General features: G+C 59.7%; 55 protein-coding genes. 32 read left to right on the top strand and 23 right to left on the bottom strand.

What is annotated here, in order from left to right:
* Positions 1 to 207 precede the first annotated feature (207 nt).
* The 3 genes from dut to coaBC form a co-directional block, all read right to left on the bottom strand.
* The gene (gene dut / locus RSF91_RS09045; protein ID WP_099738101.1) at positions 208 to 657 is read right to left on the bottom strand and encodes a dUTP diphosphatase; all 450 of its coding nucleotides are present in this window, start codon (positions 655 to 657) and stop codon (positions 208 to 210) included.
* 151 nt (positions 658 to 808) lie between these two features.
* Positions 809 to 1330 carry a hypothetical protein gene (locus RSF91_RS09040; RefSeq protein WP_332568104.1) on the bottom strand — a complete coding sequence of 174 codons (522 nt, stop codon included), beginning with the start codon at positions 1328 to 1330 and terminating at the stop codon, positions 809 to 811.
* 42 nt (positions 1331 to 1372) lie between these two features.
* The gene (gene coaBC, locus RSF91_RS09035) at positions 1373 to 2599 is read right to left on the bottom strand and encodes a bifunctional phosphopantothenoylcysteine decarboxylase/phosphopantothenate--cysteine ligase CoaBC (protein ID WP_332568103.1); all 1227 of its coding nucleotides are present in this window, start codon (positions 2597 to 2599) and stop codon (positions 1373 to 1375) included.
* A gap of 113 nt (positions 2600 to 2712) precedes the next feature.
* On the opposite strand from coaBC, the gene RSF91_RS09030 reads away from it, so the two are divergent.
* From RSF91_RS09030 to RSF91_RS09005, 6 genes are all read left to right on the top strand, one after another.
* Positions 2713 to 4374 (top strand): CTP synthase, encoded by a 1662-nt coding sequence (locus RSF91_RS09030; RefSeq protein ID WP_332568102.1) that lies wholly within the window; start codon positions 2713 to 2715, stop codon positions 4372 to 4374.
* Positions 4375 to 4523: 149 nt separating this feature from the next.
* Complete coding sequence (gene kdsA, locus RSF91_RS09025) at positions 4524 to 5381, top strand: 3-deoxy-8-phosphooctulonate synthase (protein WP_332568101.1); 858 nt, start codon at positions 4524 to 4526, stop codon at positions 5379 to 5381.
* Positions 5382 to 5465: 84 nt separating this feature from the next.
* Positions 5466 to 5723, top strand: a complete 258-nt coding sequence (locus RSF91_RS09020) for a hypothetical protein (protein ID WP_332568100.1) — start codon at positions 5466 to 5468, stop codon at positions 5721 to 5723.
* 48 nt (positions 5724 to 5771) lie between these two features.
* Positions 5772 to 7058: a phosphopyruvate hydratase gene (gene eno, locus RSF91_RS09015; protein ID WP_332568099.1), complete on the top strand. Its 1287-nt coding sequence runs from the start codon at positions 5772 to 5774 to the stop codon at positions 7056 to 7058.
* Between the two features lie 76 nt (positions 7059 to 7134).
* Positions 7135 to 7413 carry a septum formation initiator family protein gene (locus RSF91_RS09010; RefSeq protein WP_332568098.1) on the top strand — a complete coding sequence of 93 codons (279 nt, stop codon included), beginning with the start codon at positions 7135 to 7137 and terminating at the stop codon, positions 7411 to 7413.
* Positions 7414 to 7472: 59 nt separating this feature from the next.
* On the top strand, positions 7473 to 7958 hold the full coding sequence (locus tag RSF91_RS09005; RefSeq protein WP_332568097.1) for a hypothetical protein: 486 nt from the start codon (positions 7473 to 7475) through the stop codon (positions 7956 to 7958).
* Between the two features lie 41 nt (positions 7959 to 7999).
* On the opposite strand, the gene hslO is transcribed toward RSF91_RS09005, so the two are convergent.
* The gene (hslO, locus tag RSF91_RS09000) at positions 8000 to 9007 is read right to left on the bottom strand and encodes an Hsp33 family molecular chaperone HslO (protein ID WP_332568096.1); all 1008 of its coding nucleotides are present in this window, start codon (positions 9005 to 9007) and stop codon (positions 8000 to 8002) included.
* Positions 9008 to 9039: 32 nt separating this feature from the next.
* Positions 9040 to 9564, bottom strand: coding sequence for a gamma carbonic anhydrase family protein (locus RSF91_RS08995; RefSeq protein ID WP_332568095.1), 525 nt, complete (start codon positions 9562 to 9564; stop codon positions 9040 to 9042).
* 52 nt (positions 9565 to 9616) lie between these two features.
* On the opposite strand from RSF91_RS08995, the gene RSF91_RS08990 reads away from it, so the two are divergent.
* The 3 genes from RSF91_RS08990 (at position 9617) to RSF91_RS08980 (ending at position 13172) form a co-directional block, all read left to right on the top strand.
* Positions 9617 to 10423, top strand: coding sequence for a ferritin-like domain-containing protein (locus tag RSF91_RS08990; protein WP_332568094.1), 807 nt, complete (start codon positions 9617 to 9619; stop codon positions 10421 to 10423).
* A gap of 162 nt (positions 10424 to 10585) precedes the next feature.
* On the top strand, positions 10586 to 11845 hold the full coding sequence (locus tag RSF91_RS08985) for an EAL and HDOD domain-containing protein (RefSeq protein ID WP_332568093.1): 1260 nt from the start codon (positions 10586 to 10588) through the stop codon (positions 11843 to 11845).
* Between the two features lie 40 nt (positions 11846 to 11885).
* The gene (locus RSF91_RS08980; protein ID WP_332568092.1) at positions 11886 to 13172 is read left to right on the top strand and encodes an EAL and HDOD domain-containing protein; all 1287 of its coding nucleotides are present in this window, start codon (positions 11886 to 11888) and stop codon (positions 13170 to 13172) included.
* Positions 13173 to 13273: 101 nt separating this feature from the next.
* Here RSF91_RS08980 and RSF91_RS08975 read toward each other — a convergent pair whose 3' ends face one another.
* The gene (locus RSF91_RS08975; protein ID WP_332568091.1) at positions 13274 to 14275 is read right to left on the bottom strand and encodes a Bug family tripartite tricarboxylate transporter substrate binding protein; all 1002 of its coding nucleotides are present in this window, start codon (positions 14273 to 14275) and stop codon (positions 13274 to 13276) included.
* Positions 14276 to 14489: 214 nt separating this feature from the next.
* Here RSF91_RS08975 and RSF91_RS08970 point away from each other — a divergent pair, with 214 nt between their 5' ends.
* Positions 14490 to 15167, top strand: coding sequence for a Twin-arginine translocation pathway signal (locus RSF91_RS08970; protein ID WP_332568090.1), 678 nt, complete (start codon positions 14490 to 14492; stop codon positions 15165 to 15167).
* Positions 15168 to 15174: 7 nt separating this feature from the next.
* Here RSF91_RS08970 and xerD read toward each other — a convergent pair whose 3' ends face one another.
* Positions 15175 to 16131, bottom strand: a complete 957-nt coding sequence (gene xerD / locus RSF91_RS08965) for a site-specific tyrosine recombinase XerD (RefSeq protein ID WP_332568089.1) — start codon at positions 16129 to 16131, stop codon at positions 15175 to 15177.
* A gap of 102 nt (positions 16132 to 16233) precedes the next feature.
* On the opposite strand from xerD, the gene RSF91_RS08960 reads away from it, so the two are divergent.
* Positions 16234 to 16740, top strand: a complete 507-nt coding sequence (locus RSF91_RS08960; protein WP_332568088.1) for a hypothetical protein — start codon at positions 16234 to 16236, stop codon at positions 16738 to 16740.
* 93 nt (positions 16741 to 16833) lie between these two features.
* On the opposite strand, the gene RSF91_RS08955 is transcribed toward RSF91_RS08960, so the two are convergent.
* Positions 16834 to 17814, bottom strand: a complete 981-nt coding sequence (locus RSF91_RS08955) for a tripartite tricarboxylate transporter substrate binding protein BugE (RefSeq protein WP_332568087.1) — start codon at positions 17812 to 17814, stop codon at positions 16834 to 16836.
* Between the two features lie 244 nt (positions 17815 to 18058).
* Between RSF91_RS08955 and RSF91_RS08950 the strand changes: the two genes are divergently transcribed.
* Complete coding sequence (locus tag RSF91_RS08950; RefSeq protein WP_332568086.1) at positions 18059 to 18967, top strand: AEC family transporter; 909 nt, start codon at positions 18059 to 18061, stop codon at positions 18965 to 18967.
* Positions 18968 to 19036: 69 nt separating this feature from the next.
* Here the strand turns inward: RSF91_RS08950 and queG are convergent, their stop codons facing one another.
* Positions 19037 to 20077: a tRNA epoxyqueuosine(34) reductase QueG gene (gene queG, locus RSF91_RS08945; RefSeq protein WP_332568085.1), complete on the bottom strand. Its 1041-nt coding sequence runs from the start codon at positions 20075 to 20077 to the stop codon at positions 19037 to 19039.
* Between the two features lie 12 nt (positions 20078 to 20089).
* Between queG and tsaE the strand changes: the two genes are divergently transcribed.
* The 3 genes from tsaE to RSF91_RS08930 all read left to right on the top strand — a co-directional run bounded on the left by tsaE (position 20090) and on the right by RSF91_RS08930 (position 22519).
* Entirely contained in the window at positions 20090 to 20611 is a 522-nt protein-coding gene (gene tsaE / locus RSF91_RS08940; RefSeq protein ID WP_332568084.1) for a tRNA (adenosine(37)-N6)-threonylcarbamoyltransferase complex ATPase subunit type 1 TsaE, read from the top strand.
* Complete coding sequence (locus tag RSF91_RS08935; RefSeq protein ID WP_332568083.1) at positions 20608 to 22113, top strand: N-acetylmuramoyl-L-alanine amidase; 1506 nt, start codon at positions 20608 to 20610, stop codon at positions 22111 to 22113. The genes tsaE and RSF91_RS08935 overlap by 4 nt, the downstream gene beginning before the upstream one ends.
* 190 nt (positions 22114 to 22303) lie before the next feature.
* Positions 22304 to 22519: a glycine zipper 2TM domain-containing protein gene (locus tag RSF91_RS08930; protein ID WP_332568082.1), complete on the top strand. Its 216-nt coding sequence runs from the start codon at positions 22304 to 22306 to the stop codon at positions 22517 to 22519.
* 151 nt (positions 22520 to 22670) lie between these two features.
* Here RSF91_RS08930 and RSF91_RS08925 read toward each other — a convergent pair whose 3' ends face one another.
* The gene (locus RSF91_RS08925) at positions 22671 to 23333 is read right to left on the bottom strand and encodes a DedA family protein (protein ID WP_198460675.1); all 663 of its coding nucleotides are present in this window, start codon (positions 23331 to 23333) and stop codon (positions 22671 to 22673) included.
* 377 nt (positions 23334 to 23710) lie between these two features.
* On the opposite strand from RSF91_RS08925, the gene RSF91_RS08920 reads away from it, so the two are divergent.
* From RSF91_RS08920 to gdhA, 3 genes are all read left to right on the top strand, one after another.
* Positions 23711 to 23959, top strand: a complete 249-nt coding sequence (locus tag RSF91_RS08920) for a hypothetical protein (protein ID WP_198460674.1) — start codon at positions 23711 to 23713, stop codon at positions 23957 to 23959.
* Positions 23960 to 24074: 115 nt separating this feature from the next.
* Positions 24075 to 26378, top strand: coding sequence for a DNA mismatch repair endonuclease MutL (gene mutL, locus RSF91_RS08915; RefSeq protein ID WP_332568081.1), 2304 nt, complete (start codon positions 24075 to 24077; stop codon positions 26376 to 26378).
* A gap of 682 nt (positions 26379 to 27060) precedes the next feature.
* Entirely contained in the window at positions 27061 to 28407 is a 1347-nt protein-coding gene (gene gdhA, locus RSF91_RS08910; protein ID WP_332568080.1) for an NADP-specific glutamate dehydrogenase, read from the top strand.
* A 68-nt stretch (positions 28408 to 28475) separates the two neighbouring features.
* On the opposite strand, the gene RSF91_RS08905 is transcribed toward gdhA, so the two are convergent.
* Positions 28476 to 30344, bottom strand: a complete 1869-nt coding sequence (locus RSF91_RS08905) for a hypothetical protein (protein ID WP_332568079.1) — start codon at positions 30342 to 30344, stop codon at positions 28476 to 28478.
* A gap of 373 nt (positions 30345 to 30717) precedes the next feature.
* Between RSF91_RS08905 and RSF91_RS08900 the strand changes: the two genes are divergently transcribed.
* From RSF91_RS08900 to RSF91_RS08890, 3 genes are all read left to right on the top strand, one after another.
* Positions 30718 to 31734 (top strand): porin, encoded by a 1017-nt coding sequence (locus tag RSF91_RS08900; RefSeq protein WP_332568078.1) that lies wholly within the window; start codon positions 30718 to 30720, stop codon positions 31732 to 31734.
* 110 nt (positions 31735 to 31844) lie between these two features.
* Positions 31845 to 32246: a cupin domain-containing protein gene (locus RSF91_RS08895; protein WP_332568077.1), complete on the top strand. Its 402-nt coding sequence runs from the start codon at positions 31845 to 31847 to the stop codon at positions 32244 to 32246.
* A 92-nt stretch (positions 32247 to 32338) separates the two neighbouring features.
* Complete coding sequence (locus RSF91_RS08890) at positions 32339 to 32704, top strand: DUF5329 domain-containing protein (RefSeq protein WP_332568076.1); 366 nt, start codon at positions 32339 to 32341, stop codon at positions 32702 to 32704.
* Positions 32705 to 32729: 25 nt separating this feature from the next.
* On the opposite strand, the gene RSF91_RS08885 is transcribed toward RSF91_RS08890, so the two are convergent.
* Positions 32730 to 33605 carry a methylglyoxal synthase gene (locus RSF91_RS08885; RefSeq protein ID WP_332568075.1) on the bottom strand — a complete coding sequence of 292 codons (876 nt, stop codon included), beginning with the start codon at positions 33603 to 33605 and terminating at the stop codon, positions 32730 to 32732.
* A 183-nt stretch (positions 33606 to 33788) separates the two neighbouring features.
* Between RSF91_RS08885 and RSF91_RS08880 the strand changes: the two genes are divergently transcribed.
* The 8 genes from RSF91_RS08880 to RSF91_RS08845 all read left to right on the top strand — a co-directional run bounded on the left by RSF91_RS08880 (position 33789) and on the right by RSF91_RS08845 (position 43489).
* Positions 33789 to 34652, top strand: coding sequence for an alpha/beta hydrolase (locus RSF91_RS08880; protein ID WP_332568074.1), 864 nt, complete (start codon positions 33789 to 33791; stop codon positions 34650 to 34652).
* Positions 34653 to 34799: 147 nt separating this feature from the next.
* Positions 34800 to 35798 (top strand): tripartite tricarboxylate transporter substrate-binding protein, encoded by a 999-nt coding sequence (locus RSF91_RS08875; RefSeq protein ID WP_332568073.1) that lies wholly within the window; start codon positions 34800 to 34802, stop codon positions 35796 to 35798.
* A 16-nt stretch (positions 35799 to 35814) separates the two neighbouring features.
* Positions 35815 to 37137: a sulfatase family protein gene (locus tag RSF91_RS08870; RefSeq protein WP_332568072.1), complete on the top strand. Its 1323-nt coding sequence runs from the start codon at positions 35815 to 35817 to the stop codon at positions 37135 to 37137.
* A gap of 119 nt (positions 37138 to 37256) precedes the next feature.
* Positions 37257 to 38264 carry a tRNA (adenosine(37)-N6)-dimethylallyltransferase MiaA gene (miaA, locus tag RSF91_RS08865; protein WP_332568071.1) on the top strand — a complete coding sequence of 336 codons (1008 nt, stop codon included), beginning with the start codon at positions 37257 to 37259 and terminating at the stop codon, positions 38262 to 38264.
* Positions 38265 to 38304: 40 nt separating this feature from the next.
* Positions 38305 to 39021, top strand: coding sequence for an ABC transporter ATP-binding protein (locus RSF91_RS08860; RefSeq protein ID WP_332568070.1), 717 nt, complete (start codon positions 38305 to 38307; stop codon positions 39019 to 39021).
* A complete protein-coding gene (locus RSF91_RS08855) occupies positions 39021 to 41702 on the top strand; it encodes an ABC transporter permease (protein WP_332568069.1) in 2682 nt (893 codons plus the stop codon). Before RSF91_RS08860 ends, RSF91_RS08855 begins: the two co-directional genes overlap by 1 nt.
* Positions 41703 to 41810: 108 nt before the next feature.
* Positions 41811 to 42251: a VOC family protein gene (locus tag RSF91_RS08850; RefSeq protein ID WP_332568068.1), complete on the top strand. Its 441-nt coding sequence runs from the start codon at positions 41811 to 41813 to the stop codon at positions 42249 to 42251.
* Positions 42252 to 42379: 128 nt separating this feature from the next.
* Positions 42380 to 43489 carry a lipocalin-like domain-containing protein gene (locus RSF91_RS08845; protein WP_332568174.1) on the top strand — a complete coding sequence of 370 codons (1110 nt, stop codon included), beginning with the start codon at positions 42380 to 42382 and terminating at the stop codon, positions 43487 to 43489.
* A gap of 238 nt (positions 43490 to 43727) precedes the next feature.
* On the opposite strand, the gene RSF91_RS08840 is transcribed toward RSF91_RS08845, so the two are convergent.
* The 7 genes from RSF91_RS08840 to RSF91_RS08810 all read right to left on the bottom strand — a co-directional run bounded on the left by RSF91_RS08840 (position 43728) and on the right by RSF91_RS08810 (position 50734).
* The gene (locus RSF91_RS08840; RefSeq protein WP_332568067.1) at positions 43728 to 44168 is read right to left on the bottom strand and encodes a hypothetical protein; all 441 of its coding nucleotides are present in this window, start codon (positions 44166 to 44168) and stop codon (positions 43728 to 43730) included.
* A 367-nt stretch (positions 44169 to 44535) separates the two neighbouring features.
* Positions 44536 to 45432 (bottom strand): LysR family transcriptional regulator, encoded by an 897-nt coding sequence (locus RSF91_RS08835; protein WP_332568066.1) that lies wholly within the window; start codon positions 45430 to 45432, stop codon positions 44536 to 44538.
* A gap of 502 nt (positions 45433 to 45934) precedes the next feature.
* Positions 45935 to 46930 carry a branched-chain amino acid ABC transporter permease gene (locus tag RSF91_RS08830; protein WP_332568065.1) on the bottom strand — a complete coding sequence of 332 codons (996 nt, stop codon included), beginning with the start codon at positions 46928 to 46930 and terminating at the stop codon, positions 45935 to 45937.
* A gap of 12 nt (positions 46931 to 46942) precedes the next feature.
* Positions 46943 to 47827 (bottom strand): branched-chain amino acid ABC transporter permease, encoded by an 885-nt coding sequence (locus tag RSF91_RS08825; protein WP_099738141.1) that lies wholly within the window; start codon positions 47825 to 47827, stop codon positions 46943 to 46945.
* Between the two features lie 48 nt (positions 47828 to 47875).
* Positions 47876 to 49072, bottom strand: coding sequence for an ABC transporter substrate-binding protein (locus RSF91_RS08820; RefSeq protein ID WP_332568064.1), 1197 nt, complete (start codon positions 49070 to 49072; stop codon positions 47876 to 47878).
* A gap of 54 nt (positions 49073 to 49126) precedes the next feature.
* The gene (locus RSF91_RS08815; RefSeq protein WP_099738143.1) at positions 49127 to 49846 is read right to left on the bottom strand and encodes an ABC transporter ATP-binding protein; all 720 of its coding nucleotides are present in this window, start codon (positions 49844 to 49846) and stop codon (positions 49127 to 49129) included.
* Positions 49847 to 49963: 117 nt separating this feature from the next.
* Complete coding sequence (locus tag RSF91_RS08810) at positions 49964 to 50734, bottom strand: ABC transporter ATP-binding protein (RefSeq protein ID WP_332568063.1); 771 nt, start codon at positions 50732 to 50734, stop codon at positions 49964 to 49966.
* A gap of 686 nt (positions 50735 to 51420) precedes the next feature.
* Between RSF91_RS08810 and RSF91_RS08805 the strand changes: the two genes are divergently transcribed.
* The 3 genes from RSF91_RS08805 to RSF91_RS08795 are packed head-to-tail and all read left to right on the top strand — an operon-like array spanning position 51421 to position 53161.
* The gene (locus tag RSF91_RS08805) at positions 51421 to 51804 is read left to right on the top strand and encodes a COG4315 family predicted lipoprotein (RefSeq protein WP_332568062.1); all 384 of its coding nucleotides are present in this window, start codon (positions 51421 to 51423) and stop codon (positions 51802 to 51804) included.
* Between the two features lie 17 nt (positions 51805 to 51821).
* The gene (locus RSF91_RS08800; protein ID WP_332568061.1) at positions 51822 to 52349 is read left to right on the top strand and encodes an RNA polymerase sigma factor; all 528 of its coding nucleotides are present in this window, start codon (positions 51822 to 51824) and stop codon (positions 52347 to 52349) included.
* 11 nt (positions 52350 to 52360) lie between these two features.
* Entirely contained in the window at positions 52361 to 53161 is an 801-nt protein-coding gene (locus tag RSF91_RS08795; protein WP_332568060.1) for an anti-sigma factor family protein, read from the top strand.
* A gap of 42 nt (positions 53162 to 53203) precedes the next feature.
* Here the strand turns inward: RSF91_RS08795 and RSF91_RS08790 are convergent, their stop codons facing one another.
* The 4 genes from RSF91_RS08790 to RSF91_RS08775 form a co-directional block, all read right to left on the bottom strand.
* Positions 53204 to 53716: a DUF1178 family protein gene (locus tag RSF91_RS08790; protein WP_332568059.1), complete on the bottom strand. Its 513-nt coding sequence runs from the start codon at positions 53714 to 53716 to the stop codon at positions 53204 to 53206.
* Between the two features lie 9 nt (positions 53717 to 53725).
* Positions 53726 to 54031, bottom strand: a complete 306-nt coding sequence (locus tag RSF91_RS08785; RefSeq protein WP_099738148.1) for a DUF2818 family protein — start codon at positions 54029 to 54031, stop codon at positions 53726 to 53728.
* 56 nt (positions 54032 to 54087) lie between these two features.
* Positions 54088 to 55581, bottom strand: coding sequence for an NADH-quinone oxidoreductase subunit NuoN (nuoN, locus tag RSF91_RS08780; RefSeq protein WP_099738149.1), 1494 nt, complete (start codon positions 55579 to 55581; stop codon positions 54088 to 54090).
* A gap of 24 nt (positions 55582 to 55605) precedes the next feature.
* Positions 55606 to 56132: proton-conducting transporter transmembrane domain-containing protein (locus tag RSF91_RS08775; protein ID WP_332568058.1), on the bottom strand; the 527-nt coding region annotated here is incomplete at its 5' end.

Here is a 56132-nt window from a genome sequence, read left to right as displayed (position 1 = left end):
CCAGATTCACATTTGCTCACAATAGACTGCGCCTTCAAAGGCCTCAGGCTGATCCTGAATTCATAGCATGCAGCGCCTGAACTGCTTCATTCTTGATAGATAACTCTATCAATACGAGACACAGCAAGCGCAGCGTGCTACTAAAAATTCAGCATTTGGCGAGGATATCGGAACACTTTCCTCCACCCCAGTCACCACAGCGCAGGCTTATTGCTTGCCTGTAGAGCCGTAACCGCCTTCGCCGCGCTCGCTGGCGTCGGCAAAGTCATCGACCAGATTGAACTGGGCTTGCACCACGGGAACAATCATCAGCTGAGCCAGGCGGTCCATGGGCTGCAGCGTGAAAGCGGTTTGCGAGCGATTCCAGGCGCTGACCATGAGCTGGCCCTGGTAGTCAGAGTCGATCAGGCCCACGAGGTTGCCCAGCACAATGCCGTGCTTGTGACCCATGCCCGAGCGCGGCAGGATGAGAGCGGCGTAGTTGGGGTCTTTGAGGTGCATGGCCATGCCGGTGGGAATCAGCTGCCACTGGCCAGGCTCCAGCGTCACGGGCGCATCAATGCAGGCGCGCAGATCCAGTCCAGCGCTACCGGGCGTGGCGTAAGCGGGCATGTTTTCGCGCAGGCGCGCATCGAGAATCTTGACATCTACGTTCATAAAAACCTTGGCAAAAAGCCCGGAAACCGGGCCTTGCAGTCATCCAGAGCGCAGCGCTGCTGCGTCTGGTTATTGAATAAAGGGCGCCATTGTCGCCCTTTTGCACACGCAAAAAATGCGCAGCAGATTTGGCTTGCCTGCCCTATTGGCCCTACTTACCCTTAAGGCGGTTGAGCACGCCACCCACCAGGGTCATCAAGCCCATGATGGAGAGAATGGCGCCAAAGCCCGGCACAAACTGCGCAATGATGGTTCCGCCCACGATCATCACCAGAGAGAAAGGCGAAATCCAGGGCTTCTTCTGCGTCGCAGCCTGAGCCTTCTGGGTTTCAATGTCCCGCTCAAGCGCCTTGAAGCGCTGCTGGGCTTCTTCCTTGCTGACGGTCTTTCCCCCTCGCACCGGGTGGGCCGCAGCGGTGCGGCTGGCAACAGTCTTCTGAATGACAGGCTTGCGCTCCACCTGCTGCTCTGCCATGTCTCGGGCTTTTTGCAGGGTGTCGCGCAACTGGCTCATGGGAGAGCTGGCCTGCCCGCCGGGCGTAATCACAGCGGAATGCATCGCTCCAGCAATGCTGCGTTGCGTACGTCGGTACTCAGGACTGGCGCGCAGCAGCTGGTCCACATAGGCCACATAGTCGCCATTGCGCGGGCCTTCATAGCTGGAGGGGGTCATGTTCAGGTTCCTAAGGCTCAGTGTTCGGTCAAGGCTGCCAGATTACGACTTCACAGCGGGCAGTCGCAGCGCAATTTCATCCACCAGCTGGCGCGCCAGCACGTCTTTGCTGGCGTGGGGTAGCTCTTTCGTGCCCTTGTCATCAATCAACAGCAGGGCATTGTCGTCCTTGCCAAAAGTGGCCGGGCCAATATTACCCACCAGCAGCGGCACGCCCTTGCGCAGGCGCTTGGCCGTAGCGTGCTTGAGCAGGTCATGGCTTTCCGCTGCAAAACCCACGCAGTACAGCTTGCCAGCCTTGGCCTGCGCAGACTGGGCGACGCCCGCCAGAATGTCGGGGTTTTCAACAAAGCTCATGGCTGGCACATCGCCAGAGCCGTCTTTCTTGATCTTTTGATCAGAAAATTCGGCTGGACGCCAATCTGCAACTGCGGCAGTAGCTATGAAAATAGTGGCATCTCCTACCTGCGACTGCACGGCTTCCTGCATCTGGCGGGCCGATTGCACATTGATACGTACCACGCCACGCGGCGTAGGCAGGTGCACGGGGCCAGCCACCAGCGTGACCTGCGCGCCCGCCTCCTGCGCGGCGCGGGCAATGGCAAAACCCATCTTTCCACTCGACAAATTGGTGATGCCACGCACCGGGTCAATCGCCTCAAAGGTCGGGCCGGCGGTTACCAGCAAATGCTGACCTTGCAGGCGCTTGGCCGTGAAGTGGGCGGCGAGTTCTTCCATGATTTCTTCGGGCTCCAGCATACGGCCGTCACCCGTTTCGCCACAGGCCTGGCTGCCGTTGCCCACGCCCAGCACCTTGGCGCCATCGGCTTGCACCTGCGCCAGATTGCGCTGGGTCGCTGGGTGGGCCCACATTTCGCGGTTCATGGCCGGGGCCAGCAGCAGGGGTACTTTGTCCGTGGGGCGTGCCAGGCACATCAGGCTCAGCAGCTCATCGGCGCGGCCTTGCACCAGGCGCGCAATAAAGTCTGCGCTGCAAGGGGCGATGAGAATCGCATCGGCCTCGCGGCTCAGGTTGATGTGGGGCATGTTGTTGGGCTCACGCACATCCCACTGAGAGGTGTAGACTGCGCGCCCAGACAGTGCCTGCATGGTGACTGCGGTCATGAACTGCTCTGCGGCTTCGGTCATGACCACTTGCACGGTAGCGCCGGCCTGAACCAGCAAGCGGCACAATTGCGCCGATTTGTAACAAGCTACGCCCCCGGAAAGGCCCAGCACCAGATGTTTGCCTGCGAACACGTCATTCATGGCGTGCAATTTAGCAGACAAGCAGCGCCTTGCAGTCACTCAAGCAGCCCTGCACTGCACGCCGAAATTCACGGCGCACCTATAATCTTGTTTTACCACCACCAAAAAAAGACATGACCAAGTTCGTCTTCGTCACCGGCGGTGTGGTGTCTTCCCTCGGTAAGGGAATCGCCTCAGCCTCCCTTGCAGCGATCCTGGAATCGCGCGGTCTCAAAGTCACCCTCATCAAGCTCGATCCCTACATCAACGTGGACCCGGGCACCATGTCGCCCTTCCAGCACGGTGAAGTGTTCGTGACGGATGACGGAGCCGAGACCGATCTGGACTTGGGCCACTATGAGCGTTTCATTGAAACGCGCATGCGTCAGACCAACAATTTCACCACGGGCCGTATCTATCAGTCCGTGCTGGAAAAAGAACGCCGTGGTGACTATCTGGGCAAGACCGTGCAGGTCATTCCCCATATCACCAACGAAATTCAGGAATACATCAAGCGCGGCGCCGGTCTGGGTACAGACCACGAAGTGGATGTTGCCATCTGCGAAGTCGGCGGCACCGTGGGCGATATTGAGTCCCTGCCCTTCCTGGAAGCTGCCCGTCAGCTGGCCCTGAAGCTCGGCCCCAACAATTCCGCCTTTGTGCACCTGACTTACCTGCCTTTCATCGAAACGGCCGGCGAGCTCAAGACCAAGCCCACACAGCACACCGTGCAAAAGCTGCGCGAAATCGGTATCCAGCCCGACGCGCTGCTGTGCCGCGCCAAGCACCAGGTGCCTGATGAAGAGAAGGAAAAGATTTCCCTCTTCACCAACGTTCCCGAGTGGGGTGTGATCTCCATGTGGGACGTGGACACCATCTACAAGGTGCCCCGCATGCTGCACGAGCAAGGTCTGGACGGCCTGATCTGCGACAAGCTGCGCCTGAACACGCCACCTACCAACCTCAAGCGCTGGGATGATCTGGTCCACGAGACCGAGCACCCTCAAGGCGAGGTCAAGATCGCCATGGTGGGCAAGTATGTGGAGCTGTCTGACGCTTACAAGTCGGTCAACGAAGCACTCAAGCACGCGGGTCTGCGCAATCATGTGCGCGTGAAAATCACGCACGTGGATTCGGAAACCATCCACGACGCAGACGCTTCCAAGCTGCTCAAGGACTACGACGGCATTCTGGTGCCCGGCGGCTTCGGCTCGCGCGGCGTGGAAGGCAAGATCTCGACAGCCAAGTTCGCCCGCGAAAGCAAAGTGCCTTACCTGGGCATTTGCCTAGGCATGCAAGTTGCGACCATCGAGTACGCCCGCCACGTGGCAGGTCTTGAAGGTGCCAACTCCACCGAGTTCGACCCCGCAACGCCCAACCCCGTGATCGCGCTGATCAACGAGTGGAAGGATGAGGACGGCACGATCAAGACACGTGACGAGAACTCGGATCTGGGCGGCACCATGCGCCTGGGCGCCCAGTCCTCCGACGTGCAGCCCGGCACCCTGGCCCACAGCATCTACGGTGATGTGGTGACCGAGCGTCACCGCCACCGCTACGAAGCCAATGTCCAGTATCTGGACAAACTGCGCGAAGCCGGTCTGGTGATCTCGGCGCTGACTCAGCGTGAGCAGCTGACCGAAATCGTGGAACTGCCTGCCAAGACTCACCCCTGGTATATCGGCGTGCAATTCCACCCCGAGTTCAAGTCCACTCCTTGGGCAGGTCACCCCCTGTTCAATGCCTTCATCAAGGCTGCGATGGACAATAAGGCTCGTTCGGGCAAAAAGGCCTGATTCCCGTCCACCGGAATCAATCCTGAAATAGGAGCTGCCAGCGCTTGAAAAATGAAGACTTCAGCATCAAATACTGCTGAAGTCATTCAATTTATAGCGCTAGCAGCTTCAGTTTTGAAGCATGCAATGCGTGCACAAAGGAACCCACCATGAAACTCTGCGGCTTTGATATTGGCCTTGAAAAACGCTTCTTCCTGATCGCCGGCCCCTGTGTGGTCGAGTCCGAGCAGCTGCAGATGGACGTGGCTGGGCAACTGAAAGAAATCACCGCCTCTTTAGGCATCAACTTCATCTTCAAGAGCAGCTTTGACAAGGCCAACCGCTCCTCCGGCACCAGCTTCCGCGGCCCCGGCATGGAAAAGGGTCTGGAAATCATGGCCAAGGTGAAAAAAGAATTGAACGTGCCCATCCTCACCGATGTGCATACCGTTGAAGAAGTGCCTTATGTGGCGTCCATTGTGGACATGCTGCAAACCCCGGCTTTCCTGTGCCGCCAGACGGATTTCATCCGCGCCGTGGCCCAGTCCGGCAAGCCCGTGAATATCAAAAAAGGCCAGTTCCTTGCGCCGCATGACATGAAGAATGTCATCGACAAGGCTCGAGCTGCCGCCCTCGAAGTGGGTCTTCCTGCTGACAGCTTCACCGCCTGTGAACGCGGCGCCAGCTTTGGCTACAACAACCTGGTGAGCGATATGCGCTCGCTGGCCATCATGCGCGAGACCAACGCTCCCGTGGTGTTTGACGCCACCCATAGCGTGCAGTTGCCCGGCGGCAACGGCACCAGCAGCGGCGGCATGCGCGAGATGGTGCCGGTTCTGTCCCGCGCCGCAGTGGCCGTGGGCGTGGCGGGTCTGTTCATGGAAACCCATCCTGATCCGAGCAACGCCCTCTCCGACGGCCCCAACGCCGTCCCCCTCAAGCACATGAAGGCCTTGCTGGAGACCCTGGTGGCACTGGATGACATCACCAAGCGCCACGGTTTCCTCGAAAACCATTTCGAAGCCTGAGCATGACAGCACTGCGCATCAACCGCACGCACACCGAGCGCCGCAGACCGCGGCCAGGCGTCTGAGCCCATGATGCACCCCGGCATGACTGACACGATGAACCGTGGCGTCATGCCTTTTTTGTGCCCAAAGCCTGTAACCGCAATATTCAAAAAGAAGAAACTCGATTACAGCATCACGTCAAGGCTAAAGCGGCCTGTCAAATTTGTGCACAATAGCTGCCGCAGCCTCTTTCATACTGATCGCGTGCATGGCGCGCGCAGCAGGTGGAAAGCAACCAGCTTCACAAGTTTTAATAGCAGCTTGCGCTTGATGCTCAAGCGCTTGGGCGTGATTTCATAACCGAAATCAGCCTGCACGTACCGATTTCAGAAACCCAAAGGAAATGCAATGAGTGCCATTGTTGACATCGTAGGCCGCGAAGTGCTGGATAGCCGCGGAAACCCCACCGTTGAATGCGACGTGCTGCTGGAATCCGGCGTGATGGGCCGTGCGGCTGTGCCTAGCGGCGCATCCACCGGCTCGCGCGAAGCGATTGAAATGCGTGACGGCGACAAGAGCCGTTACCTGGGCAAGGGTGTGTTGAAGGCTGTTGAGCACATCAACACCGAAATCTCCGAAGCCGTTCTGGGCCTGGATGCTTCCGAGCAAGCCTTCCTGGACAAGACCCTGATCGACCTCGACGGAACCGAGAACAAGAGCCGCCTGGGCGCTAACGCCATGCTGGCCGTGTCCATGGCTGTGGCCCGCGCTGCTGCTGAAGAAGCCGGCCTGCCCCTGTACCGCTACTTCGGCGGCATGGGCGGCGTGCAACTGCCCGTGCCCATGATGAACGTGATCAACGGCGGCGCCCACGCGAACAACTCGCTGGACCTGCAAGAGTTCATGATCATCCCCGTGGGCGCTCCCACCTTCCGCGAAGCCGTGCGCTGGGGCGCTGAAGTGTTCCACGCCCTCAAGGCCATCATCCACCACAAGGGCATGTCCACCGCCGTGGGCGACGAAGGCGGTTTCGCGCCTTCCGTGGAAAACCACGAAGCGGCGATTCAGCTGATCATCGAAGCCATCGAAAAGGCTGGCTACAAGCCCGGCGAGCAAATCGCTCTGGGTCTGGACTGCGCTGCTTCCGAGTTCTACAAGGACGGCATGTACGTTCTGGCTGGCGAAGGCAATATGACACTGACCGCTGCGCAGTGGACTGACATGCTGGCTGGCTGGTGCGACAAGTACCCCATCATCTCCATCGAAGACGGCATGCACGAAGGCGACTGGGATGGCTGGAAGATCCTGACCGAGCGTCTGGGCAAGAAGGTTCAGCTGGTGGGCGACGATCTGTTCGTCACCAACACCAAGATCCTGAAGGAAGGCATTGACAAGCACATTGCCAACTCCATCCTGATCAAGATCAACCAGATCGGCACCCTGACCGAGACTTTCGCTGCCATCGAAATGGCCAAGCGCGCTGGTTACACCGCCGTGATCTCGCACCGCTCGGGCGAAACCGAAGATTCGACCATTGCCGATATCGCCGTGGGCCTGAACGCTGGTCAGATCAAGACCGGCTCCATGAGCCGTTCCGACCGTATCGCCAAGTACAACCAGCTGCTGCGCATCGAAGAAGATCTGGGCGATGTGGCTGAGTACCCTGGCAACGCTGCCTTCTACAACCTGCGCTAAAGTGCAGGGCTAAGAGAAAGCGCCAGACAGCCGGTTTTCGGCTGTGGCGCTTCTCTTGTTTCCACCAGGTTTTTTTATGGTTAACCGCGTCGTCTGCGTCACTCTGCTGGTTCTTCTGGCCGCCATTCATGCCCAGCTCTGGCTGGGCAATGGAAGCATGGCCTATGTGCAGGATCTGCATCAGCAGATTCAAGAGCAGTACGCCTCTAATGCTCTGGAAAAATCTGAAAACGACAGACTGGAGTCTGAAGTCAATGACTTGAAGGACGGCCTGTCGACGGTGGAAGAAAAAGCCCGCTACGAGCTGGGTATGGTCAAACCCAATGAAATCTATATTCAGGTTTCCAAGCGCTGATCACCGCCCGCCCTGTAGCATTCAAAGCCAGCCTTGCGCTGGCTTTTTCATTGATATTCATGACTGATCACCGCTACCCCACCGTCGTTCTGCTGGGCATGCCCCATGCGCTATCCCGCAGCATGGCCCACGCTTTGCTGCAGGCCTGGGAGCAAGGTGCAAGCAAAGACAGCCAAAGCGCATGGCAATGCCTTGCCCCCCAGGCGAGTGAGGCTTGGCCGCAAGAAGCATTGGTGTATGTGCTGGGCCAGGACTGGCGCGATAGCGACCCGGCGGATCCAGCGATTACGCAGCAGATCAGCGCCTGGCGAGAGCAGCTGGGCGCACAGCGGCAGCCTTATGTGATGCTCTATGGAAAACCTTCTGCACAGTGGCTGCAACTGGCAGAGTCCTTAAAATCCATAGCACCTGGCGCTGACTGGAATTGGATTTCAGCGCAAAACCCTTGGAAACCCAGCGCGCGCATGCGCCTCAAGGGTTGCGAGCAGTGCGATGACCCTGAATGCGAACAGGCGCTGTTCGCTCAACTGAAAAAGGCCAGCTGACGCTGGCCTTTTGAGCTACCGAAGCAAGTTACTGCAGCGACTTATTGCACTGCAGCAGAGCTTGGTGGCTGGGTTTTCGCGTCGGTGAACAAGCGCGCCGCATCGATAGGGTCAAAGTGGTACTGCTGACCGCAGAAGTCACAACCCACTTCGATCTGGCCACGCTCGGCCAAGACGGACTCCACTTCTTGCTCGCCCAGCGAGACCAGCATGGTTCCCACACGCTCGCGGCTGCAAGTGCAGGCAAAGTGTGGGGCCAGCTCATCGGCCTGGGGCGCAAAGCGCAGCAGCTTTTCTTCCCAGAACAGGCGACGCAAGATGGTGTCCACATCCAGCGTCAGCAGCTCTTCCTGCTTCAGGCTGGAGGCCAGCGTGGCGATGCGGTTGTATTCCTCGTTCAGGCCCTGCGCATCATGCTCGGCATCACCGCTTTCGGTGGCAGCTGCCAAGTTGGCCTCGCCCTTGACAGGCATGCGCTGCAGCATCAGGCCTGCGGCAATTTTGTCGTTGGCGGCCAGCACCATCACGGTGTCCAGCTGCTCGGACTGCTGCATATAGAACTGCAGAGCATCCGACAGGCGTTCAAAACGGCCGCCATTCTGATCGTTCAGCGACACCACGCCTTGATAAGGCTGCTGACCGGGCTGGCGGTCCTTGGGATCCAGCGTGACAGCGCAGCGGCCTGCACCACGTGCATTGACCAGATTCGCCAGCGGGGCCTGCTGGCCTTTCAGCGGGTAATTGACTTCGCCCGCCAGCGATGCCGTAACGCGCAGGCTCAGGTCGGACTGCACTTCAGCCACGGCCAGCTTGACGGGGCCGTCACCCATGATCTGGAACACCAGAGCGCCATTGAACTTGATGTTGGACTGCATGAGCACGCTGGCAGCAGACATCTCGCCCAGCAGGGCAGCCACGGCTTCGGGGTAGGCGCCGGTTTCGCTGTTGCCAGCGCGGCGCTGCAGGATTTCCTGCCAGGCGTCAGTCAGGCGGACAATGGCACCACGCACGGGCAGGCCGTCAAAAATGAATTTATGCAGTTCAGACACGCTAATAGATTCCGGTAAAAGCTGGGCCGCTATCAACCCAGCTTGCGCAAGCCGCTCTTGAAGCGGCGTGCATTCAACACATAATTTTTGGCGCTTTGGCGCAGACCTTCGATCTGCTCTGGCGACAACTCGCGCACGGCCTTGGCAGGGCTGCCCAGAATCATGGATCCGTCGGGGAATTCCTTGCCCTCCGTCACTAGCGAACCTGCGCCTACCAGGCAGTTCTTGCCAATTTTTGCGCCATTGAGCACCACCGCACCAATGCCGATAAGCGAGCCATCGCCTATCGTGCAGCCATGCAGCATTACTTGGTGGCCAACCGTCACATTGCAACCCACGTTCAGCGGCTTTCCCATATCGGCATGCAGCACGCTGGCATCCTGAATATTGGAGCCCTCGCCGATGGTGATGCTGTCGGTATCACCACGGATCACGGTGCCGAACCAGACGCTGGAATCTTTGCCCAGCGTGACGCGGCCCATGACTTGCGCGCTGTCCGCCACCCAGGCGGACTCATCGATCTCGGGCGCCACACTATCCAGTTCGTAAATTGCCATGTGGGTTGTCTCCTTGATTTATTACTTCTCTCAACAACCTAGAATTGTAGGGATGGAGTTACGTCATCGCGCGCTAGAGGTCTTGTGCTTTTCAGACCCAGAACAAAAAGCCGCTGCAGCCCTTGATCTGTATGCGCAAAAAGCTCTTTATTCGATAGCAGATACCGCACCGGCGCTGTCTGTCCCCGAGTCTGAGCTGCCGGGCCGCCCGGCCAGACCCGAGCTCAAGCACCACACGGAAGTCGGTCGCCGCTCGCCCGCCACGCCTGAAGGCAGAGCCATCCTCATTCACGCCATTGCGCATATCGAATTCAACGCCATCAATCTGGCGCTGGATGCCGTCTGGCGTTTTGACGGCATGCCCCAGCAGTACTACTACGACTGGCTGCAGGTCGCGGCCGAGGAAGCCAAGCATTTCCGCCTGCTGCGCGAGCACCTACAGCAGCAACATGGCAAGGACTATGGCGACTACCCCGCCCATCAGGGTCAGTGGACCATGTGCGAGAAAACGGCGGGCGACATCACTGCCCGCATGGCGCTGGTACCTAGAACGATGGAGGCCCGTGGGCTTGACGCTACCCCGCAAATTCAGAACAAGCTGCGCAACACCCATGCGCCCGATGCACTGGCAGCCGTAGAAATTCTGGACATCATCTTGCGCGAGGAAGTGGGTCATGTCGCCATCGGCAACCACTGGTACCGCTGGCTGTGCGAGAAAAATGGACTGGACCCCGTGCCGCTGTACCAGGAGCTGGCAACTCGCTACGAGGCCCCGCGCATGCGCCCGCCCTTCAATGAAAGTGCGCGCCTTGCTGCAGGCTTTACGGTGACGGAGATGGACTGGCTCAAACAAAACTGAGTCATTTTCTTGACTCGAATCAAGTTTTTTGAGCTGTTACACCCCATCTGCCCAAGTTGTTGGAGCAAAAGCCCCGCACGCTCAAAGCTGACACTATGATCGGCTCATTCCTACAATAACGAGCAAAGCCAACTTTTCTTCACAAACAGATGGCATGTACAGATGAGTGAACAAACCCTAAAGGACACGGCTTTCGCCCCTTCGCGCAACCTGTCCAAAGGCATGATTGCCCGCCAGCCCATCGTCAATGGGCTGCAGCAAATCATTGGCTATGAGTTGTTCAACCGCTCACGCTCGCCTTACGACCACACCATGTCGTCCGATGCGACGCTGATCTTTGCCGCCCTCACACACGCGGGCGAAGAAGATCTGGTGGGCACCAAGCTCATGTTTGTGAACTGCACGCATGAAGGCCTGACCGGCGAGCACCTGGAGTTGCTGCCCGCCGACAAGGTGGTGCTGGAAATCCCCCCGCTGGGCCACGCAGCCATTCACGAAGTCGCGGCACGCCTGCCCACACTGCTGGCGCTCAAGGAACAAGGCTTTCACCTGGCCTTCAACCACACGGTGCTGGAGTCTGAATATTCAGCCTGGCTGCCGCTGGCCGATTACATCAAGCTGGACCTGTCGGCTCTGGCCCCGGCCCAGCTGACGGTGCTGGTCAAATTTGCCAACCGCCACTCCCGTGCCGAGCTGATTGCCGAGAAGGTGGAAAGCGCTCTGCAGCACGACCTGGGCCAGCGCCTTGGCATCGAGCTGTTTCAAGGCTTCTGGTTTGCACGCCCCACAGTGATGCAAACCCGCCTGCTCACCCCCTCACAGCAGAGCATCATTCAGCTGCTGACCCTCGTGCGCGAGCAGGCCAGCACCGATGCGATTGAAGAAGTTCTTAAAAAAGACGCAGCACTGGCCTTCAACCTGCTGCGCCTCATCAATTCGGCCAGCTTTGGCGCGCACCGCGAGATCACCTCGTTCAAGCAAGCCGTCATGCTGCTCGGCATGAACAAACTGTTCCGCTGGGCGGCCATGCTGCTGACGGCCGCCCGCGAAGGTGGCCCGCCGCCCGCCGTGGGCCAGACCGCCGTGATTCGCGGCCGCCTGATGGAGCTGCTGGCCAAGCATTCGCTGACGCAGACCGATACCGACCTGGCCTTTATCTGCGGCATGTTCTCCATGCTCGACCGCATGCTGAACATGCCTCTGCCCGCTGCGTTGGCGCTGATTCCTGTGTCCGAGGCAGTCTCTGCCGCTTTGCTGCGCCACGAAGGTGTTCTGGGTGAGCTGCTCATCCTCACGCAGGCCTGCGAGAGCCAGGACCTTGATCAGTTTGACCGCAGCGCTGACAGCCTTGAGCTGGAACACAACGACATCAACCAGGCCCACTTGCAGGCACTGAGTTGGACGGAGTGCCTGTCCGATTGACAGAGCACACCCCTACGCACACACCCTATTGATAGCAACCATGGAAACCTCAGACACCTCCGACCTGCCTCAGCCCGCTGACCAGAGCACAGAAAAAGACGATGCCAACATCGCCAGCATTGCCCGTCAGGCCATCGTTGATGAGAAAAGGGATGTGTTCGGCTACGAGCTGTTTGACCGCTCCGTCTCTCACAACGCGCACACCGCCGCCTCTGATGCGGCGCTGCTGTTCAACGCTCTGTCTTACGCAGGCGCCGAAGCGCTGGTTGGCAAAAAGACGGTCTTCATCAACTGCACGCATGAAAGCCTGAGCGGCGGCCATCTGGAGCTGATTCACCCCGATCGCGTGGTGCTGGAAGTGCCTGCCCTGCCTGCCGATGCCACGCCGCAGAACATCGAAGCCTGCCTGCCCACTTTCAACGCCCTGCGCCAGCGCGGCTTTCGCCTGGCGTTTGACCAGAACCTGCTGCGCCGCAATTACGCGTCGTGGCTGCCCATGGCCTCCTTCGTCAAGCTGGACATGCAGTCCTTCGGACTGGAGCACGCCGAAAAGCTGGTGAAGTTTGCCCAGACCTACACCCGCGCTCAGATCGTGGCCGAGAAGGTCGAAACCGCCGAGCAGTTCGAGCACATGCTCGGTCTGGGCATCAAACTGTTCCAGGGCTACTGGTTCGCCCAGCCCCAGGTGGTGCAGGCGCGCACCATTCGCCCCACGCATGCGACCATCATTCAGCTCATCAACCTCGTGCGCCAGCAGGCCAGCACCGAAGAGATTGAAGAGTTGCTCAAGAAGGACCCCACACTGTCCTTCAACCTGCTGCGCTTCATCAACAGCTCGGGCTTTGGCCTGTCCTGCGAGGTCACGTCCTTTCGCCATGCGGTGATGATTCTGGGCCTCAAAAAGCTGTTCCGCTGGGCGGCACTGCTGCTGACCACCTCGCGCGCAGGCGGTACACCGCCCGCCGTGGGCCAGACCGCCGTGGTGCGCGGCCGCCTGATGGAACTGCTGAGCGCCGAGCTGCTGCCCCCCGAGGAAAGCGACCACGCTTTTGTGGTCGGCGTGTTCTCCCTGCTCGACGTGATGCTGGGCCAGCCCATCGTCAAGGCGCTGGAGTCCGTGGCGCTGCCGCAATCCGTCGTCGATGCACTGGTGCACAACAAGGGCGTGTTCGCCCCCTTCCTCGATCTGACCCGCGCCTGCGAATCGGGCGACGAAGCGGCCTTTGCACAGGCGGCCAATGCGCTGCACCTGTCCAACCATCAGGTCAACTGGGCCCACCTGCAGGCCCTGAGCTGGGCTGACAGCCTGATCAGCGAAGGCGCTTAACTATCAAAATGTGAGCTGCTAGCGCACATAGAAAAAGGGCTTGCGGCTAAATTGGTCGCAAGCCCTTTTCATTCAAGCGCAAGGCGCTATCGTTTTATCTATCAGTTCAGCTGAATCTTGGCTGCCTTGATGATCTGCGCATTGGCCTTGGACTCAGCCTCAATCTGCTTGGCAAAGTCCGCTGCCTTGCCGCCCGTGGGCACGTTGTCGGTAGCCTCCAGACGCTGGCGCATTTCAGGCAGCGCCAGCACCTTGTTTACCTCGGCGTTCAGGCGGGCCAGCACGGGGGCAGGCACACCGGCGGGGGCAAAGATGCCAAAGACCGAGGTGGTGTTGGCGTTCTTGTAACCCAGCTCAGCCAGCGTAGGCACTTGCGGTAGCGAATCCAGACGCGAAGGCGCGCCCACGGCCAGAGCCTTGAACTTGCCAGCCTTGATGTGCTGCATCACCGCCGGGCCGGCGTTGGTAGAAAGCACTTCAAACTGCGCGCTCAGGCCGTCATTGAGCTGCTGGCCGCCGCCCTTGTAAGGCACATGCGTGATCTGGGTCTTGGACTGGTCGGCAATCTGCTCCAGCATGATGTGGCCCAGCGATGCCAGACCGGCCGTGGCCCAGCGCACATCGCCGGGGTTGGCCTTGGCCTGCGCCAGCATTTCAGGGAAGCTCTTGGCCGTCAGCCGCGTGGTGCCCAGCAGCAGCACGGGCGAGTACATGACACTGACCACGGGTGTGATGTCCTTGTGCGCATCAAACAGCGGCTTACCCAGATGCGGGCTCAGCGTCAGCGGGCTGATCGATGAAAAGCCCAGCGTATAGCCATCGGGGTTGGACTTGACCACCTGATCCAGACCAATCGCACCACCGGCTCCGGCCTTGTTCTCAATCACCACCGGCTGACCCAGCGAGGCGGTGAGCTTTTCACCCAAAGCACGGGCCACCACGTCGCTCACACCACCGGCGGGGTAAGACACCACCAGACGAATGGGGCGGCTGGGCCACGCCGCATCGGCTTTATCGGCCGCCTGGGCATTCAGGGACAAAGCGGCAGGCAGCGCAGCGGCCAGCGCACAGCTCAGCACGCTGCGGCGAAGAAAGTTAGTCATTACTCAAATCCAGATAACAAGGCCTGCATTTTTGACCAAAGTGCATTCCCGAGATGAATGCGGTGTCGAATCGGCAATTAAAACGCCATAAACCATCAAAACAGCCAAATAAACACTACACATTAACCAAAGCATGGCATCAACGATGGCTCAATGCATCATCCACGGCACTTGTCGCTAGACTGCTGAGAGTCCACATCACAGAAAGCGCTTCATGGCAGCAAAGTCTCTGTTTTCACGTCGCTCACTGCTGCAAGGCAGTGCCGCCAGTGCGGCGCTGAGTGCCATGGCCCTGCCCGCAGCTGCTGCGTCGGCTCACACCACCGCGCGCCCTGCTTCCCGCTCGGCATCCAGCGCCTGCGTGCTCGATGGCCTGCAGCCCGCCGTGCTCACTATCAGCGGCACCGGCGTGCAGGCCAACCGTGGCAAGCCCCATGCAGTCGCAGACCGCATGCTCAACGTGCACGGCTATCAGTTTGATGCAGCATGGTCTTGCGGGCTGGATGCGCTCAACAGTCTGGAGCAGCACCAGCTGACCACCCAGCTGGAATACGACGAAGCCGAGCACCGCCTGCAAGGCCCCCTGCTGGAGCATGTGCTGCAGGCCGCAGGCATCGACATCGCCTCCGCCATTGCACAAGGCCTGCAGCTCACCCTGCAAGGCATTGACGGCTACCGCACCCAGATGCCGCTGACGCAAGCCGTGCGCTGGCGCATTCTGCTGGCCACCCAGCTCGACGACCTACCGCTGTCTGTCGGCGGCGTGGGGCCGCTGTGGGCCGTTTTTGCACCCCAGAACATTCCTGAGCTGAGCCAGCTGCCCATCAAACAGCGCTTTCCCGCGGCCGTCTGGGGGCTGTACTACATACAGGTCAGCCCAGCCGTCGCTTAAACATGCACTAGCCGCGCGGATGGTGCTCGGCGTGCAGCGACTTGAGCCTCTCCCTTGCCACATGGGTGTAGATGGTGGTGGTAGAGATATCGGCATGACCCAGCAGCATCTGCACCACGCGCAGATCTGCGCCATGGTTGAGCAAATGCGTAGCAAATGCATGGCGCAGCGTGTGGGGCGAGAGGGGTGAAGTCACGCCTGCGATCTGCGCGCATTTTTTGACGATGACCCAGAACATCACCCGGCTCATGCCCGCGCCGCGCTGGGTGACAAACACCGCATCGGTCTGCTGTCCGCCCAGAATCATGGCGCGTGCGCCTTGCAGATAACGCTCCAGCCAGTGCTGCGCCTCCTGGCCAAAGGGCACCAGCCGCTCCTTGCGACCCTTGCCCGTCACGCGCAGCACACCGGCGCGCAAGTCCAGCTCGTGCATGCGCACGCCCACCAGCTCGCTCACACGCAGGCCGCTGGCATACATCAGCTCCAGCATGGCCCGGTCGCGCAGACCCAGCGGCATATCCACATCGGGCGCATTCAGCAAGGCTTCCACCTGCTCCTGCGTCAGCACCTTGGGCATGCGCGGCGCCTGCTTGGCAGCCAGCATGCGCACTGTTGGGTCGGTGGCTATGCGCTTTTCACGCAAGGCCCAGTGGTAGTAGCGGCGCAGCACCGTCAGGCGGCGGTTGGATGAAGTCGCCTTGGTCTCGTCCACCCGCGCCGCAAAGTAGGCGTTGATATCACCCTCCAGCGCTTCATCCACCGCCTTGGGCGGCGGCAAGCTGGCCAGCCACTGCGCAAACGCATTCAAATCGCGCCTATAGGCAGACAGCGTGTTGCGCGACAGGCCATCCTCCAGCAGCAAGGCATCAATGAATAAATCCAGCGCATCCTGACTGGCGGGCAAAGGCGCAGGCCAGTGTTCAGGAGTCTGCGATTTGCGTGGTTTTTTGGAAGCTTCAGGCATGGGGCAAGAGTACACGCTGATGGTGGCAACGCTGCCGATGCAATGTGCAGATCACCAAGCCACCCCGCACCTTCACCGCTTCGGCGTCAAGACATAGCTCTCATGACAAACCACATGGCAACCGTTTCTGCTCTTTGGTCCATGCTTGGCACTTCCGCTCACCACTACCGTACAGTGCGGATGGACTCACGCAGTCTCCGCCAGGGTCGCGTATTTAGCTATGAGCGTTGCCATGCTGCTGGCTCTTGCTTGCAAAAAATAAAGTCAGGAGATTCTGTGAATCCAGTGGATGCTGAACAATTTAAAGTTCGCCCGACTCTGCGAATTCTTGGCGCAGTTTTCATGCTGTTGATCGCTGCACTGATGGTTCAAAACGCGATTCCCTTCTTCTTCGCAGAGCAGGTTTTGTTCCCAAGTTGCGCCCGTGAAATCAAGGCAAGCTCAAGGTTTCTGTGCGAAGTGGACAAGGCCATGCGATCAGCCTTCCCCCCGCAGATGCAAGGGCCCATAGAGGCTTTGATGCACCTGGCCATGGCCGCTTTGCTGATTTTCATGTCTTGGCTGCTGACAAAACCACTGTTTGGGCGCTTCGACAAGAAGTCCAGATAAGCCCCACTGTCATCAAAAAAACAAAGCCCGAATCACCTCAACGGCAATTCGGGCTTGCGGTATCCGCTACTGCTTCAGTAGCAGATCAGGTGCTTAGTCCAGCGTCAGCTTCTGCTTGGCTACGACCTGCTTGTAGGTTTCAAACTCTTCCTTGAGTTCCTTGGCAAATTCCTGAGGGGAGTTGCCAACCACCAGCGAGCCGGTGTCTTCAATGCGTTTCTTCACAGCGGGGTCCTGCAGCACCTTCTTCACGGCGGCGTTGATCTTGTCCACGGTGGCCTTGTCCATGCCCTTGGGGCCCAGAATGCCGTAAGAAGCCATGCGGTTCACCTGGGGCAGGCCGACTTCCTTGAAGGTGGGCACATCAGGCAGCACCGCCAGGCGCTGGGGGGCGGCCACGGCGATGGCCTTGAGGCGGTTGTCCTTGATGAAGGGCAGTGCCGAGGGCAGATTGTCCAGAATCATGGGGATCTGGCCGGCAACGGCGTCATTCAGAGCCGGACCCGCGCCGCGGTAGGGCACGTGGGTCATCTGGATGCCGGTCAGCGACTTGTATAGTTCCATCAGCATGTGCTGGATGCCGCCCGTACCGGACGAGCCATACGAGTACTTTCCGGGGTTGGCCTTGAGTTCAGCCTCGAACGCCTTGTAGTTGGCGTTACCTGCAAACTTGGGGTTCACGGCGATCACATTGGGCGTGGCCGCAATGTTGATGATGGGCGTGAAGTCGGTCAGCGGGTTGTAGGGAGTCTTGGGGTTGATGGCCGGGTTGGTGGCCATGGTCGACAGCGTGGAAATGCCCAGGTTGTAGCCATCGGGCTTCTGGCGGGCGGTTTCCTGCGCGCCGATGACGCCACCGCCACCACCCTTGTTGTCCACGATCACGGACTGACCCAGCTCCCTGCCCAGCGGCTCGGCGATCACACGGGCAATGATGTCTGTCGTGCCGCCTGCGGCAAAGGGCACCAGCAACTTGATGGGCTTGGTGGGGTAGTTGGCCTCAGCCATCACAGCAGTAGAAAAACCTGCAGCTGCCAGAGCCATGGTCAGGCCCATGCACATACGACGATTCATGAAGGGGTCTCCTTATGATTTCAAAAATTGACGGCTGATGGTAAGTGGCGACAAAAACCTGACACATCCTTGTTAGCCCTGATTTGCCAGTGAAAACCCTAGGTTCGCGTAAAAAGATTGAACCGCATCAAGGTTCATATCGAATAAGCAGATTCACAACAGTAAGTACTACCACTGAGAACCAAGGTGACAGCTTTCTCTCAGCAAGCCAAAGTCTAGGCTCTGCCGGCCCTATGCTTGCGCCGTGAACTATCTCGAACTGCTTTTCCCCGATTTCGCGCTCATCGTGCTGGGCTATGTGCTGTGCCGCTTCACGCCCATCAACCGCAGCGTCTGGCAGGCGGTGGAGCAACTGGTGTACTACCTGCTGTTCCCGGTCTTGCTGTTTCACTCCATCACGCGCAACCCCATTCAGTGGGGCGAAGCCAGCCAGTTGCTGGGCGCGGGCGTGCTGGGCGGGCTGCTGGGCATTGCGCTGACTTACAGCCTGCCTTATCTGCCATTTCTGGGCCGGCGCATTGAGCCGCGCAGCCATGCATCGGCTGCGCAAGTAGCATTTCGCTTTAACTCCTTCATCGCGCTGGCGCTGGTGTCGCGGCTGGCGGGGCCAGATGGCCTGCTCTATGTCTCGGTGCTGATTGGCGTGTCTGTGCCGCTGTTCAACGTGGCCGCCGTCTGGCCCATGGCGCGCGGCAGCGGTCAGCATTTTGTGGGCCATTTGCTGCGCAACCCGCTGATCGTCAGCACCGTCTGCGCCCTGGTGTTCAATGCCGCAGGCCTGAAGATTCCTGAGTTGCTAGAAACGCCGGTCGCACGCCTGGGTGCGGCATCGATTGCGCTGGGGCTGATGGCGGCAGGGGCGGGACTCAAGGTCAGCGCACTGGCCAGCAACAAGCTGCTGGCGGGCGAGCTGCTGCTGATCCGCCATGCCATTCAGCCACTGATTGCGTTTGGCATGGTGCGCTTGTTCGGACTCCACGGTGCGCAGGCGATTGCACTGATGGCGTTTTCCAGCATGCCCACGGCCTCGTCCTGCTATGTGCTGGCGGTGCGCATGGGATATGAGGGGGCTTTTGTAGCAAGCCTTGTGTCGCTATCGACCATGCTGGGCGTGCTCAGTCTGCCGTTTGGGCTTTGGCTGATTGGTATTTGATCAAATTCAATAGCTGCTCGCGCTTACTCAATAAGCGCTAGAGGCCAATTTCGCTCATTTAATCAAAAATCAAGCGCGCTGCGCCAGCGCCCAGGCCACATGCTCGGCCACCACGGGGTCTGGGTGATCGGCCCGGGTTTGCAGCGCGGCTTGCAGCTCGGGCTGACCCGTCTCACGCCATGCGTTGCCCAGTGCCACGGCCACATTGCGCAGCCAGCGCGCATGGCCAATACGGCGAATGGGGCTGCCTTCGGTAATGCGCAAAAACTGGGTTTCATCCCAGGCAAAGAAATGAACCAGCTGTGTGCCTGCCAGCCCGGAGCGGGCGTCAAAGTCTGGCAACTGGCTGGGCTTGGCAAACTTGTTCCAGGGGCAGGCCAGCTGACAGTCGTCACAGCCATAAATGCGGTTGGCCAGCAGCGGGCGCATGTCTTCGGGAATGCTGCCCGCGTGCTCAATCGTCAAATACGAAACGCAGCGGCGCGCATCCACCTTGTGCGGCGCGATGATGGCGCCGGTTGGGCAGGCGTCTATGCAGGATGTGCAGTTGCCGCAGTGCGCGGTCACAGGTTCTGTGGGGTCGATGGCGAAGTCCACATAAATCTCGCCCAGAAAGAACATGGATCCCGCCTCGCGGCTCAGCACCAGCGTGTGCTTGCCGCGCCAGCCCTGGCCGCTGCGGCTGGCCAGCTCGGCCTCCAGCACGGGGGCCGAGTCGGTAAAGGCTCGGTGGCCAAACGGGCCAATTTCCTGCGCAATGCGCTCGGCCAGCTTTTGCAGGCGGTTGCGCAGCACCTTGTGATAGTCCCGCCCCCGGGCATAGATGGAAACAATGCCTTCGGCGGGGTTCTTCAAGCGATCCCATTCCACGGTCTGCCAGCCATCAGCGGTGGCTTGGGGCAGATAATCCATGCGCACGGTAATCACGCTCACGGTTCCGGGAACTAATTCCGCGGGACGTGCTCGTTTTAAACCATGGGCCTGCATATAGTGCATCTCGCCATGAAACCCTTGCGCCAACCATTGCAGCAAGCCGGGTTCTGCCGAAGACAAATCTACGCCCGCCACGCCGATTTGGGAAAATCCCAGCTCGCGAGCCCAGGCTTGCATCAAAGGAATCAATTGACTGCTGCTCAACATACTCCCCGAATTGTAGGAAGTGATCCTGCACCCGCGCTGGCGCAGCTACAGATAGTCTGGCGCGACGAACAAGATACCGAGCGTTTTGCGCAAAAACTGGCGGCCCTGCCCCAGCTGCGCAACGCCTATGCCACGCTGCACGGTGATCTGGGCGCGGGCAAGACCACGCTGGTGCGCCACTGGCTGCGCGCGCTGGGCGTGCAAGGCCGTATCAAAAGCCCCACCTATGCCGTGGTGGAGCCGCATGAGGCGGGCGACCTGTCCATCTGGCACTTTGATTTCTACCGCTTTGACGACCCACGGGAATGGGAAGATGCGGGTTTTCGCGACATTTTTGCAAGCCCCGGGCTCAAGCTGGCAGAATGGCCCGAAAAGGCTGCAGCGGTTACACCTGTTGCGGATATAGCTATCCATATTGAAGCAATTGACGATGTGCAACGGCAGGTGACGCTCAAAGCAGGCACCCCCGCAGGCTGCACGGTGCTTGAAGCATTTACGGCATGAGCAAAACTTACCCCACCCCTGCTCCATTCGGTCTGTCCCGGCGCAACCTGCTGCAGGCAGGCAGCATCGTCTTGCTGCTGGGCCGCCAGCATATTGCGCAAGGGGCCAGCATCGTGGCCGTGCGCGTCTGGCCCGCCCCCGACTATTCACGCGTCACGCTGGAATCCGATATTCCGTTGACGGCCAAGCCCGTCTTCGTTGCCTCCCCACCGCGCTTGGCCGTGGATGTGGAAGGACTGGACCTGAACCCGGCCCTGAAAGAGCTGGTAGCCAAGGTTCGCCCTGACGACCCGAATATCGCCAGCATCCGCGTGGGCCAGTTCGCGCCCGGCGTGGTGCGACTGGTCATCGACCTCAAGCAAGAAGCCCGCCCCCAGGTCTTTACTCTCGCCCCGATTGCGCCCTACAAAAACCGCCTGGTGCTGGACCTGTACCCCGCCAAAGCGGTGGACCCGCTGGAAGCACTGATCAGCGAACGCCTGCGCGATACAAGCGGCGCAGGTAGCACCGGAGCGATCGCCGCCGCACCCGCCCCTCACAGCGGCCTGATCACCACACCGCCCCCAGCCGTCATTGCCGCCGCACCGCAGGCTGACCCGCTGGGCGACCTGATTGCCCAGCGCAACCAGCGCGTGCCTGCACCTGCGCCGGCACCTGTCCCGATCGCCGCTGCACCCGCCGTGATTGCGCAAGCGCCCGCTCCAGCCCCAAGGCCTGCGCCCGTACCAGCACCTGCGCAACGACCTGCGCCCAACATCGCCACCTCGCAAAGCACGGACCGCATCATCATCGTGGTACTGGACCCCGGCCACGGCGGCGAAGACCCGGGCGCTACCGGCCCCAGCGGCCTGCGCGAAAAAGATGTGGTACTCAAAGTGGCCCACCTGCTGCGCGAGCGCATCAACAACTCCCGCATTGGCGGCAGTCCCATGCGCGCCGTGATGACGCGCGATGCCGACTTCTTCGTGCCCCTTGCCACCCGCGTGGAAAAAGCCCGCCGCGTGCAGGCCGACCTGTTCATCAGCATTCATGCCGATGCCTTCACCACGCCCGCCGCTCGCGGTGCCAGCGTGTTTGCGCTCAGCGAACGCGGCGCCTCCAGCACGGCAGCGCGCTGGCTGGCCAACAAGGAAAATCAGGCTGACTTGGTGGGCGGCCTGAATGTGGGCGGCGTGCAAGACCAGCATGTGCAGCGCATGTTGCTGGACATGAGCACCACCGCGCAGATCAAGGACAGCCTCAAGCTCGGCACCTCGCTGCTGGGCGAGATTGGCGGTATGGCAAAGCTGCACAAGGCCCGCGTAGAGCAAGCCGGCTTTGCCGTGCTCAAAGCGCCAGACATTCCCAGCGTGCTGGTCGAAACCGCCTTTATCAGCAACCCTGAAGAAGAGGCCAAGCTGGCATCTGCCGCCTACCGCGATCAGCTGGCTGATGCGCTGATGCGCGGCATTCGCAACTACTTTGCGCACAACCCGCCGCTGGCGCGCAGCCGCTCGGTTTAAACAAACCTGCCGCCCTTGCCATAAACCGATAGTCACCACTGTCAGCTTTATGGCCAAAACGATGACAGATGCCAAGCTCAAATGACAGGAGCTTGGCCCCATCTCCTACCAAAAGAGCGCGCGTCAAGGTTCACTATCAAAGCCTGTTTTCAAAAAGCTGTCCTCGCGGCAGCGATACAGGAGAGACCTCATGAAACTGCGAACCTTGGCGTTAACCGTCTCTGCAGCCCTCAGCCTCTTCATGGCCGGCTGCTCTACCTCTCCCACCAATGCTCAAGTTGGCACCGGCGTTGGCGCCGTGGCTGGCGGCGTGGTGGGCAATGCCGTGTTTGGCGGCACGCTGGGCACCGTGGGCGGTGCAGCCGCTGGTGCGCTGATTGGCAACGAAGTGGGCAAGCGCCAATAAGCGCCGCGAACCCAAGCCTTGAGACGTCAGCGGCCCCCTTCACAACCATTCACCTAAAAAAAAGAAGCCCCGGCATGCCGGGGCTTTCTTATGCATCAAACAAGGCTCTAGCGCTTATCTGATGAGCGCAAGGCGCTATAAAAACTGCAGATCACACAGCCTTGGGCTTGTCTGCCTTCTCTGCCTTGCCCGCACGCCATGCGCCGATGATGGCAATCAGGCCGGGCACCAGAATCAGACCCCAGATGATTTTTTCCAGGTTGTTCTTCACCCATTCCATATTGCCGAAGAAGTAGCCCGCCGCGCTGATGCCCACCACCCACAGAATGGCGCCCACCACGTTGAACATGCTGAAGCGACCACGGTCCATGTGCGCCACACCGGCCACAAAGGGGGCAAAGGTGCGAATAAACGGCATGAAGCGCGCCAGGATGATGGTCACGCCGCCGTAACGCTCATAAAAGCTGTGAGCCTGATCGAAGGCCTTGCGGTTGAACCAGCGCGAGTCTTCCCACTGGAAGACCTTGGGCCCCAGATAACGGCCAATCGTGTAATTGCTCTGGTCGCCCAGAATGGCGGCAGCCAGCAGCACGACCACGGCCAGCGGGTAGTTCATGTAACCGGCGCCGCACAGTGCACCCACGATGAACATCAGCGAATCACCGGGCAGGAAGGGCATGACCACCACGCCGGTTTCCACAAACACGATGATGAACAACAAGGCATACACCCAGGGGCCATAAGCCACAACAAATGCTTCCAGGTGCTTGTCGATATGCAGGATGAAGTCGATCAGAAACTGAATGATTTCCAAAACACAGTCCTCAAAATTAAGAAGAGGCATACCAGCGCATGCCGGCACGTAATGTACTGCGACTGGCAGAAGCCCCTGTACCTGAGCCGCTGATCTGCTAGGAATTTTGATGTTCCGGGCACAGTTGCTTTCCCTTTGCAACAATCACAGGCACCAAAGCAGTGTTTGTTACAAGTTTTGATAAATCTATACGTCAACAATACGTCAGCTTGCACTTTGTGCTGGCACAGTAGCGGTGTCAGACAGCAAGCCGTGCATTGCTGTCCAGAACACGGCCCAAGGCCCGCAAGTCCAGCGTCTGGCGCCTCCTCAATTCTGGGGAGTCTGCAAAGACCGGACCGCTTCCCCACAACTAGCACGACGAGAGGAATACGAGCATGAACAAGATCACTACGCGCTACGGCAAGGCCCTGACTCTGGCAGTCGCACTCACCGGCGCTCTGGCACTGGGCGGCTGCGCACATGGCCCCAGCCGTCAACAAGTGGGCATCGGCGCTGGCGCTGTTGCTGGTGGCGCTGTCGGCAATGTGCTGTTTGGCGGCCCTATCGGCACCATCGGTGGCGCTGCCGCCGGCGCGCTGGTCGGCAATGAGCTGACCAAGGGTGGCCGCGGTCACCGCCACTAAGCCCTCTTTCAGAGGCTGATTAAAGAGCTGCTCATGGCAGCTCTTTTTGTTTTTGGGCGGCCAAAAGCGCTCACGCAAAAACTCACTCGCCAGCCGGCTTGCGCGCACGCCTAGAATGATCGATGTGAACGCATCCAGCCCTGAACTCTCCTCCACCCCTTCCGAAACCATTGCACAGGCTGCGGCCGCGGATTCTCCGCGTCGGCCTATTCGCGACCTGCCCGATGAGCTGATCAGCCAGATCGCCGCCGGCGAGGTGGTGGAGCGCCCCGCATCTGTGGTGCGCGAGCTGGTCGATAACGCGCTGGACTCCGGTGCCAGCCAGATCACCTTGCGCCTTTTGGCCGGTGGTGTGCGCCTGATCGCGGTGGAAGACGACGGCTGCGGCATTCCGCGTGACGAACTGCCCGTGGCCCTGCGCCGCCATGCCACCAGCAAGATTACCGATCTGCACGATCTGGAAACCGTGGCCACCATGGGTTTCCGGGGTGAGGCGCTGGCCGCCATTGCCTCGGTGTCTGAAACCTCGATCTTCTCGCGCCCGGCTGGGCAAGACACCGCCTACCTGCTGGATGCCCGCAGCGGCGAGCTGCGCCCTGCCGCCCGCAACCAGGGCACCACGGTCGAAGTCAAAGAGCTGTTCTTCTCGACCCCGGCCCGCCGTAAATTCCTCAAGACCGATGCGACCGAGCTGGCGCATTGCGTTGAATCTGTACGCCGCCATGCGCTGGCCCGCCCCGATGTGGGCTTTGCCATCTGGCATGAAGGCAAGCTGGTCGAGCAATGGCGCGCCGCTACCGGCACGCCCGAAGAAGCTATCGCCAGCCGACTGGCCGATGTACTGAGCGAAAAATTTGTCGCGAACTCCGTCATCGTCGACCACTGGTCCGGCCCCGTGCATGTCACCGGCCGCGCAGGCGTGCCCGATGCTTCGCGCTCCAAGCCCGACCATCAGTTCTGCTATGTCAATGGCCGCTTTGTGCGCGACAAGGTATTGACGCACGCCGCGCGCGCTGCTTACGAAGACATTCTTCACGGCAACAAACAGCCCATTTACGCGCTCTACATCGAGATCGACCCATCGCGTGTGGATGTGAACGTGCACCCCACCAAGATCGAAGTACGCTTTCGCGAAAGCCGCGAAGTGCATCAGGCCGTGCGTCACGCCATTGAAAACGCACTGGCCGCGCCCCGCGCTGCCGCCGTGGTGGAAGCCGCCGCGCAAGAAGCCGCACGCCAGCCCAGTTTGAGCGACGAATCTGCCGCCGCTGCCAGTAAGCCCGCAACTGCTGCCGCTCCCGCCTGGCCGCAAACACGTATGAGTTTTGGCGAGCCCGTGGTCGGCAACCCGGTCAGCGATCTGGCCAAGCTCTGGGAGCCCATGCGCGAGCAGACGCCTGTGGTTGAGACTGAAGCACCAGTAGCACCCATCGCGCAAGCAGTGCCAGCGCCAGCAACAGAAACCGAAGCGGTGACCGCGCCAGCCATGCCAGCGCAAGCCCCTGTGGTGCAATCACCTGCTGCGCCTGTCGCTGCACCAGTCACTTCAGACAAGCCTTTTGCGGCACCCGTGCCAGCCCCTATCCCTGTTCCCGCCCCTGTCGAGCAAGACAACGGCATCAAGCTGCGCCCATCGGGCCAGTCCAGCTACTTTCAGCGAAAAGCGGCTGTAGCGCAGGTGCAAGAAGCGCCAGCAGCTATTGAATCGGTAGTGAAAGTCGCAGCACAACCCGCACCAGCACCAATACCAGCGCCTGCTCCCGTTGCCGCAACGCCAGCAGCAGCCACCACCGCCCACCCAGCCAGCGCAGACACCGCCCCTGTCTGGCCGCTGGGCCGTGCCGTGGCACAGCTGCATGGCGTCTATATCCTGGCCGAAAACAGTCAGGGCATGATCATCGTAGACATGCATGCCGCCCACGAGCGCATCGTCTATGAGCAGCTCAAGAATGCGGTGAATACGGAAAATGGCGAAGAGAACATTCCCAGCCAGCCCCTGCTGATTCCGGCCACCTTCGCCGCAACGCGTGAAGAAGTGGCCACCGCCGAAGCCCATGCCGACACCTTGCTGGCGCTGGGCATGGAGGTCTCGCCCTTCTCACCCAAGACCTTGGCCGTGCGTGCCGTACCTGCCACGCTGGCGCAGGGCGATGCAGTGGAGCTGGCCCGCAGCGTGCTGGGCGAACTGGCCCAGCATGACGCCAGCACCGTGGTGCAGCGCGCACGCAATGAAATTCTGGCCACCATGGCCTGCCATGGTGCCGTGCGCGCCAACCGCAAGCTGACGCTCGACGAGATGAATGCGCTGCTGCGCCAGATGGAAGTTACCGAGCGCTCTGACCAGTGCAACCACGGCCGCCCCACCTGGCGCCAGCTGACCATGAAAGAGCTGGACGCGCTGTTTCTGCGCGGCCGCTAAAGGGCGATAAGCAAAACGGCAAGCGCAGGGGAAGACGCGAATTCTTACCCCCCTGCGCTATGAAATCAAAAGCTGCTTGCGCCAGGTATTCATAGACTTCAGATAATTTTCTATCTGAACCTCATTCAATACAGGCGAAAGCAGCTCTTGAATCAATAGCAATTGTTTGATTCACTGCTGCTGGCAATCTGGCCAGCGCCCCAGTACAGCCGCCAAAGCTACCAAAGCCGCGACAGGGACAGCGTCACCCCCTGAACGCGCACTGGCCACCACCCATCGAAACGCCCAGCTGCAGCGCTTGCTGCATGGCTGCTGCATGGTTGCTGCAAGCCGCGCCGAATCGTTCCGGTGCGCCGCCTGAAAAGCTGTAAATGCACCACTTTGGTGCTACCACAAATGCAAAGCAGTGAAGGCCTCACTTCCGCGATTCGCCAAGTCAAAGCTGTTGCAACGCGTTCTTCGCACTTTTTGCGACACGCTGATGAAAAATCCTTCACCTTAAGCTACAGCGCTAAATATCTGAAAAGTAAGAACAAATGCTTTCGCCATGTCCTGTTTTGGGGCAGCGACGCACCAGAATTGCGCCGACATGCACCGAAACTATGCATAGAGGCATAACTTTTCGGCATAATCTTGTTTTCGCGAGTTTCAGCGTATATCCCGATCAGTCAGAAAGTTCTCTATGAAGTACGAGTCCGTAGGCCAATTCCTGGAAGAAGTTGCACAACGCAATCCCGGTCAACCCGAGTTCCTGCAAGCCGTCACCGAAGTGATGGAAAGCCTGTGGCCCTTCATCGAGAAGAACTCCAAGTACGCTGAACACGCTCTGCTGGAGCGTCTGGTCGAGCCAGAGCGCATCATCCAGTTCCGCGTTAGCTGGACTGACGACAAGGGCCAAGTGCAAGTGAACCGCGGCTTCCGCATTCAGCACAGCATGGCCATCGGTCCTTTCAAGGGCGGTCTGCGCTTCCACCCCTCGGTCAACCAGTCCGTGCTGAAGTTCCTGGCTTTCGAGCAGACCTTCAAGAACGCACTGACCACACTGCCCATGGGCGGTGGCAAGGGCGGCTCCGATTTCGACCCCAAGGGCAAGAGCCCTGCGGAAGTCATGCGCTTCTGCCAAGCCTTCGTGACCGAGCTGTACCGCCACGTCGGTCCCGACACCGATGTGCCTGCTGGTGACATCGGCGTGGGTGGCCGCGAAGTGGGTTACATGGCTGGCATGTACAAGAAACTGTCGAACACGGCCTCTTCCGTGTTCACCGGCAAGGGCCTGGCCTTCGGCGGCTCGCTGATCCGTCCCGAAGCCACTGGCTACGGCACCGTGTATTTCGCTCGTGAAATGCTGGCCACTCGCGGTCTGTCGTTCGAAGGCAAGACCGTGTCCGTGTCCGGTTCGGGCAATGTGGCTCAGTACGCCGTGGAAAAGGCCATGGAGCTGGGCGCCAAGGTTGTCACCGTGTCTGATTCCTCGGGCACCGTGTACGACGCAGCCGGTTTCACCACCGAAAAGCTGGCCATCCTGATGGATGTGAAGAACCACAAGTACGGCCGCGTCAGCGACTACGCCAAGCTGGTTTCCGGCGTGGAATTCCTGGCTGGCAAGAGCCCCTGGTCCATCAAGGTGGACGTGGCCCTGCCTTGCGCCACTCAGAACGAGCTGAACGAAGCCGATGCCAAGACCCTGATCGCCAACGGCGTGCTGTGCGTGGCTGAAGGCGCCAACATGCCTTCCACCAACGAAGCCGCCCGCGCCTTCGAAGCGGCTGGCGTGCTGTACGCACCCGGCAAGGCATCCAACGCCGGTGGCGTGGCTACTTCGGGTCTGGAAATGTCGCAAAACTCGGCTCGCCTGTCCTGGCCTGCTGAAGAAGTGGACGCCCGTCTGCTGCAGATCATGCAAAGCATCCACGCTGCCTGCGTGAAGCACGGCAAGCGCGAAGACGGCACCGTGAGCTACATCGACGGCGCCAACATCGCCGGCTTTGTGAAGGTGGCTGACGCCATGCTGGCACAAGGCGTGATCTAAGCTTTACCGCTTGATCTGCTCGCAAAAAGGCCCTTCGGGGCCTTTTTTCATGTCTGCCGCCATTCTGCTCAGGGGCCGCTCACCGTAAACATCTCGCCGCTGTATGTGCCTTGGAATGTGCGAATCGGGTTGGAGACATACTGCGCAACGCTGGCTTTGAGGTCTCGATATTCCGGCGTGTTGAGTTTGTAAGCATATTTCGATCCGATCTGGATCACCTGGGCACCTCTGGCACCGGTGACGCCTGATTCATGAACACCGGAGACGAGGATCGCTGAAATTTTGCGATTGCTAGAGTTGTCGACAAACCAGCGCACCGGCTCATAGCTTGCCAGCACCAGCACCAAGGGCGTGGAGGAAGGCGCGACCGTAACCCTCACTGGCCCAGACGTTCGCGCCCGGCCTGCTCCGTGCATACCAAATTTCGACTCATACACGCCTATGACCTCGACCTGGGCATTAGCAGGTACGTTAGTCAGCATAGGTGTCGGAGCGGAAGCCTCCACCCGGGCCTGGGCTTGCGCCTGAACTTGAGCCTGGGTCTGGGCTTGGACCTGCTGCAGTTTTGCCAGCTGAACTTCAAGATTCGCGGCCGATATGGCTTGCTCAAGGCCTATAGGTTCACCGGTTTCAACCTTGTCGCCCACCGAGGCCACATTTCCCGTTTGCATAAAACCGACTCGCGGTGCGAGTGGCTGGATCGCACCGAAATTGTTGCCAGAGTTCAGGACTGGTGCCACGGTCATTTTTTCAACGTCCAGCACTCGCCCCTCTCTCTGGTAAGGGGCGTCTCGCTTAGGCACCGAGAAGATCAGGCTGGTGTCGCTGATCTGAGCAAAGTCTGTCGCTCGCAGCAGGTTCATATCCAGGTAGCCGCTTTGGCCCGTTGTCATATTCAACCAGCCCAGCCCCGGGTAGCTGGCATACAAAAGCTTTGTGCCATTGCTCATCAGGGATGGCTTTCCCGAGCTCATTGATCTGGTGACTGGCCAGAACTGCACCTGCGTTGACACGATGCTTCCATCCGCCTCCTTGGCGTGATCCATCAACGCTACGCCAGAGTCCCCGCCAACGAGCTGGCGATCTGAGCCCCCTGGCACCTCAAGACTCCAGCGCGGAGTTCTGATAGATGCGGTGTAGGGCGTTAGTTTTCCGGTTTCAAGACTCAAAACAACCGCGCCAGGCTCTGTACCGCCCCGAGCCATCACCAGGGCCTTGGACTTAGGCAGCCAGGAGAGCAGTGCCGTGTATTGATCAGAGTTCCATATCAACGCACCGGTCTCGATGTCATAGACCTTCACCGATCGCCCTGTTTCCCCTTGGGCGATCAGGACGCGGCCGTTAGGGGATAGCGCTGTGGCATTCCAGTTGAATCGCTGCTCACGAATGGTCTGAATGGACTTGCCATCCGGCAAACGAATCGCAGTAAAGCTGCCGCGACTGCCTCGCACCAGCGCAACATTCGATTGTGCGGACGCGATGATGCCCACCGTGGTTTCTTCATAAGACGGCAGCGCCCGAAACTGGCCTAGCTCAGTCAAGGCAAAAAGGGGAGGCTTGGACAACAGCGCGGCAATGCGCTGAAGACTGACCCAATCGCCAATCTCCGCATCTTGTTTTTTGAAGCAATCAGCATCAACAGGTTTGCGGCGAATATCCTCCGGCGAGTCAAAGCGGCCAATATTGATCGCAGAGGTACATGTCAGAGCTCTGACTTGCATCATTCTCTCAATACGCTCTTTCGCCGCCGCTTGATCACCGTTCTGGACCGCAGACTCTGTAAACCGGGTGATCGTGAGAGCGACGTCATCAGGCAGCGGAAAGGCTTTGTTGATTCTCTCCGCAGCCGGAGTAAAGGTGGCAGACAGTTTGTCGCAGCCGCTGAGAGCTAAAGCCAATGTGACGGGAATGATCACCTTCCAACGCTGCTGAATCATGCAAAAGCTTTCGGTAACGTATTGATACCTTCATCTTACGTGGTGTCACCGAAATAGAGTCCACCGGCAAGTTATGAGTCAATTCACACGCGGTCGCGCCAACGTCTATATGCCACCTCAAAGCGCGCAGAGGTGACCACTTGTTTGCAGACCCTGCCCCGAAATAAAGCCATTGCAGCACTTGGCCCCAGGCAAGCCGCCCTCGCCACAATCCTGTGCCAGCCATGCCAGTATGCAATCTACGTATGCAAAAACAGCGGGCTTACCCTAGGATTCACAGCTTTCCTGCATCGGGCCCCTGCCCTGATGAACCGCGCTTCCAGCGCCCGGCCCTCCCTAGGTTCAGCCGGGCGCTTTGCATTTGTTGTTGCCCGTGACTGCTTTATCCCGCTGGCGTCTGGCTTTTGCCCGCACCGCCGCTTTGACTGCGCTGATTTCCGCAGCTTCCGCCCATGCCCAGCAAGCGCCCAATGGCACGCTGCAAATCTATGGCCGTATCAACACTTCAGTAGAAAGCTCGCGAACCGAAGGTCAGGCCGCCGTGCAGAGCCTTCGCAGCAACGAATCCTTCTGGGGTCTGCGCGGGCAGGAAGATCTGGGCGGCGGCATGCAGGCTGGGTTCATTCTGGAGCACGGCTTTGAGCTGGACACTGGCGCGAACAGCGGTGGCAACTACTTCAATCGCAAGAACGAGGTGAACCTGAGCGGCAGCTTCGGCATGCTGCGCATGGGCCACATGTTCAGCGAGGCCTACTACGCCACCGCCGATGTGGTGAGCATGCACAACTTTGACACCGGCATCTCATCCGATGCGCTGTATGCGTGGGTCTCCAATGGCAGCAACCACGTGTCCTGGCGTCTGCCTGAATATCAAGGCCTGACCGTGGAGCTGGGCACCAGCCTGCATGAAAAGCAGGCCGAGCCCAACAAAAACGCATGGGACCTGGCTGCCAATTACGCGCTGGGCAACTTGTCGCTGGGCATGGGCTACAACCGCTGGGGCGTGGCCGAACAAGCCACCCTGCGCGCCACCTACACCACGGGCCCGTGGACGCTGGCCGGTTTGATCCAGAACAGCCGTGGCTGGGATCAGGCTCACTATAAGGTTGATAGCAGCCAGCGCACACGCAATATGGGCCGTGTGGCCATTCAGTATGAAAACGGCCCCAGCGAATATCACCTGAACGCTGGCTATGCCAGCAAGGTGGGCGGCGAGACCGGTACGCAGGCCATGCAGTGGACGCTGGCCTATAACTACAACTTCAATCCCCGCACCAAGCTCTACGCGCTCTACACCCGCGTCAACAACCACGAGCGCGCCAGCTATCTGACGGGCGAGGCGGGTGTGGGCGCCCGTTCTGTGGCCATGGGCATACGGCACTACTTCTAAAAAATCGGCTTCCCAGCAAAAAGCGCTGTGCAGCAGCGGGCAAGCCCTCATGCACCGCTTGCGCGCAGCGGGTACAAAAGTTTCTTTGACTTTTCACCCCAAGGACTGCCATGCGCCACTTGCTCAAACCCGCTGCCCTGCTTTGCACCAGCGCCCTGTTTTTCATCAGCGGCAGTGCCATGGCGCAGGCCAGCGGCCTGTCGCGCACCATGGTGGGCAAGGCCGATGTATCGGTGCCGGGCCGCGAGGCGGTAGTGGCCAAGGTTGAAGTAGCACCGGGTGCACGCGCCGGTCGCCACACCCACCCCGGCGATGAAATCAGCTACATCAGCGAAGGCGAAGTGGACCTGCTCATCGACGGTCAGCCGCCCCGCACCCTCAAGGCCGGTGAATCGTTTGTGGTGCCCGCCGGCGTGGTTCATGACGCGCACAACGCCAGCAGCGGCACGGTAAAACTGATTGGCGTGTATGTGGTGGAAAAGGGCAAGCCACTGGCCACGCCTGCACCTTGAACGTTTGAGAAAAACCTCTGCGTACCAAAGAAGTGCTGTAAAAAAGCCGCAGCTCATCGCTGCGGCTTTTGTCTTTGTACGATCAACACACCATGAAGAAGCATCTCATTACCGCCCTGCTGCTGTGCGCAGCCACCAGCGCCGCGCTGGCAGAAAAGCCCACGCCTGCGGCCACGCAGGAGATTGAGCATTTGATCAGCCACCTTAAAAATTCAGGCTGCGAGTTTCAGCGCAATGGCAGCTGGTATGACAGCGCCAAGGCGGCAGACCACCTGCGCGGCAAGTATGACTACCTGCTCAAAAAGGGCTGGCTGGTCACGTCTGAAGACTTCATCACCCGCGCCGCCAGCGAAAGCAGCATGAGCCATAAGCCTTATCAGGTGCGCTGCGCCGGCAAGGAGGCCGAGCCCAGCGCGACCTGGCTGAAGGCCGAACTGATGCGCTATCGCGCCAGGTAAAAGCCGTTAGACAGCTCGACGGCTATCAGGTGCCGCGCTTTACCGCCGCATCGCACCAGCGCTGCGCCACCTTGGGCGATGTGCTGCACACCGCATCATGCGTGACGGTTGTCACGGCGCGTTCTAGCAGCTGAATGTCGGCTTCGTGCTGGCGCGCCACATGCGGGTCTTCAAAAAAGATAGCGCGGTGGCAGCGCTTTTCCAGCACCAGGTCGGCAATCTGCGCATCGCCGCCCAGCGGGCCGCTGTTGTAGCGATCCACCCATGGCTTGTCGGCGGGCCAGCCCTTGCTCCAGGCCATCTCGTTGAGCTTCTGGCCCGTGGTGCCCGTGCCCACGCGGCGGCGGTAGCGGCTGAGCAGATCGAAATTGCGCTCGGCAAAGTCCATCATCGTGGGCTTCATGGCGTCGTGGGCGATCAGCGCCAGCGTCTGGTTTTCATAGTCATAAAAACGGTCTGCATTGCGGTCACGCGCAAAACCGGCGTGAATGCGCTCCATCTCAATCCAGTCGCGCGTGGATGCCACGGTAGACAGAAACGGCTTGCCGTGAATCACGCACTGGCGCTTCATGGCCAGCGCTTCAGGGAAGATGGAAGACGGGTCTACCGGGTCCATCAGGTAGATGGCGCCATCCAGCGTGCGCTCGTCACCCTCCATACCCACCACTTCGGCGACCAGCTTCATCAGCCCGCCTTCGCGGCCATAGGGGTAGCGCACCAGACCTTTGTAGCCCTGCAGCATGCTGGCGGCCGTGATGGCATCGTAGGTGCGGCCCACGGTATGAAAGCCGAGCTTGAGCTCGCGAATCCCAGCCTCGCAGGCGCGCAGCAAGGAAAACAGCGCGGCGTCCTCGGTCTGGTGATGAAGTTTGTTGGCCGCAAGGCCCAGGCAGATCGACATATTGAACTAATCCTCAAACAGGCTTCAAGCGCTCACAGATGCTGCACAACCAGCTATCGATTTGTGCGTTGAAACACCCCTCAAGAATATCGCCAATTCATGTCCTGCAAATGAATCGGGCAGGTTGAGACAGCCATACTTGCGCAGCACTTGACAGCCGCCCTCTCTGCACATCACTCAACCATGCCTTTCCTCTCACGCTTCTGGAGTCTGCGCCGCGCCTTGATCGCGCTGGGGCTGACCGTGCTTGCTGGCCTTGCCACCTGGGGCTTGAACGAGCTGGACACCCGGCAGCGCCTGTGGATTTTTCAGCCTAGCGACCGCAGCTGGCCCGGCGCCAACACAGCAGGCATGCAGGAGCAGTGGATTGACTTTCGCAGTAGCGACGGCAGCGCCGCAAAATTGCATGCGCTGTGGATGCCATCCAGCAACACCAAGGCGCCACTGCTGCTGTTTCTGCACGGTGCGCGCTGGAATGTAACGGGTTCATCGCCCCGCATCAGGCGGCTGCACGACATGGGTTTTTCGGTGCTGGCCGTGGACTACCGGGGCTTTGGCCAAAGCAGTAAGGCCCTGCCCTCTGAAGCATCCGCCGCCGAAGACGCCCGCGCTGCATGGCGCTGGCTGGGCCAGAAGGCTGCGGGCAAGCCGCGCTATATCTTTGGCCACTCTCTGGGCGGCGCCATTGCGATTGATCTGGCTAGCGCCGTGAATGATGAACAGGGCGTGATCGTCGAATCCACCTTCACCAGCATCCCCGATGTGTTTGACTCCATGCGCTGGGGCTGGCTGCCGGTGGGCTGGCTGATTACGCAGCGCTTTAACTCCGTGGACAAAGTGGCCCGCATTGGCTCGCCCCTGCTGGTTGTGCATGGCTCGGCAGACCCGCTGATTCCCGCCCAGCTGGGCCAGCAGCTGTTTGACGCGGCCCAGCAGCCCAAGCGCTTTTTACTGGTGGATGGCGCCACGCACCACAACACCCAGAGCAAGGCGCTCAAGCAATACCGCGCGGCCCTGCAAGAGCTGTTCGGGCTAGGTGCGAGATAGGCTAGGTCTACCGCGACAGTGCCAAAGCCCGAGTCAAATAAGATGTTTCAGTTATTTAAAAACCAATTTTTATTATTTTTCTTTTTATAGAGATTTTTTCAGAATGCATGGACTGGCCCACGCGCCGCACTTTTGTGATCTACCGCCATGCATTCCCGTCGTTCTTTTCTGCAGCACTCGCTGCTTGCCGCCAGCGCCGCAAGCTTCTCTTTGAACTCCTTGGCCAAGGCTGCTGAAGCGGCTTCCGTGCCCCAGGCCAGCCGCATTCTGGTGGGCTTTGGCGCCGGTGGCGGCATTGACCTGCTGGCACGCGTGCTGGCCGAAAACATCGCCGCGCAACTGGGCAAGAGCCACTATGTGGTGGTGGACAACAAGCCCGGCGCCAACGGGCAGATTGCAGCGCAGATTCTGCTCAATGCGCCCAGCGATGGCGGCACGTATCTGATAGCGCCGCTGATCACCCCGGTGCTCTCACAGATCGTCTACAAAAAGCCCGGCTACGACCCGGCCCGCGACTTTGCCCCGGTCAGCCTGCTCGCGCATTTCCAGTTCGGTCTGGCCGTCCCGGCCAAGCACCCGGCGCGCAATATTCAGGAATATGTGGCCTGGCTCAAGGCCCACCCGCAGCAAGCCAATTTCGGCAGCCCGGCCGTGGGCAGCCTGCCCCATTTCTTCGGACTTTTGCTGGGCGAGGCGGCTGGCATCAACATCGTGCATGTGCCCTACAAAGGCGGCCCGGCCATGATGACCGATCTGATCAGCGGCCAGCTGGCTTCAGCGATTCAGACCACCAGCGAACTCGGCCCCTTGCACAAGGAAGGCAAGGTGCGCATTCTGGGCACCTTCGGCAACCAGCGCAGCCGCGAACTCCCCGAAGTGCCGACCTTTGCCGAGGCCGGTTATCCCAAGGCCACGGGCAGCGGCTGGTACAGCCTGTGGGCCCGCAAGGGCACATCGGCAGAGGCGATTCAAACCGTCAACCACGCAGTCAACCAGGCCCTGCTAGACCCAAAACTGCAGCCCAAATGGGCCGAGCTTTCTCTGCAACCCGACCCGCGCACGCCGCAGGCGCTGGAGCAGCTGCGCGTGGCCGAGATTGCCAAATGGCGCCCCGTCATCACGGCCTCAGGTTTCTCCATCGAATAAACACTGCAACTGACCTATGTCCGCTCCGAATATTATTTTCATCCTGGCCGACGACCTGGGCTGGGCCGACCTTGGCGTCTATGGCGCGACCGACTTCAAGACGCCGCACCTGGACCGCCTTGCCGCGCAAGGCGTGCGCTTCAATCAAGCCTATGCCAACTCCGCCGTCTGCTCAGCCACCCGCATTGCACTGATTACCGGGCGCTACCAATACCGTCTGCGTGCAGGTCTTGAAGAACCGCTGGCGCGCTATGCCGGCCAGCTGGGCTTACCGCCCGACCACCCCACGCTGCCATCACTGCTCAAGAAGGCCGGCTACGACACCGCACTCATTGGCAAGTGGCATCTGGGCCAGCCCCCCTCCTATGGGCCACAGCGCAGCGGCTACGACTATTTCTTTGGCAACCACCACGGCGCCATCGACTACTTCACACACAAGCCCGGTGTGGGTGAGCAATTCGGCCGCGATCTCTGGCAGGGCAGCGAGCCTGTGGAGCGCTCGGGCTACTACACCTACATCCTCGGCGACGAAGCCACGCGCTATGTGCAAGAGCGCAAGAACATCGCCAAGCCGTTTTTCCTCTCGCTGCATTTCACAGCACCGCACTGGCCCTGGGAGGGGCCGGATGACGAGCATGTCGCACACAGCATCAAGGACCTGTTTCACTACGACGGCGGCAGCCTGAAGAAGTACGGCGAGATCGTCGAGGCCCTGGACAAGGCCGTGGGCCAGGTGCTGCAGGCGCTAGATGACAGCGGCCAGGCCGACAACACCATCGTCATCTTCACCAGCGACAACGGCGGCGAGCGCTTTTCCAAGACCTGGCCGTTCACGGGCCAGAAGACCGAGCTTCTGGAAGGCGGCATCCGTGTGCCCACGCTGCTGCGCTGGAGCGCTCGCATTCACCCCCAGGTGCAGGAGCAGGTCACCGCCACTTTTGACTGGCTGCCCACGCTGCTGGCTGCAGCCGGAGCCCGGCAAGACCCCGACTATCCCAGCGATGGCCAGAACATCCTTCCTGTTCTGGAAGGCGTTGCACCGGGCGAGGAACGCACTCTGTTCTGGCGCTACAAATCCCAAGCCCAGCGAGCCGTGCGACAGGGTCCGTGGAAATACATCAAGATCAATGACAACGAGTTTCTGTTCAACGTCGAAGAGGATGCCCGAGAGCGCGCCAACCTCAAGGACCATCAGCCGGAAATCTTCACCAGCCTGCGCAGGCAATGGGAAGAATGGAATGAGCAGTTGCTGCCAATTACCACCGAAAGCTACAGCCACGGCCTGTCGCCCGACATTCAGGCCGACCGTTATGTGCCTGCCAGCCTGAAACAGGGCTAAGCCCCGCTGCTCTAGGGAAGGCATAGGGTGCGTTATCCTTTGCAGCCTGCAAACGCAAATGGTCCGTGCCTCACGGGCCATTTGTTTTTGGCTCTCAGCCCTGTAATGATTTCTGCGCCATGACTGCTTCTCATCCCCTGCCCTGTATCGCCATCGCCGGCCCCACCGCCTCGGGCAAAACTGCTGCGGCACTGGCGCTGTCTGAACGGCTGGCGCAGCGCGGGCAGAAGACGGAGATCATCAGCGTGGACTCGGCCCTGGTCTACAAAAGCATGGACATTGGCACGGCCAAACCGACCGCCGCAGAGCTGGCTGCCGTGCCGCATCACCTCATCGACATCATCGACCCGCTGCAGTCCTATAGCGCCGCAGAGTTTGTGCGTGACACGCAAACGCGGGTCGATGAAATCCGCAGCCGCAACGCCATACCGCTGCTGGTGGGCGGCACCATGCTGTATTTCAAGGCACTGATGGATGGGCTGGACGACATGCCCGCCGCAGACCCCGAAGTGCGCACCATGCTGGATGCGCAAGCCGCCGAGCTGGGCTGGCACGCCATGCATGCCAAGCTTGCCGAAGTCGACCCCGTGACCGCTGCGCGCCTTGCCCCCGGCGACAGCCAGCGCATTCAGCGTGCGCTGGAGGTTTGGCATGTTTCCGGCAAACCGCTATCGAGCTTTCACACGACAAAAAACAAAGCAGGCCCCGCAGAGCAGATGGGTCTTGCAGCCCTTTTCTCCTTGGAACCCGAAGACCGTAAATGGCTGCATCAGCGCATTGCACAGCGCTTTGATCTGATGCTGCAGCAAGGCTTTCTGGATGAGGTACGCCAACTGCGTGCACGCGGTGATCTGCACCTGGATCTGCCATCGATGCGCTGCGTGGGCTACCGTCAGGCCTGGGAAGAACTGGACTGGCAAGAGCAGCACAACCTGCCCGAAATCAACCTCCACCTGCTGCGCGAAAAAGGCATTGCTGCTACCCGCCAGCTGGCCAAGCGCCAGATTACGTGGCTTCGCTCCATGCCCCAGCGCCGTGCCATTGCCTGCGATGCACCGGATGCCCAGCAGCAACTGCTAGATGCCGCCATGGCCGTTATTGACGAAGCGCAGCAAGCCGCTCGCTGAGCGAGGTCAACACCCAGCCTGCGCTGGTTAAGATGCCTTCATGGCAGCCAACGCATCAAACCCGATCTCATCTCAGCCACTGCTGCAAGTTCAAGACCTGGCCAAACGTTATGGTCAGGCACAAGCCCAGAGCACTGTTTTTGAGCAGGTCAGCTGCGAGGTTCAGGCTGGTGAGTTTGTCGCCATCGTCGGTAACTCTGGCGTAGGCAAGTCCACTTTTCTCAACTGCCTTGCCGGGCTAGACAGCTGGCAGCAAGGCCACGTGCTGCATCAAGGCACAGACCTTTCCACCCTGAACGAAACAGAGCGCGCCATCTGGCGCCGGGCCCATCTGGGCTTTGTGTTTCAGGCCTTTCATGTGCTGCCGCATCTGGATGTGGCGCAGAACATCGCCCTGCCGCTGATGCTGCTGGGCCGCATGAATACGCAAGGTGAGCAACGCGTGCAGCAGGTTCTCAAGGCCGTAGGGTTGGATGGACTGGGCCAGCGCCTGCCGCAGCAGCTCAGCGGTGGCCAGTTGCAGCGCGTGGCCATTGCCCGTGCACTGGTCCATTCGCCGCAGCTGCTGCTGGCCGATGAGCCCACGGGCAACCTAGACCCCTCCACCGCTCAGCAGGTCATGGACTTGCTGCTGCAGCAAACCCGCGACAACGGCACGGCGCTCATCCTTGTCACCCATTCCGCCGACGCGGCAAAACGCGCCGATCGCGTGCTGCGGCTGACGGCCAGCGGCATGCAGGCCGAGCCCGCGCCGTGATGTCACGCTCCCCCATTTTTCTGCTGCTGACCAGCTTCTCGTGGCAGGAGCTGCGCCAGCACCCCTGGCGCACTGCCACGGCGCTGCTCGCCATCATGCTGGGCGTGGCGCTGGGCTTTGCCGTGCATGTCATCAACCAGTCAGCGCTTGATGAATTCTCGCGGGCGGTGCGCAGTGTTAACGGCCAGCCTGATCTGCAGTTGCACGCCATGCAAGGTGGTCTGCCGCTGGCGCTGTACCCACAAGTCGCCAAGACGCAAGGTATCGCGACCGCCGTGCCCTGGCTGGAGACTACCGTGTTGCTGCCTGCGAACAATCCCGGCAGCGACAGCCATGCCACCGGCGACACCAGCGCCCGCAGCACAAAAGGTGCTGCTCAAGGCACAGCACTGCGCGTGCTGGGCAGCGATGCCCTCAAGCTCGCATCCGTGGCACCGGCGCTGATGCCACGTTTGTTTGAAGGCGGCAACCGGCTCGACCTGTTTGCGCCCGATGCGGTATTTCTCAACGCCGCAGCCTTGCAGGCTCTGCATCTCAACCCAGAGCAAGCCGTCAACGCGCCCTTGCAATGGCTGCTCAATGGCCAGACCCAGCAGTTGCGCATTGCAGGCACAGTGGCGGCCACAGGTGCGCCGGTCGCCGTCATGGACATTGCGGCGCTGCAGCAAAAGCTGGGGCGCTTTGACGGCATTGACCGCATCGACCTTTTGCTGACCGACAGCGCCACCCGCAGCCAGATTGCGACTGCACTGCACGCCCTGCCTGCATGGCAAAGCCAGATGCTGATTCAGCAACCCAGCGACGACCAGCAGCGCGTGGGCGAGATGTCGCGCGCCTACCGCGTCAACCTCACGGTGCTGGCGCTGGTGGCCTTGTTCACCGGGGCGTTTCTGGTGTTCTCGGTACTTGCACTCAGCGTGGCGCAACGTGCGCCGCAGTTTGCGCTGCTGGCCGTGCTGGGTGCCACACCGCGCCAGCGCTTGGCTCTGGTGCTGCTTGAGGCATTGGCGCTGGGCGTTCTGGGCAGTCTGGCCGGTATTGCACTGGGCAGCGCACTGGCTTGGCTGGCGCTTCAAGTACTGGGCGGCGACCTGGGCGGCGGCTTTTTTGCTGGCGTACAACCCGCGCTGCACTGGAGCCCTGTCGCGGCTCTGGTGTTTGGCCTGCTGGGCGTTGCCGCCACGCTGGCCGGCGCATGGTGGCCTGCACGCGCCGCCATGGATTTACCGCCCGCAGCCACGCTCAAAGGCTTGGGCAGCACGCATGAAAAAACGCCGCACTTGTGGCCTGCGCTGCTACTTCTTTCAGCCAGCGTGGCGCTGGCCTTTATGCCGCCGGTGGCGGGCATACCGCTGGCCGCTTATATAGCAGTGGGCTTGCTGCTGCTGGGCGGCATGGCGGCGCTACCGTGGCTGCTGGGTGCGGCGCTGGGACTGGTGCCCGCCAGGCTGTCACGCCAGCCGCTGGCCATGCTGGCGCTTGAACGCGCGCGCCGCATGCGCCACGCAACCACGGTGGCCGTGGGCGGCGTAGTGGCAAGCCTGAGTCTGGCCGTGGCGCTGACTGTGATGGTCACCAGCTTTCGCGGCAGCATGATGGAGTGGCTGGACGCCGTGCTGCCCGCCCCTCTGTATGTACGCGCTGCCGGGGGCTCAAGCCGTGTCGATGCAGCCCTGCTGCCCGCCGACACCGCACAGCGCATCAGCCAGTTGCCGGGGATTGAGCGCGCTCAAGCCATGCGCAGCAGCCAGTTGGTACTCAGCCCGGAGCGCCCCGCCATCAGCCTGTTGATTCGCCCGCTTAAAGGTGATCAGGCCATGCAACTGCCATGGGTCGACGGGCCGCTAGCCTCGACCCGCAGCGGCATCCCCGTACACATCAGCGAAGCCGTGGCTCAGTTATATGATTTGAAGCCCGGCGATGAATGGCCGCTGCTTTCAAAGGCTTTTAGCCTTCAAGCGCATGACCATCAAGCGCAAGCAGCTACGTTTTACATAGCATCCATCTGGCGCGACTATGTGCGCCAGTTTGGCGCTGTGGCACTGGACTGGCAGGACTATCTGGCTCTGGCTGGTGATGCTGCCAATGCAGCCCAGGTCAGCGAAGTGGCCATCTGGCCCCGGCTTGACGGTGCGCTCTCACCAGCCGGTTTGCAAGCTGATTTACAAACCGCCATAGAGCAAGCCATCACCACGCCAGGCCAGCCTGCTCCGGCGCTGGAATTTGTCAGCAGTACCTCCTTGCGCGAGCGGTCACTGCGCATTTTTGATCGCAGTTTTGCCGTCACCTACTGGCTTCAGGCCGTAGCCATTGGCATTGGCCTGTTCGGCATTGCCGCCAGCTTCAGCGCCCAGGTGCTGGCGCGGCGTAAAGAGTTCGGGCTGCTGGCCCACCTTGGCCTCACCCGCCGCAATGTGCTCAGCGTGGTCGCAGCAGAAGGCCTGGCCTGGACCACGCTGGGCGCCATTGCCGGCACGCTGCTAGGGCTGGGTGTGTCGGTGATTCTGGTGCACGTGGTCAACCCGCAAAGCTTTCACTGGACGATGGAGTTGCGCCTGCCCGCACTGCGCCTGCTGAGCCTTGCTGCGGCCGTGATACTCGCCGGTGTCATCACTGCCAGGCTGGCCGGGCGAAAGGCCGCCAGCGCAGATGCCGTTCTCGCCGTGAAAGAGGACTGGTAAGGACTAAACACCTGGTGGCTATACCTGCGATTGCAGCAACGTTTTTCACACCACTGCAAACAACGGCAGCGCACAATAAATGCTCTGACTCAGCTCTGGGGAGTTCGTATGCAAGTCCAGTCCTATCTGTTTTTTGATGGCCGCTGCGAAGAGGCTCTGGAGTTCTATCAAGCCGCCCTCGGCGCGGAAGTCACGGCGCTGATGCGCTACAAGGACGCTCCGCCCCAGCCCGAACCGACAGCCCAGCAAGGATGTGGTCCAGGTCAGATGGATCCGGAAAAAATCATGCACGCCAATATGCAGATTGGCGAGACGCAGATCATGGCCTCGGACGGCATGAATGGCGGCAAGCCGGAGTTCAAAGGCTTTTCCCTCTCTATCACCGCCCCGAACGAAAATGAGGCTCACCGCATCTTTGCCGCCATCGGCGAAGGAGGCCAGGTACAGATGCCGCTTGGCGAGACCTTTTTTGCACGCAGCTTTGGCATGGTCACGGACCGCTTTGGTGTCGGCTGGATGGTGATTGTTCCGCTGCTTGATATTGGCTGATACAGAGCAAGCCGATAAAGACACCGCCACGACCTGAGCGGTAACAATGGGGCATGCGCCAACTGCCCCTGATGCCACCCGAATTCGCACCTCATTTCGCCTCCACCGACGCAGCCATCTCCCGCCGGATGTCTCTGCATGCACTGGCTGCAGCAGGTCTGGGCTTGAGCAGTTGGGCGCTTGCGCCTTCAGCCATGGCGTTGCCCATTAAGTCGCTGCAATTTCCACGTGATTTTGGTAGCCATCCAGACCTGCAAACTGAGTGGTGGTACATCACCGGGCAGTTGCAGGCGGGCGGCAAACCATGGGGCTTTCAGCTGACCTTTTTTCGCTCGCGCATTGCTGCAGCTCAAGACCTGCAATCACCGCTGGCCGCCAAGCAACTGATCTTTGCCCACGCCGCACTGTGTGATGTGCAGGGCCAGAAATTGCACCACGACCAGCGCATGGCGCGCGCGGGTCTGGGGCTGGCCGATGCCAGTGAAAGCGACACCCATGTCTACATCAACGACTGGTATCTGAAACGCCTGCCTGTACCCGGGCAAGATGCGGCGCAGGCCAGCCACTACAGCGCCAAGCTTGCCGCCAAAGACTTCACCCTTGACCTTGAATTTGATAGCACACAGCGCTTGCTGTTACAGGGCTCTAACGGTCTTTCACGCAAAGGTCCACAAGAAGAACAGGCAAGCTATTACTACAGCCAGCCCCAGCTCAAAGTCAGCGGCTCCATCACCTTGGGCGGGCAACGTCTGCCAGTGCAAACCAGCCCCCATAACCGCGCCTGGTTAGACCATGAATGCAGCGCCGCCATCATGGACAAAGAGGCTCAAGGCTGGGACTGGATTGGCATGAATCTGGATGACGGAAGCGCCCTGACGGCCTTTCATCTACGGCGCCCGGACGGCTCCGCACTCTGGGCTGGTGGCTCTTTTCGCCAAGCCGGGCAAAGTGCGCAAATCTTTAGTGCCAATCAGGTGCAGTTTGAGCCGCTGCGCTACTGGCTCAGCCCTCACAGCAAGGCGCGCTACCCGGTTGCATGGCGGGTGCAGACCCCCGCCGGGCGCTTTGAAGTGCATGCGCGGGTAGACGATCAAGAACTGGACAGCCGCGCCAGCACTGGCGCGATTTACTGGGAAGGTTTGTGTGAGCTGCGCCGCATTGGCGCCGACGGCCGCAGCAGTGCAGTGGGGCGGGGGTATCTGGAGATGACGGGGTATGTTGCAGCGATGAAGCTCTAGCTGCTTTTGTCGCTATCAGTTTAGCGAAATACTTGCAGTGATGTCGCCTGCAAGAGAGGCAGTGAGTCGCCCCGCAGGAGATCTGATTTTTGACGAAATCGGCCTCTAGCGCCTATTTATCAAGCGGCAGCAGCTATCAATTTCTTCAACGAAGCTATCCCGCATTCGGTATCTCGCCCCTTGTGCCACCGCCCTCGACCGCCCCCGCTGCGAGCATGATCTCTGCGGGGGCGCGCGCTCATACCTTGGCGAGGAAGGCCGCCGCATCACCCGCTTCACACTTCCAGTCTGCGAAGACCCCAACCAGATTGCATTCCACGCAGTGGCAAGCGATGTAGTACCAGCGCACGTCATGTGTGCCCTCGTACACGGAGACGCCGGACACCAGCTCGAACACCTCGTTCTCGCACACGCACTCGTGCGCCTCGGGGGTGGCCTCTTCAACGTAGTCCGCGCTGTCGCCCATCAGGTGTTCCTGCCCGCAGTCGGTGCAGGTGCGGATTGCCACGCCGGCTTCTTCATCGGTCTGCAGCGCAAAAGTCCGGCACCCGCAATCGCATTTGGACGAGGCAAACCGGACGGCCTCATGGCGATTCGCAACGCTGTAGCTGCGCAGCTCGGCTTGGGTGTCGCCGGACGTCGTCCCGTACATGAACTCGCCCTTTTTCGTCAGTGCCATTGATGTTGTTCCATTCTTCAAGGTGGGCTTCCCGGCAGACCTGACGCCAGGCTTGCCCCGATCATCTGGATTTTGCCTGAAGGCACGGTGAATCGTCGTCAAGGGGCCGGATCGGGGTGGTCGCCGACAAGGGCTGCGGAAATCCTTGAATGCCGATTCTTGGAGATTGCAGCCAGAGTCCATCAAGTTCAGCTGTTGATCGCCGCCGATATTCGATGTTGAAGCCCTACGTCAACTCTCAGCTTGAAAGTCGGCCAAGCAGCCTTCACGAACGGCTGCTCCTAGCCGGTTGCGGCGGTCGCAGTTCGACCCTGAGTAGTCAATGAAATCAAGCTCGTAAATAGTCAATCATTGCCTTGAAGTGGCGTCAGCGAGTCTCGCTCGCAAAGTCATTCAGCACCGCCAATACATGCTCAATAGCCGGGTTTTGCTCCAGGTTCTGTCGATGGGCCACGGCCATAGGGCGCAGCAGCGTGGGAAAGAGATGGCGTATCTGAACCCCAGGCTGGTGCAGCTGATCCTCAACTTCCTCTAGTGGCAGAATTGCTGCGCTTTGACTGGCTGCAGCCAAGCTTTTAAGTGCTCCTGGATAAGTGAGTGCTAGGAAGGGGCGTGGCTGATAGCCTGCCTGAGCAAACCAATTGGCGATCAATCCGTGCATCTGCGTTGGAGCTGAAAACGATGCCCAGCGCCGCTGTGATAACCATTCAGGGGTTACCTTCTCTGGTGCGTCCCATGTTGCGGGTAGCAAGGCCACCAGCGGGTCCACGCGCCAGGGTACGAGCTGGATGCCAGGCGCTGCAGGTTGAGGGCTGGCAACAATCGCAACATCCAACTGACCCATGCCCAGTCGGCGCATGGACTGCGCAGAACCCTCCGCCTCCAGCCGCACCTCAACTCCAGGACTACGCAGGCTCAAAGACTCCAGCATCATCGGTAGCAGTCGAGTGCTCACGCCCGCCGACACCCCCACACGCACCAGCCCTTCGCGTCCACTGGCACGGCGCTGCACGCGTTCCATCAAATCGTGGCTTGCGGTAAGCAGCTTGCGGCCTTCATCCACCAGCACCAATCCGGAAGCTGTCAGCTCTGCCTGTTTGCGTCCTCGCACCAGCAGAGTCGCATCCATTCGCAACTCCAGCTCTTTGATATGCAGGCTCACCGTTGGCGGTGCCAGATGCAACGCCTGAGCGGCGGCTGCAAAGGTGCCCAAGTCGGCGATAGCAATCAGTGTCTGCAACTGGTCGAGATTGAGATTTCGCATGGCTTGTGAATCTTCATTTGGTCAGTTTTCCTGAATTGATTATTCAGAACATTCAACTTTACGGATGTTAAGCCAGCAAAGACGATTGAGACACTATGAGAAACCACCTAACTGACGGCACAAGTGACGAAGTTATCGATTTGAAATCGATGACAGGGGAAGGGGAGCCTGCACAGGCCAAGGCAACTAGTCTATGGATACGTTGCACAGAAAAAATCCGCGATTGGCTAGTGCGGGCGGAAAGACGGGTGACAGAGGGATTTCGGGTACCTCCAAATGGTGGGTGATGTGGGCGCCACAGCGTCTTACGATTTTAGGTTTAGGAAAACGCAAGCACATCAGCAACCTACCTCGATCCAACCCGATGCGAACTAACAGCAGACACACTAGCAGTAACAGGTGCATATGCTCAAACTTACTAGCATCTGCTTCTGGCCGACAGCCCCAAAAAACCAAGGGCCGCAAAAGCGGCCCCAGTTTTCTAAACAGCAGTCAGCAAACCCTACGACTTCTTACGCTCCAGCCAAGCAATCAGCTCGCCCATGATGCCCTTGCGGAACATCAGCACGCACAGCACAAAGATCAGGCCGGTGACGATGGTGACAGACTCACCCAGCGTGCCAAACCATTCCACACCGGTGGTGTGAGCGAGGAAGGTGCCAAAGTCGCCAATCTTGTTTTCCAGCGCCACGACCACCGCCGAGCCCAGCAACGGACCTGAGAGCGTGCCCAGGCCGCCCATCAGCGTCATCAAGATCACATGGCCCGAGGTGGTCCAGTGAACATCGGACAAGGTGGCAAAGCCCAGCACCAGCGTCTTGAGTGAGCCCGCCAGACCGGTGAGCGCAGCAGAGATCACAAAGGCCAGCAGCTTGAAGCGGTTCACGTCATAGCCCAGCGAGATCGCGCGTGGCTCGTTTTCCTTGATGGCCTTGAGCACCTGGCCAAAAGGCGAGTGAATAGTGCGCACGATGAGCAGGAAAGCGAGTGTCACCACCACCAGCGCCACGTAGTACATCGTCAGGTCGCTGCTCAAATCAATCATGCCGAACAGCTTGCCGCGTGGCACGCCTTGCAGGCCATCTTCACCGCCGGTGAACTTGGCTTGCAGCGCGACAAAGAACAGCATCTGCGCCAGCGCCAGCGTAATCATCGAGAAGTAGATGCCCTGGCGGCGAATGGCCAGCCAGCCAAAGATCAGGCCCAGCAGCCCGCCGACCACGGTGCCCAGCAGCATGCCAATTTCTGGCGTAAAGCCCCAGGCTTTGATACTGTAGCCCGCCACATAGGCCGCGCCACCCAGGAAGGCCGCATGACCAAAGGACAGCAGACCCGTATAGCCCAGTAGCAGGTTGAAGGCTGAAGCAAACAGTGCAAAGCACATGAGCTTCATCACAAATACAGGATAGGCGCCCAGAAAAGGCGCGGCAATCAGGCCCAGCAACAGCAGGCCGTAGCCCACGGGGGCAATGCGTTGAACAAGCGTCTTGGATTTCATGTCGTGCCCCTCTTATTTTTCTTTACCGAACAGGCCAGCGGGGCGAATCAGCAAAACAATGACCATGATGAAAAACACGACGGTGGACGATGCTTCAGGCCAGAACACTTTGGTCAGCCCTTCGATGACACCCAGCCCCAGCCCCGTCAGGATGGAGCCCATGATGGAGCCCATGCCGCCAATCACCACCACGGCAAACACGACGATGATGAGGTTCTGCCCCATCAACGGGGTGACCTGATAGACCGGCGCAGCCAGCACGCCAGCGAAGGCAGCCAGTGCGGCACCAAAGGCATAGGTCAGCGTGATCATGACGGGCACGTTGATGCCAAAGGCTTCAACCAGGCGCGGGTTCTCGGTACCGGCACGCAGATAGGCACCGATACGCGTCTTCTCGATCACAAACCAAGTGGCCACACAGACCACGATGGAGGCCACAACCACCCAGGCACGGTAGTTCGGCAAAATCATGAAGCCCAGATTGGTCGCGCCTTCCAGCAGCTCGGGCGTGTCATAACCCAGACCCGAGACACCGTAGATGGAGCGAAACACGCCTTCGATCAGCAGCGACAGCCCCAGCGTGAGCAGCAGGCCGTAGAGGTGATCGAGCTTGTAGATCCAGCGCAGTAAAAAGCGCTCTATCAACACACCCAGAATACCCACCAGCACGGGCGACAGAATCAGCATCACCCAGTAGTTGATGCCAAAGTAGCTCATGGCCATCCAGGTGCACATGGCACCCAGCATGAACAGCGCGCCATGCGCAAAGTTGATGACATTGAGCAGGCCGAAAATAACGGCCAGACCCAGACTCAGAATTGCGTAGAACGAACCATTGACCAGCCCCAGAAGGAGCTGGCTCATCAGGCCGGGCAATGAAACGCCGAAGATTTCCATGAGAGATACGCTGGTGGGGATTAGGTGTGCATCAGTCCAAGGTCGCGATTACTTCCAGAGCGCGCACTTGGTCTCGGCCTTGGTGGTCCAGACCGTGTCAGCAGGCAACTTGGTCAGGACCTTGAGGTAGTCCCAGGGCTTGGTGGATTCGCTGGGCTTCTTGGCTTCGACCAGGTACATGTCGTGCGCAAACGTGCCGTCCGGACGGATCACGCCCTTGCCGTAGAAGTCGTTGATCGGCGTGCTCTTGAGGTGGGCCATCACCTTGTCGGCATTGGTGGTCTTGACGGCTTCGACGGCCTTCAGATAGTTCATGACAGCCGAGTAGTCAGCGGCCTGCACATCGGTAGGCATGCGCTTGGTCTTGGCAAAGAACTTGTTGGCGAATTTGCGCGATTCGTCATTCATGTCCCAGTACCAGCTGGTGGTGTGCAGCAGGCCTTCGGTGTTCTTCAGACCCAGGCTGTGAATGTCGGTCAGGAAGACCAGCAGACCGGCGGTCTTCATGGTCTTGTTGATACCGAACTCTTTGGCCGCCTTGATGGCGTTGATGGTGTCGCCACCCGCATTGGCCAAACCCAGAATATGGGCCTTGGAGCTTTGCGCCTGCAGCAGGAAGGACGAGAAGTCAGACGCGTTGAGCGGGTGTCTGACCGAGCCCAGTACCTTCCCACCCTTGGCTTGAATGACCTTGGTGGTGTCGCTCTCCAGTGCCTGACCGAAGGCGTAGTCAGCCGTCAAAAAGAACCAGTCCTTGCCACCGCGATCGACCACCGCGCCACCCGTGCCCTTGGCCAGCGCCACTGTGTCGTAGGCGTAGTGCACGGTATAGGGGTTGCACTGCTCATTGGTCAGCGCGGAAGAGCCTGCGCCACTGTTGAAGTGAACGCGCTTTTTCTCATTCGCCACTTGCGAGACAGCCAGCGCGGTGCCGGAGTTGGTGCCGCTGAAGACCAGCGAAATGTTCTGCGTATCAATCCACTCGCGCATCTTGGATGCGGCGATGTCGGCCTTGTTCTGGTGGTCTGCGCTCATCAGCTCAATGGGCTGACCCAATGCCTTCCCACCAAAGTCATCAATCGCCATTTGCATGGCCAGCGCGCCATTTTTGCCTTCCACGTCGGCATACAGGCTGGACATATCGGTCACAAAGCCGATCTTCACTTTTTCCTGCGCTTGAACCAGAGGGCTGGTCAAACCTGCAACAGCCAGCATGCACGAGAGAACGCTCAGTTTTGCTTTCATCTTGATCTCCAGGGTTAGGTCTTTGTTATGAAAAGAAAAGAGAAATGCGGTGCTTCACACGCCCAGCAACTCATTGAGCACAGACATTTTTGCGTCCAGCTCATCAGCGCCAAAACGCAGGGCAACATGGCCGTGCTCGACCACATAGAAACGATCAGCCAGCGGCGCGGCAAAGCGGAAGTTCTGCTCCACCATCACCACGGTGTAGCCCTTCTCGCGCAGCGTTTTAATCATGCGAGCCAGGGTCTGAACGATGACGGGGGCCAGACCTTCGGAAATTTCATCCAGCAGCAGTAGACGTGCACCCGTGCGCAGAATGCGCGCCACGGCCAGCATCTGCTGCTCGCCACCCGACAGGCGCGTACCCTGGCTATTGCGGCGCTCGTAGAGGTTGGGGAACATCTGGTAGATCTCGTCCACGCTCATGCCGGGCTGGCCGGTTTTGAGCGGCGGCGGCAGCATCAGGTTTTCTTCGCAGGACAGGCTAGAGAAAATGCCGCGCTCTTCGGGGCAATAGCCCACGCCCAGATGCGCAATTTTGTGCGTAGGCCACTGAATGGTCTCCACCCCATTGATCTTGATCGAGCCCTTGCGCGATCCCGTCAGGCCCATGATGGCCCGCAGCGTGGAAGTGCGACCCGCACCATTGCGGCCCAGCAGCGTCACCACCTCGCCGGGGTTGACCACCAGGTCCATGCCATGCAGCACATGGGACTCGCCATACCAGGCGTTCAAACCCGAAATTTCCAGCGCCGGAGTACTTGTTTTATTCATTGTTCATCTGATCTGAAAACTGGCACTCTTCAAGTGAGAGACATCAAGCAAGGGCCGCCCCGCAGCGAGGATGTTGTCCCCTTGGGGGGAAGCCGCAAAGCGGCACAGGGGGGCATCTCAATGCGCACCTTGCAACTGCCCATCCGTAGTCCCCATATAGGCTTCCATCACCTGCGGATTTTTCGAAACTTCTTCGTAGGGCCCTTCAGCCAGCACGGCGCCGCGTTGCAGCACGGTGATGCGATCGGCAATCGTCGCAATCACTTTCATATTGTGCTCCACCATCAAGATGGTTCGGCCAGCCGAGACTTTTTTGATGAGCTGCGTGACGCGGTCCACGTCTTCGTGGCCCATGCCCTGCGTGGGTTCATCCAGCAGCATCAGCTCGGGCTCCATGGCCAGCGTGGTGGCGATCTCCAGCGCACGCTTGCGGCCATAAGGCAGGTTTACGGTCAGCTCATCGGCCAGGTCCTGCAGACCAACTTCGGTCAACAGTTCCATGGCACGGTCATTGAGCTGGTTCAGCGTTTTCTCGCTGGTCCAGAAATGGTAGGCGGTGCCCAGCTTGCGCTGCAGGCCGATGCGCACGTTCTCCAGCAAAGTGCTGTGCGGGAATACGGCCGATATCTGGAATGAGCGAATCACGCCGCGCCGCGCAATCTGCGCCGGGGCTTCGCGGGTAATGTCTACGCCGTTGAATTGAATGCTTCCGGAAGTGGGCTCCAGAAACTTGGTCAGTAAGTTAAAGCAAGTGGTCTTGCCCGCACCGTTAGGCCCAATCAGCGCGTGAATGGAGCCACGCTGCACGGCCAGATCCACCTTGCTGACGGCGGTAAAGCCTTTGAACTCTTTGGTGAGTTGCTTGGTTTCGAGAATTAGGTCGCTCATGCGCTGGCCGTCAGTCCTGAGTGCTACAAAACAAAAGACAGGCGCACTTTGCAATGCGCCCTCTGCTTGCTTGGCATCTTGGGCTGCCCGGCAGCGCTGCCGCAGCGGGAAACTCCTAGGGGTGTGGCTGACAGCCACTTATGCTTTCCCTAGGTACTCCGTAAACAGAAGACAAAACAAGGAGTAATCACAAACTTTACATCTAGAGAGCAAGACTCAAAAGCATCGGGCAGAAAGTAGCTTGCACAGAGGTCAGCGTCCACTTCAGTACACGCAAATCGCATGATGGCCATGGTTATCGCGCTATCAATATTCATTAAAGCGGCATGCCAATCAAATGCCGATAAGCTGCTTTGGCAGCAGCAACGCTGCCGTAAACCCTGAGCCTGAAAATTCCCACTCAGGTAACTTGGTTACTAGCCCAAGCGCCGCAAATATGCTTGCTATTTGTCGCCCATAAAAAGCAATGGCGACAAATGACGCCCAAAGTCGCTATTCATTTCAAAGCTGCTTGCGCTTTTTATTCATAAGCTTCCGCTTGATTTATTCATGAAACCCATGTTTAACCAGCGGAAAGCGCTATCAAAATAATCAAATCAACAACGCTTGCATGCATTGTTGAAAAAGCATGGAATAAAAATCCCCGCTGAACTGTTTACCGCAGGTCAACCACAAGGAGAGTTCTCATGCTTCGCATCGCATCCCTGACGATTCTTTCTGCCGCCCTGCTGGCGGGCTGCGCCACCGGCACAGCCACCATGGCAAAGTCTCCGGCAACCACCATGAACGGCATGCTGGTCGGCCCAACGCAAATGACGCTTTATGTCTTTGACAAAGACGCCGCCGGCAAAAGCATGTGCAACGGCGGCTGCGCCACCAACTGGCCGCCGCTGATGGCCCCCGCCAATGCTGTCCCCATTGGCGACTGGAGCGTGGTGATGCGCGACGACGGCAGCAAGCAATGGGCTTATAAAGGCCGCCCGCTCTACCACTGGGCCAAGGACACCAAACCCGGTGACATGACCGGTGACGGCCTCCTCAACAACAGCTGGCATGTTGCCAAGCCCTGAGCCTATTTGAGTATTGAGTGAATATCGACTCAGCCCTCGCCCACATTCCCCGCCTGCGCCGCTACGCCCGAGCGCTGGCGGGTGATGCAGCGCTGGCTGACGATCTGGTTCAAGACACGCTGGAGCGGGCCTGCCAGAAATGGGCGCTATGGCGCCCTCCCGCAGCAGCCACAGCTGAAGAAGCGCAAAAAGCCTTGCTCAGCTGGCTGCTGACGGTGATGCACAACCTCTACGCCAACCAGTGGCAGCAGGCGGCGCGGCATCGCACCGTAGAGCTTGATGACGCGCAAGACCCCAGCCACGACCCCATGCCCAAACTGGCATTGCAGCTCGACCTGGAGCGGGCACTGGGCCTACTCTCCCCTCAGGCGCGCGAGGTGCTGCTGCTGATTGGCATGGAGCAATTCAGCTACGGCGAAGCGGCGCAAATGCTGGGTGTGCCAGTGGGTACGGTGATGTCACGGCTGTCGCGCGCACGCGAGCAACTGCGGCGCCTGATGGACGGTGAACGGCCTGCAAGCACCGTGCTGAGGGCTGTGAAATGAAGGAAAGCGAGATGAGCACCCAGCGACCTGATGAATCCACGCTGCACGCCTGGGTCGATGGAGAGTTGCAGCCCGAAAGTGCTGCAGCCGTTGCGCAATGGCTAGCCGATCACCCCGATGAAGCCGCGCGTATGGCCGCCATTCAAGCCCAGACTGCGAGCCTGCAAGCTCTGCATGCGCCGGTGCTGGATGAGCCGGTTCCGCCTCAGCTCACCCGGGCACTGCGTCAACCGCCCACACAATGGCGCTGGCCACATGCACTGGCTGCAGGTCTGATGCTGAGTCTGGGTATCAGCGCGGGATTTGGTCTTGGCTATGGCGCAAGTCAACAAAAAATGGAAACCGCGCAAACCGGCACAATGACGCAGTTGCCCGGCTTTGTGCGCGAAGCCGCTGCGGCCCATGCAGTCTATGTGCCAGAGAAGCGCCACCCGGTAGAGGTCACGGCGCAGCAGCAGGCGCATCTGGTGCAGTGGCTGTCCAAACGGCTGGGCGTACCCCTCAAGACCCCTGTGCTGGATGCACAAGGTTTTCAGCTCATCGGAGGACGGTTGCTACCAGGCGAGACAGGGCAGGCACGAGCCCAGTTCATGTATGAAGACGCGGCCGGCGAGCGTCTCACGCTCTATGTCTCGGTACTGGATCAGCAAGCAACGAAAGCATCGGCTCCGGCCGCTTTTCAGTGGTCGCGTTCTGGCACAACACATGGCTTTTACTGGATTGATGGCCAGCAGGGCTATGCCCTCAGTGCCGACTTGCCGCGCGAGCGTTTGCAGGTTCTGGCCGATGCGATCTACCACCAGCTTGATTGATCTCTGCGCTTAGCGAATACGCCAGCAGAGTATCAGCAGCGCTTATTGCAAGCTGCCACTGCCGCCTTCGCCACCCGCGGCTTCAGGCAAGGCCAGTGGCAGAACGCCAATACCCTCTTCCATCAGTTCAATGGCTTCTTTAGGGCTGGTTTGGCCGCGAATGGCACGTTCTTCGGTTTCACCATAGTGGATGCGGCGCGCTTCTTCGGCAAATTTCTTGCCTACGTCTTCGGTGTTTTCAGCCACCTTGCGCGACCACTGCATCCACGCGGCCTGCATGGACTGAAGATGTGCGCGGGCTTCAGCACTGATCTCTGGCGTGACGGCTGGAGCTGCGGGTGCTGCCGCCGTAGCCGATTTGGATACTTGAGGTGTCTTGGGTGGCCGGGCACCCAGATTCAGGCGAGGGGCGCTCAAGCGCTTGGTCACATCGCTGTCGCCGCACATGGGGCATTGCACCAGTTGGCGTTGCAGCTGATTCTGAAAATCATCTTCCGATGCAAACCAGCCTTCAAAGACATGGCCTGCAGGGCAGTGAAGATCAAGCACTTTCATGGCTGCAACTCAACCCTTGCGATGGACAAGATAGCGATACACGAAGCCGGGAAATGCCAGTGTCAGGAACAGTGTCGCAGTCACTGCATAAAACTCCCAGCCTTGTGGTGATATCTGCCCGGCACGGCGCTCAAGCAGCAGGCCAAGGCCGCCAACCAGCAAATAAAGAATCACCATTTCGAGCAGGCGAATCCACAAGGACTTGCGACCTGCAACGACCGGGCCGACGATGCCCAAACGCTGGTTGATAAAAGGCAAATTGGCTGCCACAAGGGCAGCCAAGATGATGAGCCAGATAGAGGCGGTAATAGACACTAAGCCATTCCTAGAAAAAGCGATGAGGGCATCAAGCCCTCATCACATTCGTCTTATCAGGAAGCCAGGGCACGCACAACGGCGTCAGCGCACAAGGCCATCAGACCACCAGGCAAGATGCCCAGCAGCAGAACCAGCGCACCGTTGATGGTCAGCACAACGCGCACATCCAGAGGAGCGGACACGCTGGTAGCTGTGATTGGAGCATCAAAGTACATGACCTTGACGACGCGCAGGTAATAGAAGGCGCCGATCAGCGACATCACTACAGCGAACACGGCCAGACCGATGTACAGGCTGCTGCCCGAAGCAATCAGTGCTTGCAGCACGGACAGCTTGGCATAGAAGCCCACCAGCGGAGGAATACCGGCCATGGAGAACAGGCAGATCGCCATCACGCCAGCGTACAGCGGGCTGCGTTGGTTCAGGCCAGCCAGGTCGGCGATCTCTTCGCTTTCAAAGCCTTCGCGGGCCAGCAGCAAGATCACACCGAACGATGCCAGAGCCGTCAGCACATAGGTCACCACGTAGAACATGGCAGAGCTATAGGCGTTTTCAACGGTCGCAGGATCAACCTTGCCATCCACCACGCCCGACATCAGGCCCAGCATGACAAAGCCCATCTGGGAAATCGTCGAGTAAGCCAGCATGCGCTTGAGGCTGGTCTGCTGCAGACCGGCCAGGTTACCCACCAGCAGCGAGCAGACAGCCAGAACCATCAGCATTTGTTGCCAGTCAACTGCCAGGGGCAGCAGGCCATCCACCAGCAGGCGGATAGTCATGGCAAACGCAGCCAGCTTGGGAGCGCCACCGATCAAAGCGGTGATGGCTGTAGGAGCACCCTGGTAAACGTCAGGCACCCACATGTGGAAGGGAACCACACCCAGCTTGAAGGCCAGACCAGCAACCACGAACACCAGACCGAAAACCAGCACCTGGTGCTTGATTTCACCAGAGTAGATGGCCTTGAAGACTTGGCCGATATCCAGCGAACCGGTAGCACCGTAGAGCATGGACATGCCGTACAGCAGGAAGCCCGAAGCCATGGCGCCCAGCACGAAGTACTTCATGGCCGCTTCAACAGCAGCAGTATTGTCACGGCGCAGAGCCACCAGCGCGTAGCTGGACAGGGTCAACAGTTCCAGGCCCAGATACAGGACCAGGAAGTTGTTGCCGCTGATCATGATGAACATGCCCAGCAGCGACAGCATGGACAGGGTGAAGAACTCACCGCCGCGCAGCATGTCACGCTCGGCCGCGTAGGGGCGGCCGTAGACCATGGTGATCATCATGGCAATCGTGGCAAAGCACTTGAGCCAGTTGCCCATGGCGTCCGAGACAACCATGTTGCCCCAGCCGTAGAAGGTATTGCCACTAGAGGCATACATGCCTTGCATCACCGCTACAACAAGCAGGGTGAGCATGGTCAGAACATAGGTGCCTGTGCGGCGGGCGCTTGTCACGCCCAAGTCCACCAAGGCAATGACGCAGGCCATGACCAGGAGAACAATCTCCGGGTAAATAGCCAGCCAGCTGATGTTGTCAATCATCTCGTGTCTCTCGTTTCAGTCTGGTCAGTTGAGCTTGCTCACAGCCACATGCTTGATGAGCTCTGCCACAGACACATCCATCACATCGGTGAAGGGCTTGGGATACAGGCCCATGACCATCACGGCTGCAGCCAGAATGCCCAGAACCAGGAATTCACGGCAGTTGATGTCCTTGAGTTCCTTCACGTGGTCATTGGCCACAGGACCCAGGTACACGCGCTTGTACATCCACAGGGTGTATGCAGCGCCAAAGATCAGGGCTGTTGCAGCGCCCATGCCAATCCAGAAGTTGTATTGCACAGCGCCCAGAATCACCATCCACTCGCCCACGAAGCCGGCCGTTGCAGGCAGACCGCAGTTGGCCATGGAAAACAGCAGTGCAAAGGCAGCGAACTTGGGCATGGTGTTGACCACGCCGCCGTAGGCAGCAATTTCACGCGAGTGAACGCGGTCGTACAGCACGCCAATGCACAGGAACATGGCACCGGACACGAAGCCGTGGGCAATCATCTGCACCAGACCACCGGAGATACCGAGGTTGTTGAACATGA

The sequence above is a fragment of the Comamonas sp. genome (genome assembly GCF_036643215.1).
Lineage (GTDB): Bacteria > Pseudomonadota > Gammaproteobacteria > Burkholderiales > Burkholderiaceae_C > Comamonas.
The sequence above is the reverse complement of the archived record's forward strand: the minus strand, read 5'-3'. Positions and strand labels throughout refer to the sequence as shown.

Coding starts and splice junctions, on each gene's coding strand:
- dut (WP_099738101.1), bottom strand. CDS start 657: ATGAACGTAGATGTCAAGATTCTCGATGCGCGCCTGCGCGAAAACATG.
- RSF91_RS09040 (WP_332568104.1), bottom strand. CDS start 1,330: ATGACCCCCTCCAGCTATGAAGGCCCGCGCAATGGCGACTATGTGGCC.
- coaBC (WP_332568103.1), bottom strand. CDS start 2,599: ATGAATGACGTGTTCGCAGGCAAACATCTGGTGCTGGGCCTTTCCGGG.
- RSF91_RS09030 (WP_332568102.1), top strand. CDS start 2,713: ATGACCAAGTTCGTCTTCGTCACCGGCGGTGTGGTGTCTTCCCTCGGT.
- kdsA (WP_332568101.1), top strand. CDS start 4,524: ATGAAACTCTGCGGCTTTGATATTGGCCTTGAAAAACGCTTCTTCCTG.
- RSF91_RS09020 (WP_332568100.1), top strand. CDS start 5,466: ATGACTGACACGATGAACCGTGGCGTCATGCCTTTTTTGTGCCCAAAG.
- eno (WP_332568099.1), top strand. CDS start 5,772: ATGAGTGCCATTGTTGACATCGTAGGCCGCGAAGTGCTGGATAGCCGC.
- RSF91_RS09010 (WP_332568098.1), top strand. CDS start 7,135: ATGGTTAACCGCGTCGTCTGCGTCACTCTGCTGGTTCTTCTGGCCGCC.
- RSF91_RS09005 (WP_332568097.1), top strand. CDS start 7,473: ATGACTGATCACCGCTACCCCACCGTCGTTCTGCTGGGCATGCCCCAT.
- RSF91_RS08995 (WP_332568095.1), bottom strand. CDS start 9,564: ATGGCAATTTACGAACTGGATAGTGTGGCGCCCGAGATCGATGAGTCC.
- RSF91_RS08990 (WP_332568094.1), top strand. CDS start 9,617: ATGGAGTTACGTCATCGCGCGCTAGAGGTCTTGTGCTTTTCAGACCCA.
- RSF91_RS08985 (WP_332568093.1), top strand. CDS start 10,586: ATGAGTGAACAAACCCTAAAGGACACGGCTTTCGCCCCTTCGCGCAAC.
- RSF91_RS08980 (WP_332568092.1), top strand. CDS start 11,886: ATGGAAACCTCAGACACCTCCGACCTGCCTCAGCCCGCTGACCAGAGC.
- RSF91_RS08975 (WP_332568091.1), bottom strand. CDS start 14,275: ATGACTAACTTTCTTCGCCGCAGCGTGCTGAGCTGTGCGCTGGCCGCT.
- RSF91_RS08970 (WP_332568090.1), top strand. CDS start 14,490: ATGGCAGCAAAGTCTCTGTTTTCACGTCGCTCACTGCTGCAAGGCAGT.
- xerD (WP_332568089.1), bottom strand. CDS start 16,131: ATGCCTGAAGCTTCCAAAAAACCACGCAAATCGCAGACTCCTGAACAC.
- RSF91_RS08960 (WP_332568088.1), top strand. CDS start 16,234: ATGACAAACCACATGGCAACCGTTTCTGCTCTTTGGTCCATGCTTGGC.
- RSF91_RS08955 (WP_332568087.1), bottom strand. CDS start 17,814: ATGAATCGTCGTATGTGCATGGGCCTGACCATGGCTCTGGCAGCTGCA.
- queG (WP_332568085.1), bottom strand. CDS start 20,077: ATGCAAGCCTGGGCTCGCGAGCTGGGATTTTCCCAAATCGGCGTGGCG.
- RSF91_RS08935 (WP_332568083.1), top strand. CDS start 20,608: ATGAGCAAAACTTACCCCACCCCTGCTCCATTCGGTCTGTCCCGGCGC.
- RSF91_RS08930 (WP_332568082.1), top strand. CDS start 22,304: ATGAAACTGCGAACCTTGGCGTTAACCGTCTCTGCAGCCCTCAGCCTC.
- RSF91_RS08920 (WP_198460674.1), top strand. CDS start 23,711: ATGAACAAGATCACTACGCGCTACGGCAAGGCCCTGACTCTGGCAGTC.
- mutL (WP_332568081.1), top strand. CDS start 24,075: ATGATCGATGTGAACGCATCCAGCCCTGAACTCTCCTCCACCCCTTCC.
- gdhA (WP_332568080.1), top strand. CDS start 27,061: ATGAAGTACGAGTCCGTAGGCCAATTCCTGGAAGAAGTTGCACAACGC.
- RSF91_RS08905 (WP_332568079.1), bottom strand. CDS start 30,344: ATGATTCAGCAGCGTTGGAAGGTGATCATTCCCGTCACATTGGCTTTA.
- RSF91_RS08895 (WP_332568077.1), top strand. CDS start 31,845: ATGCGCCACTTGCTCAAACCCGCTGCCCTGCTTTGCACCAGCGCCCTG.
- RSF91_RS08890 (WP_332568076.1), top strand. CDS start 32,339: ATGAAGAAGCATCTCATTACCGCCCTGCTGCTGTGCGCAGCCACCAGC.
- RSF91_RS08885 (WP_332568075.1), bottom strand. CDS start 33,605: ATGTCGATCTGCCTGGGCCTTGCGGCCAACAAACTTCATCACCAGACC.
- RSF91_RS08880 (WP_332568074.1), top strand. CDS start 33,789: ATGCCTTTCCTCTCACGCTTCTGGAGTCTGCGCCGCGCCTTGATCGCG.
- RSF91_RS08875 (WP_332568073.1), top strand. CDS start 34,800: ATGCATTCCCGTCGTTCTTTTCTGCAGCACTCGCTGCTTGCCGCCAGC.
- RSF91_RS08870 (WP_332568072.1), top strand. CDS start 35,815: ATGTCCGCTCCGAATATTATTTTCATCCTGGCCGACGACCTGGGCTGG.
- miaA (WP_332568071.1), top strand. CDS start 37,257: ATGACTGCTTCTCATCCCCTGCCCTGTATCGCCATCGCCGGCCCCACC.
- RSF91_RS08860 (WP_332568070.1), top strand. CDS start 38,305: ATGGCAGCCAACGCATCAAACCCGATCTCATCTCAGCCACTGCTGCAA.
- RSF91_RS08855 (WP_332568069.1), top strand. CDS start 39,021: ATGTCACGCTCCCCCATTTTTCTGCTGCTGACCAGCTTCTCGTGGCAG.
- RSF91_RS08850 (WP_332568068.1), top strand. CDS start 41,811: ATGCAAGTCCAGTCCTATCTGTTTTTTGATGGCCGCTGCGAAGAGGCT.
- RSF91_RS08845 (WP_332568174.1), top strand. CDS start 42,380: ATGTCTCTGCATGCACTGGCTGCAGCAGGTCTGGGCTTGAGCAGTTGG.
- RSF91_RS08840 (WP_332568067.1), bottom strand. CDS start 44,168: ATGGCACTGACGAAAAAGGGCGAGTTCATGTACGGGACGACGTCCGGC.
- RSF91_RS08835 (WP_332568066.1), bottom strand. CDS start 45,432: ATGCGAAATCTCAATCTCGACCAGTTGCAGACACTGATTGCTATCGCC.
- RSF91_RS08830 (WP_332568065.1), bottom strand. CDS start 46,930: ATGAAATCCAAGACGCTTGTTCAACGCATTGCCCCCGTGGGCTACGGC.
- RSF91_RS08825 (WP_099738141.1), bottom strand. CDS start 47,827: ATGGAAATCTTCGGCGTTTCATTGCCCGGCCTGATGAGCCAGCTCCTT.
- RSF91_RS08820 (WP_332568064.1), bottom strand. CDS start 49,072: ATGAAAGCAAAACTGAGCGTTCTCTCGTGCATGCTGGCTGTTGCAGGT.
- RSF91_RS08815 (WP_099738143.1), bottom strand. CDS start 49,846: ATGAATAAAACAAGTACTCCGGCGCTGGAAATTTCGGGTTTGAACGCC.
- RSF91_RS08810 (WP_332568063.1), bottom strand. CDS start 50,734: ATGAGCGACCTAATTCTCGAAACCAAGCAACTCACCAAAGAGTTCAAA.
- RSF91_RS08805 (WP_332568062.1), top strand. CDS start 51,421: ATGCTTCGCATCGCATCCCTGACGATTCTTTCTGCCGCCCTGCTGGCG.
- RSF91_RS08795 (WP_332568060.1), top strand. CDS start 52,361: ATGAGCACCCAGCGACCTGATGAATCCACGCTGCACGCCTGGGTCGAT.
- RSF91_RS08790 (WP_332568059.1), bottom strand. CDS start 53,716: ATGAAAGTGCTTGATCTTCACTGCCCTGCAGGCCATGTCTTTGAAGGC.
- nuoN (WP_099738149.1), bottom strand. CDS start 55,581: ATGATTGACAACATCAGCTGGCTGGCTATTTACCCGGAGATTGTTCTC.